This is a genomic window from Enterobacter sp. MGH 24 (genome assembly GCF_000493015.1).
Classification (GTDB): Bacteria; Pseudomonadota; Gammaproteobacteria; order Enterobacterales; family Enterobacteriaceae; genus Enterobacter.
The window spans coordinates 2972976-3030646 of sequence record NZ_KI535657.1 but is presented as its reverse complement, the minus strand read 5'-3'; the positions used below and the strand labels follow the sequence as shown (position 1 = coordinate 3030646).

Annotated in this window: 47 protein-coding genes and 1 CRISPR repeat array (2 of these 48 cut by a window edge); of the genes, 16 read left to right on the top strand and 31 right to left on the bottom strand. The window is 56.9% G+C overall.

Annotated elements, in window-relative coordinates:
- Positions 1 to 191: the 3' portion of a pyruvate formate lyase 1-activating protein gene (pflA, locus tag L370_RS07705; protein ID WP_010429226.1), read on the top strand. It extends 550 nt beyond the left edge of the window; the window shows 191 of its 741 coding nt (coding positions 551–741); the start codon falls outside the window, past its left edge; its stop codon occupies positions 189 to 191.
- Positions 192 to 226: 35 nt separating this feature from the next.
- On the opposite strand, the gene L370_RS07710 is transcribed toward pflA, so the two are convergent.
- From L370_RS07710 to lrp, 10 genes are all read right to left on the bottom strand, one after another.
- Positions 227 to 748 (bottom strand): anti-virulence regulator CigR family protein, encoded by a 522-nt coding sequence (locus L370_RS07710; RefSeq protein ID WP_023335121.1) that lies wholly within the window; start codon positions 746 to 748, stop codon positions 227 to 229.
- Between the two features lie 123 nt (positions 749 to 871).
- Positions 872 to 2020, bottom strand: a complete 1149-nt coding sequence (locus L370_RS07715; RefSeq protein WP_023335120.1) for an MFS transporter — start codon at positions 2018 to 2020, stop codon at positions 872 to 874.
- A 275-nt stretch (positions 2021 to 2295) separates the two neighbouring features.
- Entirely contained in the window at positions 2296 to 3159 is an 864-nt protein-coding gene (locus L370_RS07720) for a dimethyl sulfoxide reductase anchor subunit family protein (protein WP_023335119.1), read from the bottom strand.
- Position 3160: 1 nt separating this feature from the next.
- Positions 3161 to 3778 (bottom strand): DMSO/selenate family reductase complex B subunit, encoded by a 618-nt coding sequence (locus L370_RS07725; RefSeq protein WP_021240882.1) that lies wholly within the window; start codon positions 3776 to 3778, stop codon positions 3161 to 3163.
- Between the two features lie 10 nt (positions 3779 to 3788).
- A complete protein-coding gene (dmsA, locus tag L370_RS07730) occupies positions 3789 to 6233 on the bottom strand; it encodes a dimethylsulfoxide reductase subunit A (protein WP_023335118.1) in 2445 nt (814 codons plus the stop codon).
- A gap of 211 nt (positions 6234 to 6444) precedes the next feature.
- Positions 6445 to 7737: a serine--tRNA ligase gene (gene serS / locus L370_RS07735; protein ID WP_023335117.1), complete on the bottom strand. Its 1293-nt coding sequence runs from the start codon at positions 7735 to 7737 to the stop codon at positions 6445 to 6447.
- Between the two features lie 92 nt (positions 7738 to 7829).
- Positions 7830 to 9173 (bottom strand): replication-associated recombination protein RarA, encoded by a 1344-nt coding sequence (gene rarA, locus L370_RS07740; protein ID WP_023335116.1) that lies wholly within the window; start codon positions 9171 to 9173, stop codon positions 7830 to 7832.
- Positions 9174 to 9182: 9 nt separating this feature from the next.
- Positions 9183 to 9797, bottom strand: coding sequence for an outer membrane lipoprotein periplasmic chaperone LolA (lolA, locus tag L370_RS07745; RefSeq protein WP_023310983.1), 615 nt, complete (start codon positions 9795 to 9797; stop codon positions 9183 to 9185).
- 128 nt (positions 9798 to 9925) lie between these two features.
- Positions 9926 to 13606 (bottom strand): DNA translocase FtsK 4TM domain-containing protein, encoded by a 3681-nt coding sequence (locus tag L370_RS07750; protein WP_023335115.1) that lies wholly within the window; start codon positions 13604 to 13606, stop codon positions 9926 to 9928.
- Between the two features lie 135 nt (positions 13607 to 13741).
- On the bottom strand, positions 13742 to 14236 hold the full coding sequence (gene lrp, locus L370_RS07755; protein ID WP_000228469.1) for a leucine-responsive transcriptional regulator Lrp: 495 nt from the start codon (positions 14234 to 14236) through the stop codon (positions 13742 to 13744).
- Positions 14237 to 14780: 544 nt separating this feature from the next.
- Between lrp and trxB the strand changes: the two genes are divergently transcribed.
- From trxB to infA, 5 genes are all read left to right on the top strand, one after another.
- Complete coding sequence (trxB, locus tag L370_RS07760; RefSeq protein ID WP_032638969.1) at positions 14781 to 15749, top strand: thioredoxin-disulfide reductase; 969 nt, start codon at positions 14781 to 14783, stop codon at positions 15747 to 15749.
- A gap of 114 nt (positions 15750 to 15863) precedes the next feature.
- The gene (gene cydD / locus L370_RS07765) at positions 15864 to 17630 is read left to right on the top strand and encodes a heme ABC transporter permease/ATP-binding protein CydD (protein ID WP_023335113.1); all 1767 of its coding nucleotides are present in this window, start codon (positions 15864 to 15866) and stop codon (positions 17628 to 17630) included.
- Complete coding sequence (gene cydC, locus L370_RS07770; RefSeq protein WP_023335112.1) at positions 17630 to 19351, top strand: heme ABC transporter ATP-binding protein/permease CydC; 1722 nt, start codon at positions 17630 to 17632, stop codon at positions 19349 to 19351. Before cydD ends, cydC begins: the two co-directional genes overlap by 1 nt.
- Before the next feature lie 45 nt (positions 19352 to 19396).
- Positions 19397 to 20101, top strand: a complete 705-nt coding sequence (gene aat, locus L370_RS07775) for a leucyl/phenylalanyl-tRNA--protein transferase (protein ID WP_023335111.1) — start codon at positions 19397 to 19399, stop codon at positions 20099 to 20101.
- 284 nt (positions 20102 to 20385) lie between these two features.
- Positions 20386 to 20604, top strand: a complete 219-nt coding sequence (infA, locus tag L370_RS07780; RefSeq protein ID WP_002211347.1) for a translation initiation factor IF-1 — start codon at positions 20386 to 20388, stop codon at positions 20602 to 20604.
- Positions 20605 to 20675: 71 nt separating this feature from the next.
- Here infA and L370_RS07785 read toward each other — a convergent pair whose 3' ends face one another.
- The 3 genes from L370_RS07785 to clpS all read right to left on the bottom strand — a co-directional run bounded on the left by L370_RS07785 (position 20676) and on the right by clpS (position 24004).
- Positions 20676 to 21125, bottom strand: coding sequence for a hypothetical protein (locus L370_RS07785; RefSeq protein WP_023335110.1), 450 nt, complete (start codon positions 21123 to 21125; stop codon positions 20676 to 20678).
- A gap of 251 nt (positions 21126 to 21376) precedes the next feature.
- A complete protein-coding gene (gene clpA / locus L370_RS07790) occupies positions 21377 to 23656 on the bottom strand; it encodes an ATP-dependent Clp protease ATP-binding subunit ClpA (RefSeq protein WP_023335109.1) in 2280 nt (759 codons plus the stop codon).
- 27 nt (positions 23657 to 23683) lie between these two features.
- Complete coding sequence (clpS, locus tag L370_RS07795; protein ID WP_006174393.1) at positions 23684 to 24004, bottom strand: ATP-dependent Clp protease adapter ClpS; 321 nt, start codon at positions 24002 to 24004, stop codon at positions 23684 to 23686.
- A 267-nt stretch (positions 24005 to 24271) separates the two neighbouring features.
- On the opposite strand from clpS, the gene cspD reads away from it, so the two are divergent.
- Entirely contained in the window at positions 24272 to 24493 is a 222-nt protein-coding gene (gene cspD / locus L370_RS07800) for a cold shock-like protein CspD (RefSeq protein WP_006809408.1), read from the top strand.
- Between the two features lie 70 nt (positions 24494 to 24563).
- Here cspD and macB read toward each other — a convergent pair whose 3' ends face one another.
- Both macB and macA read right to left on the bottom strand, forming a co-directional pair.
- Entirely contained in the window at positions 24564 to 26504 is a 1941-nt protein-coding gene (macB, locus tag L370_RS07805; protein WP_023335108.1) for a macrolide ABC transporter ATP-binding protein/permease MacB, read from the bottom strand.
- Positions 26501 to 27616 (bottom strand): macrolide transporter subunit MacA, encoded by a 1116-nt coding sequence (gene macA / locus L370_RS07810; RefSeq protein ID WP_023335107.1) that lies wholly within the window; start codon positions 27614 to 27616, stop codon positions 26501 to 26503. Before macA ends, macB begins: the two co-directional genes overlap by 4 nt.
- 159 nt (positions 27617 to 27775) lie before the next feature.
- Here macA and L370_RS07815 point away from each other — a divergent pair, with 159 nt between their 5' ends.
- A complete protein-coding gene (locus tag L370_RS07815) occupies positions 27776 to 28732 on the top strand; it encodes a VirK/YbjX family protein (protein WP_023335106.1) in 957 nt (318 codons plus the stop codon).
- On the opposite strand, the gene L370_RS07820 is transcribed toward L370_RS07815, so the two are convergent.
- Positions 28729 to 30387 carry an ATP-dependent endonuclease gene (locus L370_RS07820; protein ID WP_023335105.1) on the bottom strand — a complete coding sequence of 553 codons (1659 nt, stop codon included), beginning with the start codon at positions 30385 to 30387 and terminating at the stop codon, positions 28729 to 28731. The genes L370_RS07815 and L370_RS07820 overlap by 4 nt on opposite strands.
- Before the next feature lie 291 nt (positions 30388 to 30678).
- Here L370_RS07820 and aqpZ point away from each other — a divergent pair, with 291 nt between their 5' ends.
- From aqpZ to hcr, 4 genes are all read left to right on the top strand, one after another.
- The gene (aqpZ, locus tag L370_RS07825; RefSeq protein WP_023335104.1) at positions 30679 to 31374 is read left to right on the top strand and encodes an aquaporin Z; all 696 of its coding nucleotides are present in this window, start codon (positions 30679 to 30681) and stop codon (positions 31372 to 31374) included.
- A gap of 169 nt (positions 31375 to 31543) precedes the next feature.
- On the top strand, positions 31544 to 32443 hold the full coding sequence (locus tag L370_RS07830; protein WP_023335103.1) for a LysO family transporter: 900 nt from the start codon (positions 31544 to 31546) through the stop codon (positions 32441 to 32443).
- Positions 32444 to 32587: 144 nt separating this feature from the next.
- Complete coding sequence (hcp, locus tag L370_RS07835) at positions 32588 to 34240, top strand: hydroxylamine reductase (RefSeq protein ID WP_023335102.1); 1653 nt, start codon at positions 32588 to 32590, stop codon at positions 34238 to 34240.
- 10 nt (positions 34241 to 34250) lie between these two features.
- Positions 34251 to 35219: an NADH oxidoreductase gene (gene hcr / locus L370_RS07840; RefSeq protein WP_023335101.1), complete on the top strand. Its 969-nt coding sequence runs from the start codon at positions 34251 to 34253 to the stop codon at positions 35217 to 35219.
- A gap of 85 nt (positions 35220 to 35304) precedes the next feature.
- Positions 35305 to 36407: a CRISPR direct-repeat array (repeat unit 28 nt; unit sequence TTTCTAAGCTGCCTGTACGGCAGTGCAC).
- A gap of 166 nt (positions 36408 to 36573) precedes the next feature.
- Here hcr and L370_RS07845 read toward each other — a convergent pair.
- Positions 36574 to 37008 carry a DoxX family protein gene (locus L370_RS07845; protein WP_023335100.1) on the bottom strand — a complete coding sequence of 145 codons (435 nt, stop codon included), beginning with the start codon at positions 37006 to 37008 and terminating at the stop codon, positions 36574 to 36576.
- 151 nt (positions 37009 to 37159) lie between these two features.
- Between L370_RS07845 and poxB the strand changes: the two genes are divergently transcribed.
- From poxB to L370_RS07865, 4 genes are all read left to right on the top strand, one after another.
- A complete protein-coding gene (poxB, locus tag L370_RS07850) occupies positions 37160 to 38878 on the top strand; it encodes a ubiquinone-dependent pyruvate dehydrogenase (protein WP_023335099.1) in 1719 nt (572 codons plus the stop codon).
- Between the two features lie 38 nt (positions 38879 to 38916).
- Positions 38917 to 39918 carry a low-specificity L-threonine aldolase gene (gene ltaE, locus L370_RS07855; protein WP_023335098.1) on the top strand — a complete coding sequence of 334 codons (1002 nt, stop codon included), beginning with the start codon at positions 38917 to 38919 and terminating at the stop codon, positions 39916 to 39918.
- 10 nt (positions 39919 to 39928) lie between these two features.
- Positions 39929 to 41365, top strand: coding sequence for an SDR family oxidoreductase (locus L370_RS07860; protein ID WP_023335097.1), 1437 nt, complete (start codon positions 39929 to 39931; stop codon positions 41363 to 41365).
- A 92-nt stretch (positions 41366 to 41457) separates the two neighbouring features.
- Positions 41458 to 42471: an NAD-dependent epimerase/dehydratase family protein gene (locus L370_RS07865; protein ID WP_023335096.1), complete on the top strand. Its 1014-nt coding sequence runs from the start codon at positions 41458 to 41460 to the stop codon at positions 42469 to 42471.
- Positions 42472 to 42609: 138 nt separating this feature from the next.
- Here the strand turns inward: L370_RS07865 and L370_RS07870 are convergent, their stop codons facing one another.
- From L370_RS07870 to gspD, 14 genes are all read right to left on the bottom strand, one after another.
- A complete protein-coding gene (locus tag L370_RS07870) occupies positions 42610 to 44424 on the bottom strand; it encodes a glycoside hydrolase family 19 protein (RefSeq protein ID WP_023335095.1) in 1815 nt (604 codons plus the stop codon).
- 139 nt (positions 44425 to 44563) lie between these two features.
- Entirely contained in the window at positions 44564 to 45010 is a 447-nt protein-coding gene (gene iagB, locus L370_RS0122015) for a type III secretion system invasion protein IagB (RefSeq protein WP_032639012.1), read from the bottom strand.
- A 138-nt stretch (positions 45011 to 45148) separates the two neighbouring features.
- On the bottom strand, positions 45149 to 47857 hold the full coding sequence (locus L370_RS07875) for a glycosyl hydrolase family 18 protein (RefSeq protein ID WP_023335093.1): 2709 nt from the start codon (positions 47855 to 47857) through the stop codon (positions 45149 to 45151).
- Between the two features lie 254 nt (positions 47858 to 48111).
- A complete protein-coding gene (locus L370_RS07880; RefSeq protein ID WP_023335092.1) occupies positions 48112 to 48909 on the bottom strand; it encodes a prepilin peptidase in 798 nt (265 codons plus the stop codon).
- The gene (gene gspM, locus L370_RS07885) at positions 48906 to 49391 is read right to left on the bottom strand and encodes a type II secretion system protein GspM (protein WP_023335091.1); all 486 of its coding nucleotides are present in this window, start codon (positions 49389 to 49391) and stop codon (positions 48906 to 48908) included. The genes L370_RS07880 and gspM overlap by 4 nt, the downstream gene beginning before the upstream one ends.
- The gene (gene gspL / locus L370_RS07890; protein ID WP_023335090.1) at positions 49388 to 50521 is read right to left on the bottom strand and encodes a type II secretion system protein GspL; all 1134 of its coding nucleotides are present in this window, start codon (positions 50519 to 50521) and stop codon (positions 49388 to 49390) included. The genes gspM and gspL overlap by 4 nt, the downstream gene beginning before the upstream one ends.
- 15 nt (positions 50522 to 50536) lie before the next feature.
- Positions 50537 to 51547 (bottom strand): type II secretion system minor pseudopilin GspK, encoded by a 1011-nt coding sequence (gspK, locus tag L370_RS07895; RefSeq protein ID WP_023335089.1) that lies wholly within the window; start codon positions 51545 to 51547, stop codon positions 50537 to 50539.
- A complete protein-coding gene (gene gspJ / locus L370_RS07900; RefSeq protein WP_023335088.1) occupies positions 51544 to 52179 on the bottom strand; it encodes a type II secretion system minor pseudopilin GspJ in 636 nt (211 codons plus the stop codon). The genes gspK and gspJ overlap by 4 nt, the downstream gene beginning before the upstream one ends.
- A complete protein-coding gene (gene gspI / locus L370_RS07905) occupies positions 52176 to 52556 on the bottom strand; it encodes a type II secretion system minor pseudopilin GspI (RefSeq protein WP_032639022.1) in 381 nt (126 codons plus the stop codon). Before gspI ends, gspJ begins: the two co-directional genes overlap by 4 nt.
- Positions 52549 to 53034 (bottom strand): type II secretion system minor pseudopilin GspH, encoded by a 486-nt coding sequence (gene gspH, locus L370_RS07910; protein ID WP_023335086.1) that lies wholly within the window; start codon positions 53032 to 53034, stop codon positions 52549 to 52551. The genes gspI and gspH overlap by 8 nt, the downstream gene beginning before the upstream one ends.
- Positions 53034 to 53483 (bottom strand): type II secretion system major pseudopilin GspG, encoded by a 450-nt coding sequence (gene gspG, locus L370_RS07915; protein WP_014169334.1) that lies wholly within the window; start codon positions 53481 to 53483, stop codon positions 53034 to 53036. The genes gspH and gspG overlap by 1 nt, the downstream gene beginning before the upstream one ends.
- Positions 53484 to 53486: 3 nt before the next feature.
- Positions 53487 to 54695, bottom strand: coding sequence for a type II secretion system inner membrane protein GspF (gspF, locus tag L370_RS07920; protein ID WP_023335085.1), 1209 nt, complete (start codon positions 54693 to 54695; stop codon positions 53487 to 53489).
- A complete protein-coding gene (gspE, locus tag L370_RS07925) occupies positions 54695 to 56173 on the bottom strand; it encodes a type II secretion system ATPase GspE (protein ID WP_023335084.1) in 1479 nt (492 codons plus the stop codon). The genes gspF and gspE overlap by 1 nt, the downstream gene beginning before the upstream one ends.
- A gap of 15 nt (positions 56174 to 56188) precedes the next feature.
- Positions 56189 to 57671: the 3' portion of a type II secretion system secretin GspD gene (gene gspD, locus L370_RS07930; RefSeq protein ID WP_023335083.1), read on the bottom strand. Its footprint extends 443 nt past the window's final position; the window shows 1483 of its 1926 coding nt (coding positions 444–1926); its start codon lies beyond the right edge, outside the window — the gene reads right to left on this strand; its stop codon occupies positions 56189 to 56191.

Sequence of the window (57671 nt, the reverse complement as noted above, 5' to 3'; positions counted from 1 at the left end):
TCGGGGAATTTACCCGCGACATGGGCAACGTCGAGAAAATCGAACTTCTGCCCTATCACGAGCTGGGTAAACACAAATGGGTGGCAATGGGCGAAGAGTACAAACTCGATGGCGTGAAGCCGCCCAAGAAAGAGACGATGGAACGCGTCAAAGGTATTCTTGAGCAGTACGGCCACAAGGTGATGTATTAAAGAAAAGCCCGGTGAAAACCGGGCTTTTTTATATTCTATTTAAAGACGCCGTTAATAATGGACGTCACAATCGCAGTGCTCAGCGCAATTAAGACCAGGTCATCTCCGACCACGCGCCATTCATAGCCAGGGTAGGAAGGAAGCTGGCCCAGCATTGAGGCCGGTACGGTTTTCTTCGCAATGCCCGGAGGCAACGGCTTACCGCGCGCCAGGTTTTTCGCGATACCCGGAGGCAAAGAGTCATAGCCCGTTAAGCCATAATTCAGCGCCAGATGGCGGGCATGATCGAAACTCACGCGAGCGTCGACATCGTTACCGACATCTTTACTGCTTTTAAAGCTTTTATCCGATTTTCCAGGGTTATCCTGACCGTTATTTTGCTTATTGCCATGGTTACCAGAATTCCCGTTACCATGATTGCCGCCATTACCTTGCCCGCCACCGTTTCCGTGACCACCGCCATTCCCGTTTCCAGGATTAGCCATGACCGGAGCCGTTGCAAACGTTAAAGACAACACTACGGCAAGTGCGGTAGTGAAAAAACGACGAATAGACATGATTGCTGCCTTATAGTGGTAGGACTCACATGAATTATCGCCCGGCGCAATAAACAAACAATAAGCAAAACTCTTAGTTGTGACAGGGACAAAAAAGCCCGTCATCGACAGGCTTTTAATTCATCAGGCATGAGCCACAGGCGTTGGGTGTTCGCCCACTTTGCGCAGCAGCATTAAGAGATATATAAACGACACGCTGGCGATCATGATAAACAATAAATTATCAGAGTAATTCTGCATCAGCATCGCGGTAAACGTCGGCCCTAATAAACTGCCGATGGTATAGCTCAGTAACAGCGCCTGGTTCATTGCCACCAGCTGGTGATGTTCAACTTTCTCACAGGCCCAGGCCATCGCAACCGGATAGAGCGTAAAGCCGGCGGCCCCGAGAATAAACAGCGCAGGCGCCATCGCGGCGTTGCTGAGCATCGCAAGGCACCCCATGATGACCACAAAGACCTGGACGCGCAGCACCAGCAGACGACCGAAGCGGTCCGCCAGACGGCCAATCGGCCACTGCCCGACGATCCCCGCACTCACCATCACCGCCATCCAGAAACCAATTCCGGAATCGCTGACGCCCTGATGGTTCAGATAGAGCGGCATCAGGCCGTAGAGCGAGCCCAGTACAATCCCCGAGATAATGCAGCCGTTAACGCCCAGACGCGCCTGACGGAGTCTGAGCATTGGCCAGACGTGGGTTGCTTCCTGATGCTCGCTGTTCTGGTTCACAATGCGCGTGAAAAGCAGCGGCAGGATCGCGGCCAGCACCATGCCCGTTACCCACGGCAGAACACTCATCAGATCGGTTGGCAGCTTGCTGACCATCAGTTGACCCAGCACGGTGCCGACGTAATAAACCATCATATAGGCTGCCAGCAGGCGTCCGCGGTTGCGGGAGGTACCGCTGCACATCAGCGCACTTTCAACCACCACCCAAATCATCGCGCAGCCTACGCCAGCGATAAAGCGCCATGCCATCCAGCTCCAGAAGCCGACCATCAGGCCCAGCCCGGCACACCCGGCGGCGAAAATCAGCGAAGCCAGATAATAGCTGCGATTAAAGCCAAAGCGCTTAATCAGGCTCCCGGTGACCAGCGTCCCCAGCAGGTTGCCGGTAAAAAAGGACGAGCTGACCATACCCACCTGCCAGGTCGGTAAGTTTTCATGGGCGAGCCACAGCGGGACGAGCGTATTTAACACTGCGATCGCCAGGGTCAACAGAAGCAGGCCACAGAGCAACAAAAGCACTGGCCGGGTATAGGTGGTCATGGATTAAAAACCGTGAGGAAGTTCAGATTTCGTGCGCATCATGCCACTGGCAAAAACAAAGTCAATCCACGGATTTAGCCGCCTCGCACAATATGTTCCCTGTCGATTTAAAAAACTTATCCTGCTAATGCCACGCCTGCTATAGATATTAATTATGTATCTGTTTTTATTTATTAATGGACAAAATTAAAACAAAACGACAGTCGAAAAATTTCATGATCGAAAAAAGAAAAAGCCGGGCACGCAGGCCCGGCTTGATATAACGAAATGCAACGTTAACTGGCGATAGCCATACCAACGGTCATATGCAACCCGTAGAACACACCGCGTCCAATCAGTTCACCCGCCAGTACCAGCACAAAGGCCAGTGACAACAGCGGCAGCGCGGGCTGATATCCTTTGAGCTGAGGCGCGATCCAGAATACCAGCGCCGCGACCAGCAGAACGATGCGCCAGACCATCAGAGAACCGTAGTCCGGCACCAGGGCAGAAGCCTGCTGGATAGAGCTGTGAATGGTTGCCAGTTCGGCACCCTGCATCAGGGCGACCATCGCACTCACCACCAGCGCCAGCAGCGAAACAGCAGGCAGCAAACGCATAGCCCACCCGTCTACACCCGCCACGCGCAGCAGCAGGTAGCCCAGAAGCGGCCCGCCGATAAACATCGTCAGGAAGAAGCTCATTGGCGTCCAGACGCTGTACCAGGTTGGGACGGTATCAATGGTGTTATAGACGCGCACCATCATCCACACGAACACCACGCCCAGTACCATGGTCACGATCAGCCACAGGCTGCGCAGACCCGCTGGCAATTTCTTCATCGCGGCCAGCAGCCAGCCCAGCCCACCGACGGCGAAGAAAATCGCCCCGCTGGCAATCTCGTTACTGAGGGATGAGGCCCCCACGCGATTCAGAGAGTTAAACGCGCGCATCGGCGAACCCAGGTGCAGCGTAGAGGCGATAAAGCCAATTCCCATCAGCACCCACAGGCCAAACATGCTCAACACTAAACGCTGCTGCTGTTCGGCATTGAGGTTCCCTTTTAACAACGCCAGCGCGAGCACAATGAAACCGCCCGCCACGCACTGACCAAAGACCGTGAAGATCATCAGCGGCCATTCATGCCATCCACTTCCCATCTCACACCTCCTTCGGATTTGCCAGGTAGCCGGTGGTGTCACCTGTAGGGCGGCTGTTGGCGTTAGGTTTAATCACAATGCTCGGCTTCGTGAAGTGCGCAGACGGCAGCGGTGCCACTGCGGCAAGCTGACCGTGTTTTTGACGCAGCTCTTCAATAGGGCCGAAGTCCAGCGCGCGCAGCGGGCAGGACTCGACGCAAATCGGCTTTTTGCCATCCGCCACGCGGGTGTGGCAACCGTCGCATTTGGTCATATGACCTTTGGCGGCGTTGTACTGCGGCGCACCGTACGGGCACGCCATATGGCAGTACCGACAGCCGATGCAGACATCTTCGTCCACCACCACAAAGCCGTCTTCACGCTTGTGCATCGCCCCGCTCGGGCAGACCTTGGTGCAGGCCGGATCTTCACAGTGGTTGCAGGCAATCGACAGGTAATAGGCAAAGACGTTCTGATGCCAGACGCCGTTATCTTCCTGCCAGTCGCCCCCGGCGTATTCGTAAATACGGCGGAAGCTGACGTCCGGGGTCAGGTCTTTGTAGTCTTTACAGGCCAGCTCGCAGGTTTTGCACCCGGTGCAACGGCTGGAATCAATAAAAAATCCATACTGGGTTGTCATCGGCTACTCCTTAAACCTTTTCAACCTGGACAAGGTTTGTGTGGGATGGGTTGCCCTTCGCCAGCGGCGACGGACGCTGCGTGGTCAGTACGTTAATACTGCCCGCCTGGTCGATGCGGTTGGCATCGGGGCTGTACCAGGCCCCTTCTCCCAGCGCCACCACGCCTGGCATCATGCGCGGCGTCACCTTAGCTTCAATGTGCACCTCGCCGCGACCGTTGAAGATACGCACGCGATCGCCATTGCTGATGCCGCGTGATTTGGCATCCATCGGGTTGATCCACATCTCCTGACGGCAGGCGGCTTTCAGTACGTCGACGTTGCCGTAGGTAGAGTGCACGCGCGCTTTGTAGTGGAAACCGGTCAGCTGCAGCGGGAATTTCGCCGTCAGCGGATCGTTATAGTTTTCAAAACCAGGCGTGTAGATCGGCAGCGGATCGATAACGTCCCCTTCCGGCAGCTCCCAGGTCGACGCGATTTTTGCCAGCTCTTCGGAGTAGATTTCGATTTTGCCCGACGGCGTGGTCAGCGGGTTCGCCTGCGGATCTTCGCGGAAGGCTTTGTACGCCACGTGGTGCCCTTCCGGATCGCGCTGTTTGTACATACCCTGCTTGCGGAAGGTATCGAAATCCGGCAGATCAGGGATTGCCTTACGGGAGAGTTCATGCAGATGGCGCATCCACCCTTCCTGAGTACGTCCCTCGGTAAACTGCTGCTCAACGCCAAGACGTTTCGCCAGCTCAGAGGTCATCTCATAGATGGTTTTGCACTCGAAGCGCGGTTTAATGGCCTGATCGGTAAAGATCACGTAGGACATGTTGCCGCAGGAGGCGTCCAGGGCGAAATCCATCTGCTCAGAGGCGGTACAGTCCGGCAGCAGGATATCGGCATATTTCGCCGAGGAGGTCATGTGGCAGTCGATCACCACAATCATCTCGCACTTCTTATCATCCTGCAGGATTTCATGGGTGCGGTTGATTTCAGAGTGCTGGTTAATGAGACAGTTACCGGCATAGTTCCAGATCATCTTGATCGGCACATCCAGCTTGTCTTTGCCGCGCACGCCGTCGCGCAGTGCGGTCATTTCCGGGCCACGTTCGATCGCATCGGTCCACATAAACATGGAGATGCTGGTCTGAACAGGGTTATCCAGCGTCGGCATACGTTCAAACGGCACTTCATATGAGCCTTCACGCGCGCCGGTGTTACCGCCGTGAATGCCCACGTTACCCGTCAGAATGGAGAGCATAGAGATGGCACGGGTCGCGATTTCGCCGTTCGCATGACGCTGCGGGCCCCAGCCCTGGCTAATGTAGGCCGGTTTGGCTGAGCCAATCTCACGCGCCAGCTGAACGATACGCTCCACCGGGATCCCGGTGATGGTGGACGCCCACTCTGGCGTTTTCGCCACGCCATCGCTGCCCTGACCGAGAATGTAGGCTTTGTAATGCCCGTTAGCAGGCGCGCTGGCTGGCAGGGTTTTCTCGTCATAGCCGACGCAGTATTTATCCAGGAAAGGTTGATCGACGAGGTTTTCGGTGATCATCACCCATGCCAGCGCTGAAACCAATGCCGCATCGGTGCCCGGACGGATTGGGATCCACTCGTCTTCACGTCCGGCACCGGTGTCGGTGTAGCGCGGATCGATGATGATCATGCGGGCATTCGATTTGGCGCGGGCCTGTTCGAGGTAGTAGGTTACCCCACCGCCGCTCATACGGGTTTCGCCCGGATTGTTACCAAACAGCACGACCAGCTTGCTGTTTTCGATATCGGACGGACTGTTGCCGTCCGCCCAGCCGCCGTAAGTGTAGTTCAGCCCAGCAGCGATCTGCGCGGAAGAGTAGTCGCCATAGTGATTGAGATAACCGCCGCAGCAGTTCATCAGGCGCGCCACCAGCGTTTTGCCCGGCGGCCAGGAGCGGGTCAGCGTGCCGCCCAGCGTCCCGGTGCCGTAGTTCAGGTAGATGGACTCGTTGCCGTACTCTTTGATAAGGCGCTGCATATTGGTGGCGATAATGTCGTAGGCTTCATCCCAGCTAATACGCTCGAATTTCCCTTCCCCACGCTTACCGACGCGCTTCATTGGATACTTCAGGCGGTCCGGGTTATAGACGCGACGACGCATTGAGCGACCACGCAAACACGCACGAACCTGATGTAACCCTTCGTAGTTATCGTCCCCGGTATTGTCGGTTTCGACATATTTAATTTCACCATCCACCACATGCATTCGCAGCGGACAACGGCTACCGCAGTTGACGGTACAGGCACTCCACACCACTTTTTCCGGCGTGGTAGCCGGAGACAGTGCATCTGCCGCCGACGCCAGTCGGGTAAAAGGGAGCGTGAAGGCACTACTGGCTACGGCCAGTCCGCCAATTGCCGTGGTTTTCATCAACCCACGGCGAGTGACCTCGGCAGCCATTAATGCTTCAGGCGCGTTGATTTTCATAGAGACTCACTTTGGTTGCTCACAAAGAAAAGAAAGGCGGCGCGAACCGCTATGTATTTTTATATATAACGAATTTCTTGGTTATCAGCTTTTTATGCTGACTTTCATTCGGAGGAGTATTACTACTTTAGAGGGAGAGGTTATTGCTTCGTATCAAATCAAAGGCATAAAAAAAGCGCCCTGAGGCGCTTTTTTGTTTTAAGACAAATTATTAGCCGATGTACTGCTGGCCTTTCATGTACGGACGCAGCACTTCCGGGATCTCAATGCGACCGTCTGCCTGCTGGTAGTTTTCCAGCACGGCAACCAGGGTACGACCTACAGCCAGACCAGAACCGTTCAGGGTATGCACCAGACGGGTTTTCTTGTCAGATTTGCTGCGGCAGCGAGCCTGCATGCGGCGCGCCTGGAAATCCCAGACGTTAGAGCAGGAGGAGATCTCACGATAGGTGTTCTGCGCAGGCACCCACACTTCCAGATCGAAAGTCTTGCAGGCGCCAAAGCCCATATCGCCGGTACACAGGGCCATACGACGGTACGGCAGCCCCAGCAGCTCCAGCACTTTTTCAGCGTGGCCGGTCATCTCTTCCAGCGCGTCCATAGATTCTTCAGGACGGACGATCTGCACCATCTCAACTTTGTCGAACTGGTGCATACGGATCAGGCCGCGCGTGTCGCGACCGTAAGACCCTGCTTCAGAACGGAAGCACGGAGAGTGCGCTGTCAGCTTAATCGGCAGGTCGTCTTCATCAATGATCTCATCACGCACGAGGTTAGTCAGCGGCACTTCAGCGGTTGGGATCAGCGCGTAGTTGCTGCTGTCGGCTTCCTCGTCCAGCGGGCGGGTATGGAACAGATCGCCGGCAAACTTCGGCAGCTGGCCCGTACCGTACAGCGTATCGTGATTGACCAGATACGGCACGTAGGTTTCGCTATAGCCGTGCTGCTCGGTGTGCAGATCCAGCATGAACTGCGCCAGCGCGCGGTGCAGATGGGCAATCTGACCTTTCATCACCACGAAGCGAGAACCGGTCAGCTTCACCGCTGCCGCAAAGTCCAGGCCCGCGTGCATTTCGCCCAGCGTCACGTGATCGCGCACTTCGAAGTCAAACTCACGAGGCATACCCCAGCGTTTCACTTCAACGTTGTCGTTTTCGTCTTTGCCGACAGGCACGCTGTCGTCAGGAATATTCGGGATAGCCAGGGCAATATCACGAATTTCGGCCTGAAGAACATCCAGTTCAGCTTTCGCCTGATCCAGTTCTTCACCCAGTTTGTTCACTTCCAGGCGTAATGGCTCAATATCTTCCCCGCGCGCTTTCGCCTGGCCGATGGATTTCGATCGCGAGTTACGCTCTGCCTGCAGATTTTCAGTTTGTACCTGCAGAACTTTACGACGCTCTTCGAGAGCGCGCAGCTTATCTACATCCAGCTTAAAGCCCCGGCGTGCCAGTTTTTCAGCGACTGCGTCTGGCTCATTACGCAGCAGATTGGGATCGAGCATGCTTATCCTGTGCTTATCGAATTAAAATAGGAAAATGTGGCCACAGCCTGCGGCCACAAGGATACATTGCCAACATTACCGCAACGATTGAACTAACGGTAGCGTTTTATAGGGCTATTTTGATCCTGTCCGGCGAGCCAGGTGAGCTTTTCACCAATCTTGCCTTCAAGACCTCTGTTTGTGGGGTGATAATAGCGCGTTTGTGCCATCTCCTGCGGGAAATATTCCTCCCCGGCAGCGTAGGCATTGGGTTCGTCGTGAGCGTAGCGATACTCCTGCCCGTAACCCATCTCTTTCATCAGCTTGGTCGGCGCGTTACGCAGATGAACCGGCACGTCGTAGTCCGGGCGTTCGCGAGCGTCAGACATCGCCGCTTTGAACGCGGTATAAACTGCATTGCTTTTCGGCGCGCAGGCCAGATAGACAATCGCCTGCGCAATGGCGCGCTCGCCTTCCGCGGGTCCAACGCGAGTGAAGCAGTCCCAGGCCGACAGCGCGACCTGCATGGCGCGGGGATCGGCATTACCGACATCTTCTGACGCAATTGCCAGGCAGCGACGCGCGACATATAACGGATCGCCGCCCGCAGTGATAATGCGCGCGTACCAGTAAAGCGCCGCATCCGGCGCGCTGCCGCGCACTGACTTATGCAGCGCCGAGATCAGGTCGTAAAAACGGTCGCCTTTGTTATCGAAACGCGCGCTGCGCTCCCCGGCAATTTCGGTGAGCAGTTCCTGCTTCAGCACCTGCTTCCCGGCATCGTCGACTTCGGCCATATCGGCCATCATTTCCAGCGTATTCAGCGCCCGGCGCGCATCGCCATTGACCAGCTCGGCAATCGCACGACGCGTGTCATCAGGCAGAACGATATCCTGTCCGCCATAGCCGCGCGCTTTGTCGTCCATCGCCTGAGTGAGAACCTTTTCGATATCCTCGGTGGTCAGCGATTTGAGCAGGTAAACGCGCGCGCGGGACAGCAGCGCCGAGTTCAGTTCAAACGACGGGTTTTCGGTGGTCGCACCGATGAAGAAGATCGTGCCGTCTTCAATATGCGGCAGGAAGGCATCCTGCTGGCTCTTGTTAAAGCGGTGAACTTCGTCCACGAAGAGGATGGTGCGCCGCCCGGCATTGCGGTTCTGTCGCGCGCGCTCGATCGCCTCACGGATCTCTTTCACGCCGGAGGTGACCGCCGAGATGCGTTCAACGTCCGCGTTGGCATAGCGGGCGATCACTTCTGCAAGCGTGGTCTTGCCGGTGCCAGGAGGACCCCAGAGAATCATGGAGTGAAGATGCCCGGCCTCAATGGCGCGCGGCAATGGCTTACCGGCAGCCAGCAGGTGCTGCTGGCCGATGTACTGCGCTAAATTTTCTGGCCGCATGCGAGCGGCCAGAGGTTGAAACGCATTATCTGAAAAATCGAGCGACAGATTGCCCACTCACGCCTCTTACTTATTGCGTTGATCGTCCACCGTTACGCCCTGCGGCGGGGTAAAGGTGAATTTCGATGCATCAACGGCGCCGTTCTGCTGAGACTTGAGCTGGTAGCTGCTGCGCTGATCGTCCTGCTCAACCGCGCCAAACTGATTAATAGTACCGTTGGTGCTTACGTTAATGGTGAACTGCTTCAGGTTGCCGTTGCTGCCTTTCGGCGTCAGGACAAACTCGTCACCCGTCTGTTTAATATTGTACTGCTGCCAGTCGCTGGACTGGTTACGGGCAATCAGCATAAACGGCGTATTGCTGGTGGCATCTTTGAGCCAGGTCGCCGTTGCCTGCTCAACAAACGGATTAAAGAACCATAAGGTTTTACCGTCTGACACCAGGATGCTCTCATCCGGCTGGGTCATGTGCCAGTTGAACAGATTTGGGCGTTTTACCCACAAATCTCCCTGGCCTTCCTGCACCGCGTTGCCGCTGCCGTCAGTCACTTTTTGCGTGAAGCTGGCGTGGAAGCTGCTTACTTTATCCAGTCGGCTTTTAAGGTCGCTGGCTGCATCAGCCCAGACGCTGCTGGCGACAAAACTGGTGAGTAATGCACAGGCGATGGCGATTTTTTTCATTGTTATTCCTTAAAATACGTCTTCCCGGTATGGGGTTTCCGTCTTCTATTCTGGACCTGCCCGAAGGCAGGCGACAGAAGAAAATGCTTAATTTTGGCTGATTTACCCTTCTTTGCAATCGCTGAAGGTTAATCAAACGGCGGCGGCGCCAGCACCTCGCGGTTACCGTTATGCCCCTGCTCGCTCACAATGCCCTGCGCTTCCATCTGCTCGATGATACGCGCTGCGCGGTTATAGCCGATGCGGAACTGGCGCTGCACGCCAGAGATGGACGCTTTGCGTTTTTCGGTAACGAAGTTAACCGCCTGGTCGAATAACGGATCCAGCTCTTCACCGCCGTCGAAGCCACCGCCGCCGCCTTCACTTTCGGTGTCATTGGTAATGCCGTCAACATATTGTGGACGACCGCGCGCTTTCCAGTCCTGCACGACGGCGTGAACTTCCTCATCGCGGACGAACGCACCGTGGACACGCACCGGAGAGGTGGAGTTCGGGCCGGAATAGAGCATGTCACCCATACCCAGCAGCGACTCTGCGCCGCCCTGGTCAAGAATGGTACGGGAGTCAATTTTACTGGATACGGTAAAGGCGATACGCGTCGGAATGTTCGCTTTAATCAGACCGGTGATAACGTCCACGGAAGGACGCTGGGTTGCCAGCACAAGGTGAATACCGGCCGCACGCGCTTTCTGCGCCAGACGGGCAATCAGCTCTTCCACTTTCTTACCGACGGTCATCATCAGGTCAGCGAACTCATCGACCAGTACGACGATATAAGGCAGCTTTTCCAGGACCGGATGCTGGGCATCCATGCTGTCTCCCGGCTTCCAGTAAGGATCCGGGATCGGACGTCCCATGCGCACCGCCTGGGCAATTTTCTCGTTATAACCGGCCAGGTTACGCACGCCCAGCGCAGACATCAGCTTGTAGCGGCGTTCCATCTCATTGACGCTCCAGCGCAGGGCGTTGGCAGCGTCCTTCATGTCGGTGACCACTTCGGTCAGCAGATGCGGGATGCCTTCGTAGACCGACAGTTCGAGCATTTTCGGGTCGATCATGATGAAACGCACATCTTCCGGCTGCGCTTTATAAAGCATGCTGAGGATCATGGCGTTCACACCGACGGACTTACCGGAGCCGGTAGTACCCGCGACAAGCAGGTGAGGCATTTTGGCGAGATCGGCCACCACCGGATCGCCCGCGATATCTTTACCCAGCACCACGGTCAGCGGGGATGGGTTATCGCGGAATTTGGTGTTATCCAGCACTTCACGCAGGTAGACGGTCTGACGTTTCTTGTTCGGCAGCTCAAGCCCAACGTAAGGTTTGCCTGGGATCACTTCCACCACACGCACCGCAACGGTCGAGAGAGAACGCGCCAGATCGCGGGACAGGTTGGAAATACGCGCGGCTTTTACGCCAGGCGCCAGGTTCAGTTCAAAACGGGTGATAACAGGACCCGGCGAGTAGTTCACCACGTCCGCCTTGATGCGGAAGTCAGCCAGACGGGCTTCGACCAGACGCGCCATTTGTTCGAGCGCGAAGGTATCGACCGGTTCCACTTCAGACGGCGGCGGCGTTAACAGATCCAGAGACGGCAGCGGCGTGCTTGGACGCTGCAGCGGACGGCTGTCACCGTTACGCATCAGCAGCGGGTGAATCAGGCTTTCCTGCTGCTGAGGCGCAGGCTGCTGGAACTGCGGCGGCTGCTGCGGTTGGGCATACGGCTGCTGAACAGGTTGATGCGGCTGCGCGTAGGCCTGTGGTGCTGGCTGCTGGCGCACAGGCTCTGCTTCCGGCATCACGCTCGGGGTGAATAAAGGCTCGCTCGGGCCATCATCCACCAGATCCTTCATCGGCGAGAATTCAAAATCAGACAGCGAGAACGGATTTGCCCCCGCCGGTTGTTCACCGGAATAGCGCTGCTGCTGGGTGGCGGCAAACTGGCGCGCCAGTTCTGCTTCAGCCGCGTCCTCTTCGTCTTCCAGCAGCGGTTCATCATGCTGGTATTCTTCACCGTAGCGTTGATTCTGCTGCGCAGCGAACTGGCGGGCCAGCTCGTCCTGCTGCATTTCATCGGCGTCATCTTCGTACTCAGGCTCGCGCGCTTTCTCTTCGGCCATACGTTGGGAAGGCAGCTTGATACCATACGAGGCAAGCTCTCGACGGGTTGGAACGCGAACGCGGTTAGGGCGAGGCAGTTGCGGGCCAATCCCCTCCTTCACCTGAGGACGTGGCGCGCCCCCGGTTGCCAGGCTAAAGACAGGTGCCGCCACGGCTGCGGCCGCGGTAGCCTGCTTCACGCTTTCCGCTACGGGTGCGACAGCAGGCGTAGGGGCGACCGGCGGAACGGAAACAGAAGGCGCTTTCGTCACCGGCTCCTGCACCGGTTCAGGCACAGGCTGGTACCAGGCCGCCAGCTGCTCGCGTTCACGCGCACGACGCTCTTCAACTTCTTCAAAATAGTACATTGGTGGACGAGAGGGTTTTACCTCTTCCACGATTTCAGGTTCAGGCTGCGGCTCTACATAAGGCTGCACAGGTTCAACCGGTTCAGGCACATACTCCTGATAAGGTTGGGCCGCAGGCTGTTCGTAGTGCGGGTAATCCTGCGGTTCATACGCAGGCTGCGGCGGCTGATAAGGCTGCTGCCACTGCTCCTGCTGCACAGGGATATAGCTTTCAGGTTCAGGCGCGATAACAGGCTCCGGCGTGTGAACGCCGGGCGCAGTCTGCCAGTCAACCTGCGGCTGCTGAATAACGGATTCCGGCGGCGAAACCGGAGCAGATGGCGTTACCGCTTCAACAGGCGCGGCATACGCCTGCGCAGCGGTCGTCGCGGCTGCGGCTGCCGCAACCGGTTCGGTAACAGAATGGCCGTTTAACAGCGGATCGTATTCGTCAAAATCACCTGGCATCGCGCGGTTGCCGGAGAAGAGAACATCGTCAGGATCGACGGCGGCACCCGCCGCGCGGTATTCAACCTGCTCGTCTTCATCCATGCGTTTTCCGGAGAACAGCGCCGCATCGGTTTTACGGCCTAGCGGGTTGGCAAATTTCTCAGCAACACGCTGACGACGTGCCAGCGCGCCGCGCAGAATACGCGCACGACGAGACTCACGACGCTGCACAGGCGCGTCATCTTCCTCTTCATCTTCGTACTCGTCTTCATCAACCCACGTATCGTCACGACGGGTACGGTTGCTGGCGAAGGTCAGAATGGTGAGGATAAAACTGCCGATTTTCTCGGCAATGCTCACCCAGGACCAGCCGGTGAACAACGTCAGCCCGGCCGCCCAGATGCACAGCAGCGCCAGCGTGCCGCCGCTGCTGTGCAGCATCGGCTGTAGCGCAGAACTGAGTAAGCTGCCGATCACCCCGCCCGAGGCGAAGTACCAGATATCATCCGCATTTATCGCTGCCAGCCCGCACGAGGTGAGGATCAGGGCCAGCGCGCCAATCAGGCGCAGCGACACGGCGAAATAGTCGATGTAATCATCGTTCTGACGATGACGCCACGCAAACCAGCATCCGCCTATGATAATGACGGGAAGGGTGTAGGCCATCACACCGAAAATGAAGAACAGCGTGTCCGCAAGCCAGGCACCGGGGACACCGCCTAAATTATGGATAGGCTCATGCCATGCCGTTTGTGACCAGCTGGGATCTGAGGGGTTGAAACTGAGTAAGGCTGCCATCAGCCAGACGGCAAAAAGGGCAATAACAATCAGCAAAGCCTCGAGGAGACGACGTCCGCTGCTTAGCTTCGATAGTGTGACTTCTTTGTCTTCAGTGTATTCCTGGCTCAAAAAAGGCTCTCCAGGTATCAGGCATATCCTGCCTGTTTGCTAAAACGGACAACAGCGCCGGGACTCCCCGGCACTGTTGCTGTATGGATTAACAGGAGTGTAATCAAACTACGCTGATTTTGCACCTGTTCCGTGTTAGCGCGTCTTAATAACCAGACGATTGCTCTGTTTGACCTCTTCCATCACCACATATGTACGGGTGTCGTTCACGCCTGGTAGACGCAGCAGGGTTTCCCCCAGCAGCTTACGGTAGGCGGACATATCAGGCACACGGGTTTTCAACAGGTAGTCGAAATCACCGGACACCAGGTGACACTCTTGAATTTCTTCAAGTTTTTGTACAGCGGCGTTAAATTGCTCAAACACATCCGGCGCACCACGATTCAGAGTAATCTCAACAAATACCAGAAGTGAGGCATCCAGATAATGCGGGTTCAGCAGAGCCGTATAGCCCTGAATAAAACCCTGTCTTTCCAGTCGGCGCACACGCTCAAGGCACGGCGTCGGGGAAAGTCCCACACGTTTTGAAAGCTCGACGTTGGAAATACGCCCATCCTTTTGCAATTCATTAAGAATGTTACGATCGATACGGTCGAGATCTTTGCCAGGGCGCTTCTTGCTATCTACCATTATTATTGTCTCTCTGTATTCCTTCCCTACTCCTGCCTGGACCCTGTGCACATCACTGTTCAGAGCCTGTACCCGTTAGTCATCACATCGCCTGATTATGTATTAGACGCGATGCGGATTCGGGTTCTGTTGGTAAGAAGACCGTTGCCCGAAGGCAGTCACCGACATCACGTATGGCGTCTGTCCACGCCATGCGTAGATTTCACTGACCCGGTAAAAATGGCATTTACGTGCATGCCTATGCGGCATACGGTTAACGCGGTTTTTTTTCTTCCTTGAATGTTTTCGCAAAAGCGCAGGGGATTGTCAAAGCAAAACATCGTTTTTTAGTACAACATGCCGGATATTCATTACGGCAGGGTATTAATCCTCATTTTATTGCCTTACAAACGAGCGATTTTCAGGAGAAAGCGTGATGTTATAGCGCCTCATTCATCGTCCGTGGCTATTACACAGATTGATATCAAAATTGCTGCGCTCTTTTTTTACGGCAACAAATTCCCTACAATCCAGCCAAATGTCTGCCAACAACAATGGGGATCTCATGGGCACGGCCAAACACAGTAAGCTGCTAATCCTTGGTTCTGGACCTGCGGGATATACCGCAGCGGTCTATGCTGCACGCGCTAACCTGCACCCGGTGCTCATCACCGGTATGGAAAAAGGCGGTCAGCTGACCACCACCACCGAAGTGGAAAACTGGCCAGGGGACCCGAACGACCTGACCGGGCCGCTGCTGATGGAACGTATGCACGAGCATGCCGCCAAATTCGAAACCGAAATTCTGTTCGACCACATCAATAAGGTCGATCTGCAGAACCGTCCGTTCCGCCTGACGGGCGACAGCGGCGAATACACCTGTGACGCGCTGATCATCGCCACCGGCGCCTCTGCCCGTTACCTCGGTCTGCCATCCGAAGAAGCGTTCAAAGGCCGCGGCGTCTCTGCCTGCGCAACCTGTGACGGTTTCTTCTACCGCAATCAGAAAGTCGCGGTTATCGGCGGCGGCAACACCGCAGTGGAAGAAGCGCTCTACCTGGCGAACATTGCCTCAGAGGTGCACCTGATCCACCGTCGCGAAACCTTCCGCGCGGAGAAGATCCTGATCAAACGTCTGATGGATAAAGTGGCAAGCGGCAACATCGTGCTGCACACCAACCGTACCCTGGAAGAGGTGACGGGCGACCAGATGGGCGTTGCCGGTCTGCGTATCCGCGATACCCAGAACACCGACAACGTCGAAACGCTTGAAGTGGCGGGTCTGTTTGTGGCGATCGGTCACAGCCCGAACACCGCGATCTTCGACGGTCAGCTGGAGCTGGAAAACGGCTACATCAAAGTGCAGTCCGGCATTCACGGTAACGCGACCCAGACCAGCATCCCGGGCGTGTTCGCGGCTGGCGACGTGATGGACCACATTTATCGTCAGGCGATTACCTCTGCGGGCACCGGCTGTATGGCCGCGCTGGACGCTGAACGCTACCTCGATGGACTGGCTGAACAAGGTAAATAATCTTTACAAGTCAGTAACAAACGTAAATAAAGGCGGCGATAAGTCGCCTTTATTGTCTCCCCGTTGTAACATTGCGCTGCCCAATTTCTAATAACGTCACCTGCAAAGTACGCAATGGAAAAAACCCGTCAACAAGAGTTAACACGCTGGCTGAAACAGCAAAGCGTTATTTCCCGCCGCTGGCTTACGATTTCCCGTCTCCTGGGATTCGTTAGCGGCCTGTTGATTGTTGCCCAGGCATGGCTGCTGGCCCGCATTCTTAATCACATGATCATGGAGAACATCCCGCGCGAAGCGCTGTTGCTGCCCTTTATTGTCCTGATCCTGATTTTTATCCTGCGCGCCTGGGTGGTATGGCTGCGTGAGCGCGTCGGTTTTCACGCCGGACAGCACATCCGCTACGAGATCCGTCGTCAGGTGCTGGATCGCCTTCAGGAAGCCGGGCCCGCGTGGATCCAGGGTAAACCGGCCGGTAGCTGGGCGACGCTGATCCTTGAGCAGATTGACGATATGCACGACTACTATGCGCGCTATCTGCCGCAGATGGCCCTTGCCGTCTTCGTTCCGCTGCTGATCGTCATCGCCATCTTCCCCGTGAACTGGATGGCTGCGTTGATTCTGATGGGCACCGCCCCGCTGATCCCGCTGTTTATGGCGCTGGTCGGCATGGGGGCCGCGGATGCCAACCGCCGTAACTTCCTGGCGTTAGGTCGCCTGAGCGGCCATTTCCTCGATCGTCTTCGCGGCATGGAGACGTTACGCATTTTTGGCCGCGGTGAAGCGGAAACCGAAAATATTCGCCAGGCATCGCAGGACTTCCGTCAGCGCACCATGGAAGTGTTACGCCTCGCCTTCTTATCTTCCGGCGTACTGGAATTCTTTACCTCACTGTCGATTGCCCTCGTGGCGGTCTACTTTGGCTTCTCCTACCTTGGCGCGCTGGATTTCGGCCATTACGGCACGGCGGTGACCCTTTCTGCCGGGTTCCTGGCCCTGATCCTGGCCCCGGAGTTTTTCCAGCCGCTTCGCGATCTGGGGACCTTCTATCACGCCAAAGCGCAGGCGGTTGGCGCAGCCGATAGCCTGAAAACGTTCCTGGAAACGCCGCTGGCACACCCGGAGCGGGGTGATGTGACGCTGAATGCTAAAGAGCCCGTGACCATTGAAGCGCAGGATTTTTCCATTCTGTCACCGGAAGGCAAAGTGCTCGCGGGTCCGCTGACCTTTACCTTGCCTGCCGGACAACGCGTGGTGCTCGTCGGCACCAGCGGTTCCGGGAAAAGCTCGCTGCTGAATGCGCTATCCGGTTTTATGGCCTACACGGGTTCACTGCGGATCAACAAAACCGAACTGCGCAACCTCGATCCAGACGCCTGGCGTAAACAGCTCAGCTGGGTGGGCCAAAACCCGCAGCTTCCCGCCGCTACGCTGCGCGAAAATGTGCTTCTGGCGCGCCCGGACGCGCGTGAAGATGAACTGCAATCGGTTCTCGACCGTGCATGGGTCAGCGAGTTTCTGCCGCTGCTTCCGCAAGGGGTTGATTCCGTGGTCGGCGACCAGTCCGCCGGGCTATCGGTCGGACAGGCGCAGCGTGTGGCGGTTGCCCGCGCGCTGCTTAACCCATGCCAGCTGATGCTGCTGGATGAGCCTGCCGCCAGCCTGGATGCCCACAGCGAACAGCGCGTAATGGAGGCCCTGAACGCCGCCTCCCGGCAGCAAACCACCCTGATGGTCACCCATCAGCTGGAAGGCATTGCCGACTGGGACCAGATCTGGGTCATGGAGAATGGCCGTATTGTTGAGCAAGGCGATTACGCCTCTCTCGTTGCCGCGCAGGGGCCGTTTGCCGCCCTGCTGGCGAACCGTCAGGAGGACATCTGATGCGTGCTCTGCTGCCTTATCTTGCGCTCTATAAACGCCACAAATGGATGCTGACGCTGGGGATTGTGCTGGCGATTGTTACGCTGCTCGCCAGCATCGGCCTGCTCACGCTTTCCGGCTGGTTCCTGTCGGCTTCGGCCGTCGCGGGCTTTGCCGGATTGTACAGCTTCAACTATATGCTCCCGGCTGCCGGTGTTCGCGGTACCGCCATCACCCGTACTGCCGGACGCTATTTCGAACGGCTGGTCAGCCACGACGCCACTTTCCGCGTGCTGCAGCACCTGCGCATCTACACCTTCAGCAAACTGCTGCCCCTCTCCCCTGCCGGGCTGGCGCGTTTTCGTCAGGGTGAGCTCCTTAACCGTGTCGTCGCGGATGTCGACACGCTGGATCACCTGTATCTGCGCGTGATTTCCCCGATCGTGGGCGCGTTTGTGGTGATTGTGGTGGTCACGCTAGGGCTGTCTGTTCTGGATGTTCCCGTTGCGCTGACGCTGGGCGGGATCATGCTGCTGACGCTGATCGTTCTGCCGCCGCTGTTTTACCGCGCCGGAAAATCCACCGGGGAAAACCTGACGCGCCTGCGCGGGGACTACCGCCAGCAGCTCACCTCCTGGCTTCAGGGGCAGGCAGAGCTGACGATTTTTGGCGCCAGCAAGCGCTATCGCGCCCGGATGGAAAGTACGGAACTTAACTGGCATGAGGCCCAGCGCCGCCAGTCGGAGCTGACGGCCTTTTCTCAGGCGCTGATGATGCTGATCGGCGGCGTGGCGGTGATTGCCATGCTGTGGCTGGCCTCCGGCGATGTCGGCGGGAATTCACAGCCGGGTCCTCTTATTGCCCTTTTCGTCTTCTGCGCGCTGGCGGCGTTTGAGGCGCTGGCCCCGGTGACGGGCGCCTTCCAGCATCTGGGTCAGGTGATCGCCTCTGCCCTGCGCATCACGCAGATTGCCGAACAGGAGCCTGAAGTCACGTTCAGTGCCGGGCAAACTGCGGTACCAGAGCAGGTTGCGCTAACGCTGGAAGGTGTCACCTTCGCCTACGACAAACAGGCGCAGAACGCGCTGGACGGTATCAACCTTTCTGTTAACGCAGGACAGCGGATGGCGATCCTCGGCCGTACCGGCTGCGGTAAATCGACGCTGCTGCAGTTGCTGACCCGCGCCTGGGATCCGCAGCGCGGTCAGATTCGTTTTAATAACACGTTGCTGACCGATTTCAGCGAGCAGGCCCTGCGCAAGACCGTGAGCGTCGTTCCACAGCGCGTGCATCTGTTTAGCGCCACCCTGCGCGATAACCTGCTGCTGGCCGCGCCAGAGGCCTCTGATGATGCGCTTCGTGGCGTGCTGGAGCAGGTCGGACTGCAAAAGCTGCTTGAGGACGAGGGGCTGAACAGCTGGCTGGGCGAAGGCGGCCGTCAGCTCTCCGGCGGTGAGCTGCGCCGTCTGGCCATTGCGCGCGCGCTGCTGCACGATGCGCCGCTGATGCTGCTCGACGAGCCCACCGAAGGACTGGACGCCACAACCGAAAGCCAAATCCTTGATTTACTGGCAAATGTCATGACCGGCAAAACCGTGCTGATGGTCACACACCGCCTGCGTGGACTGGCGAGTTTTGATCGGATAATTGTGATGGACAACGGACACATTATTGAGCAAGGTAGTCACGCAGAGCTGTTGGCGAAACAAGGTCGCTACTACCAGTTTAAACAGCGTCTGTAGACTATATTTGTAGCGTCCTCACTCGCGTACTGGAGTTTTGCTGTCATGCGCCTGGTCCAGCTTTCTCGTCATAACATCGCGTTCCCTTCTCCGGAAGGGGCGCTGCGTGAGCCCAACGGGCTGCTGGCCCTTGGCGGTGACCTCAGTCCCGCTCGATTATTAATGGCGTATCAGCGCGGTATTTTCCCCTGGTTTTCTCCCGGCGATCCGATTTTATGGTGGTCCCCCGATCCGCGTGCCGTGCTGTGGCCAGCGCAGTTTCACGCGAGCCGCAGCATGAAGCGTTTCCATGCGAAATCACCCTACCGCGTTACCCTCAACCACGCCTTTGGTCAGGTCATTGAAGGCTGTGCTGAAGACCGCTATGAAGGGACATGGATAACCCGCGATATCATTACCGCCTACCACCAGCTTCATGAGCTTGGCTACGCCCACTCCATTGAGGTGTGGGAAGGCGGAGCACTCGTCGGCGGCATGTACGGCGTGGCGCAAGGGACGCTGTTTTGCGGCGAGTCGATGTTCTCTCGTGCGGTTAACGCCTCGAAAACCGCGCTGCTGGTCTTCTGCGAGGCGTTTGCCCGGCGCGGCGGACGCCTGATCGATTGTCAGGTGCTCAACGAGCATACCGCCTCCCTGGGTGCCGTTGAAATTCCACGACGCCAGTACATCGAACAGCTGGATGCCAGCCGTCAGGAGAAGCTCCCGCGCGACTTCTGGATACCGAGAACGCTCTTTATGCCCAATGCCTAAATGTTTTCCGCATATTTTTTGTGAGGGTGTTATAATTATGCCGCAGAGTAGCTTCTGCCTGTTGCCCCGCCGCCGTTTGGGACCCTCGCTTCAGATAACGTCCTGACGTTTATCCTGTTGTCTCCCCTTTACGAATGCGCTTCCTGTTCGGTTGTACCGTGACGCTTGGGCAATGCGCCGAAACTGTTTTGCTGCGTTTTAATCGCGCAATTCTTTACTTAATTGATGAATTTCGGCATTATCTTGCCGGTTCAAAACTTGGTAGTGATACCCCAGAGGATTAGATGGCCAAAGAAGACAATATTGAAATGCAGGGTACCGTACTTGATACGTTGCCTAATACCATGTTTCGCGTAGAGCTGGAAAACGGTCACGTGGTAACTGCGCACATCTCCGGTAAAATGCGCAAAAACTACATCCGCATTTTGACGGGCGACAAAGTGACTGTTGAACTGACCCCGTACGACCTGAGCAAAGGCCGCATTGTCTTCCGTAGTCGCTAATTGTTTTCGCCTGTAATGGCAGATGAATATTTAAAAGGTCGGGATTATCCCGGCCTTTTTTATTTATGGCTTTAGTGTTGCTGAGTCGGAAGATGTATTGTCATCCACGGTTGTACAGGAGCGATTAAATCCCCCGCCATAGAATGAGCCATGTCATGGAGTAATCCCGTGAGGTGCGGCAACATATCGCGGTCAAAATGCGACACCAGCAGCACATGGTTTAACGCCCGGCAGTAGTCGCATTTCGTATCTGTGTCTTCAAGCAACCACTCTTTTTGTCGCGGCTGTTCCGCTTCGTCCTCAAATTCCACCACCTGAAAATCACGTATTGATTCTGTGAGGCCGGATTTCACTTCTTCCAGATAAGCTCCGAGACAGCGGCAAACGGGCTGCGTTTGCGGGAGTGATTTGCAGTCGAGGAGGATTTCGGTGAGCAGTTTGCAGCGCTCGGCCAGGGTTGGGAGATCGGGGTTGAGGGAGAGTTCGCTGTAAAGTTGGGCGAAATTATTAATATCTGTCATATGTGATCCTTTATGCACGTAAGATTGTTTGTGCACACTTTCAGGACGCCAATCCCGGCACCTGATTTTGCAGGTGCGCCGCCATTTTATTACTGTGGATTTATCCAGCAACTGACTTCGAAAGAAACTGGAAAGCGCCTCGCAAAATTCCTCTGCGGTCTGTTGCCCTCATCCCGGCACTCTCCCACAGGGAGAGTGAGAAAACAAAAAAAACGGCAACCGAAGTTGCCGTTTTGCTTTTACCTTATAACTCAGTGAGCCGCTTCCGGCTTGTGCTTCGCCGCGCTCTGGAAATCGTACGTCAGTTCGTTCTTCGCCTGGTCCAGCGCCACGGTCACCTGGCCGCCGTCCACCAGCGAGCCAAACAGCAGCTCGTTCGCCAGCGGTTTCTTCAGGTTGTCCTGAATCACGCGCGCCATCGGACGGGCACCCATCGCACGGTCGTAGCCTTTCTCGGCCAGCCAGTTGCGGGCCTCCTGGCTCACTTCCAGCGACACGCCTTTCTGATCCAGCTGAACCTGCAGCTCGACGATGAACTTGTCCACTACCTGATGGATCACGTCGGTAGAGAGGTGATCGAACCAGATAATGTTGTCCAGACGGTTACGGAACTCCGGCGTGAAGATCTTCTTGATCTCCTCCATCGCATCGGTGCTGTTATCCTGGTGGATCAGGCCGATGGATTTACGCTCGGTTTCACGCACACCGGCGTTGGTGGTCATCACCAGCACCACGTTGCGGAAGTCCGCCTTGCGCCCGTTGTTGTCGGTCAGCGTCCCGTTGTCCATCACCTGCAGCAGGATGTTGAACACGTCCGGGTGTGCTTTCTCGATTTCATCGAGCAGCAGAACCGCGTGCGGATGCTTGATCACCGCGTCGGTGAGGAGGCCGCCCTGGTCAAAGCCCACGTAGCCCGGAGGCGCACCAATCAAACGGCTGACGGTGTGACGCTCCATATACTCGGACATATCAAAGCGCAGCAGCTCGATGCCCAGCGCTTTGGAGAGCTGAACCGTCACCTCGGTTTTCCCCACGCCGGTCGGGCCAGCGAACAGGAAGGAACCGACAGGCTTGTGGTCATGCCCCAGCCCCGCGCGGGCCATCTTGATCGCTTCGGTTAAGGCCTCAATGGCTTTATCCTGACCAAAGACCAGCATTTTCAGGCGATTGCCGAGGGTGCGCAGCGTATCGCGATCGCTCTGAGAAACACTCTTCTCAGGGATACGCGCGATGCGGGCCACCACGGACTCAATATCCGCCACGTTAACGGTTTTCTTACGCTTGCTGGCCGGCATCAGGCGCGCACGCGCCCCTGCCTCGTCAATCACGTCAATCGCCTTATCCGGCAGATGACGGTCGTTGATGTATTTCACCGCCAGCTCCACCGCCGCACGGACCGCTTTCGCGGTGTAACGCACATCGTGGTGCGCTTCGTACTTCGGTTTAAGGCCGTTGATGATCTGCACCGTTTCCTCGACGGACGGCTCGGTCACGTCGATTTTCTGGAAGCGGCGGGCAAGCGCGCGGTCTTTCTCAAAGATGTTGCTGAACTCCTGGTAGGTCGTGGAGCCAATCACGCGGATCTTGCCGCTGGAGAGCAGCGGTTTGATCAGGTTCGCGGCATCCACCTGGCCACCGGAGGCCGCCCCTGCGCCGATGATGGTGTGGATCTCATCAATAAACAGGATGCTGTTGGTGTCCTGCTCCAGCTGTTTTAACAGCGCCTTAAAGCGTTTTTCAAAATCACCGCGGTATTTCGTACCCGCCAGCAGTGAGCCGATATCCAGCGAGTAGATGGTGCAGTCGGCAATCACTTCCGGCACGTCGCCCTGCACAATGCGCCAGGCAAGCCCTTCGGCAATCGCGGTTTTACCCACGCCTGACTCACCCACCAGCAGCGGATTGTTCTTGCGGCGACGGCACAGTACCTGGATCGCACGCTCCAGCTCTTTATCGCGACCAATCAGCGGGTCGATACCGCCAACGCGAGCAAGCTGGTTAAGGTTGGTGGTGAAGTTTTCCATACGATCCTCCCCGCCTGCTTGCTCTTCATTGTTATTGACCTGATTGCTGGAATCCGATGCCTGGTTAGGCTCGTCTTTGCGCGTTCCGTGAGAAATAAAGTTAACCACGTCGAGGCGGCTGACTTCGTGTTTGCGCAGCAGGTAGGCAGCCTGTGACTCCTGCTCGCTGAAGATGGCGACTAAGACGTTTGCGCCAGTCACTTCGCTACGTCCGGAAGACTGGACGTGGAATACCGCGCGCTGCAGCACGCGCTGGAAGCTGAGCGTCGGCTGCGTGTCGCGCTCTTCTTCACTGGCTGGCAGCACCGGTGTGGTTTGTTCGATGAAGGCTTCGAGTTCCTGACGTAGCGCCACCAGATCCACGGAGCAGGCTTCCAGCGCTTCGCGGGCAGATGGGTTGCTAAGCAGTGCGAGCAGTAAATGCTCGACGGTCATAAACTCATGTCGGTGCTCACGCGCTCTGGCGAAAGCCATGTTTAAACTGAGTTCCAGTTCTTGATTGAGCATAGGCACCTCCCCCAATTTTATGCCTTATCAGGCTTTTTCCAGCGTACACAGCAACGGATGCTCGTTCTCCCTCGCATAGTCGTTCACCATCGCCACTTTGGTTTCCGCCACTTCGGCTGTGAAGATGCCGCAGATAGCTTTGCCACGATAATGAACGGTAAGCATCAGTTGCGTTGCACGTTCTACATCATAAGAAAAGAACTTTTGTAGCACGTCAATAACAAATTCCATCGGCGTGTAATCATCGTTCATTAACATAACTTTATACATAGATGGCGGTTTTAGCGCGTCGCGCACTTTGTCTTCCGCCAGCTGGTCGAAATCCAGCCAATCGTTGGTCTTACCCATTATGCATAACCACTTTGAATCTACCTCAGATGTTAGATAACAATCATCTATTACTGTCATCCGCGATGTCTGTCACAAACTATTGCAATAGCGTTAACTGCTTCAAACTTTGGTTGATTATTGTCCCATCTCCAGCGCCAAACGCTTGACGACTTCTTTCGTTTCTCTAAATTGTACAAGCGTGAGATGGCGAGGTTTTGAACAGCCCCCACTCCACCACCGGTTCATTCCATCTTAACTTATAAGATTTACGAAGGATGTCGAAGCATGGAAATGGGTACTGTTAAGTGGTTCAACAACGCCAAAGGGTTTGGCTTCATCTGCCCCGAAGGCGGCGGCGAGGATATCTTCGCTCACTATTCCACCATTCAGATGGATGGTTACAGAACGCTCAAAGCCGGGCAATCCGTCCGGTTCGATGTACATCAGGGACCAAAAGGCAATCATGCAAGCCTAATCGTACCCGTTGAAGCAGAGACGGTTGCATAGCTCTCTGTTTTATTGTGTACATCCCGCAGTCAAAATGCCAGCCCGATCGGCTGGCATTTTTATTTTCGAGTTATTCCCGTGCCAGCGCGTCCACCGGATCCAGCCGCGCCGCGTTGCGGGCGGGCAACCAGCCAAACAGAATGCCGGTAAAGGTCGAACACAAAAATGCGGTAATAATGGCAACCGGCGAGAAGCCAATCTCCCAGCCGGGTAAAAAGAGCTGGAGCGCAAACGCGATCATCATCGAGAGCGCAATGCCCATCGCCCCGCCGACCAGACACACCAGCACGGCTTCAATCAAAAACTGCTGCAGCACGTCGCTGGCCCGGGCCCCGACCGCCATGCGAATGCCAATCTCCCGGGTACGCTCGGTGACCGACACCAGCATGATGTTCATCACCCCGATGCCGCCGACGACCAGCGAGATCACCGCCACCAGCGTGAGGAACAGCTGAAGAGTACGTGTGGTCTTTTCCGCCGTTTTCAAGAGGCCGTCCATATTCCAGGTGAAGAAATCTTTCTTCCCGTGGCGCAGGGTTAACAGCCGCTCAAGCTGCTGTTCGGCGAGCGCGCTGTCGTAGCCCTCCTTCACGCGAACCGTGATGGAGTTGAGCCAGGACTGCCCCATAATCCGCCCTGAGATGGTGGTATAGGGCAGCCAGACGCGCAGTATCTTGCTGCTGCCAAACATCGACTGCTTCTCTTCCGCCACGCCGATGACCGTGGCAGGCATGTTGCCGACCAGGATCACCTCGCCCACCACGTTGGCTTTGTTGGGGAAGAGCTGCCTGCGCGAGTTCGCGTCCAGCACCACCACCTGCGCCCTGCCCGCCAGCTGCTCGGCGTTAAAGGTCGCGCCTTCGCTGAAGGTCATGCCGTAAACGTTGAAGTAGTCTCCGCTCACGCCGTTAGCGCTGGCGGCCACGTCAACGTTGCCCACGCGCAGACGCAGGTTCTGCGAAACCGCAGGCGTGGCGGAGTTCACCCACGGCTGCTTCTGAATCGCCGCCAGATCGTCGTATTTCAGCGCCTGCTGATACTGCGGCTCGTCGTCGCCAAAGTCTTTGCCGGGATAGACGTCAATGGTATTAGTGCCGATGGCGCGGATATCCGCCAGCACCAGCTGCTTGGCCGCGTCGCCCACCACCACAATCGACACCACCGAGGCGATACCGATAATGATGCCGAGCATCGTCAACAGGGTACGCATTTTGTTGGCCGCCATCGCCAGCCAGGCCATAGTCAGCGCCTCGCGAAAGCCACTGGAGAACTGTCCCCAGCCGGTTGATGCCGGTAGCACTTCTTTCGGCGCCGCAGCCCTGGACTCACGCGGCGGCGGATTGCTGACCAGCTCGCCGTCGTGGATCTCAATAATGCGTTCCGCCTGCGCAGCCACCTGCGGGTCGTGGGTGACGATAATCACCGTGTGCCCCTGATCGCGCAGCTGGTGGAGGATCGCCATCACCTCTTCGCCGGAATGGCTGTCGAGCGCGCCGGTCGGTTCATCGGCGAGGATCACCTGCCCGCCGTTCATCAGGGCGCGGGCAATACTCACGCGCTGCTGCTGGCCGCCGGACAGCTGCGAGGGCTGGTACTCCACCCGCTCCGCCAGCCCCAGACGCGTCAGCAGCATCTGCGCGCGCTCAAGGCGCTTTTTCCGCTCGACGCCCGCATACACCGCAGGCACTTCCACGTTCTGCGCCGCGTTAAGGTGAGAAAGCAGATGGTAACGCTGGAAGATAAAGCCGAAATGTTCCCGGCGCAGCCTCGCCAGCGCGTCGCCGTCCAGCGTGGAGATATCCGTCCCGGCCACGCGATAGGTCCCGCTGGTGGGTTTATCCAGGCAGCCGAGAATGTTCATCAGCGTCGATTTACCGGAACCCGATGCCCCGACAATGGCCACCATCTCGCCCGCCTCCACGCGCAGGGAGATGCCCTTCAGCACCTCCACCGGGCCGTCGCCGGACGGATAGCTGCGACGAATGTTATTCAGCTCAAGCAGCGCCGTCATTTGGCGGCTCCGGGCAGGCTTTCGCTGACAACAACCTCCTCGCCCTCTTCCAGCCCTTTCACCACCACCACGTCGGTGTCGTTGCGCGCCCCGATCACGACCTCGCGCTCGCGCGTTTCGCCGTTGCGCAGCACTTTCACTTTATAACGGCTATCCCCGGCGGATTCACCCAGCGCAGAGAGCGGGATGGTCAGCACGTTCTTCACGCCGGTCAGCTGGATATGCACCTGCGCGGTCATATCCAGACGCAGCACGCCCTGCGGGTTTGGCACCTCAAAGCGGGCATAGTAGAAGATAGCGTCGTTCACTTTTTCCGGCGTCGGCAGAATATCTTTCAGCACGCCTTCGTAGCGCGTCTGCGGGTCGCCCAGCACCGTAAACCAGGCGTTCTGCCCCGGCTTAAGATGGATCACATCCGCCTCTGAGACCTGGGCTTTGACCAGCATGGTGCTCATGTCAGCCAGCGTCAGAATATTTGGCGCCTGCTGCGCGGCAATCACCGTCTGGCCCTGCAGCGTGGTGATCTGGGTCACTTCGCCCGCCATCGGCGCGACGATTTTGGTGTAGTCAAGGTTGGTTTTCGCCGTATCCAGCGAGGCCTGATTGCGTTTGATCTGCGCGTCAATCGTGCCGATCTGCGCCTGTTTCACCGCCAGTTCAGTGGTGGCGGTATCTAAATCTTGTTGCGAAATAGCCTGAGTTTTGGCCAGCGCCTGCTGACGGGTCAGCGTCACCTGGGCCAGGTTACGTTCAGCCAGCGCCTGCGCACGCTGCGCGCGCAGCTCCATCAGCGTGGCTTCCACCTCGCGGATCTGGTTCTCAGCCTGCTCAGGATCGATAACCCCGAGCAGCTGGCCTTTTTTCACCTTGTCGCCAATCTCAACCGACAGCGTTTTCAGCTGGCCGCTGACCTGAGCGCCGACGTCAACCTTGCGCAGCGCGTCAAGCTTGCCCGTCGCGAGGACGTTTTGCTGCAGTTCGCCAGGGCGAACTATCAGCGTCTGATACTGTGGCACCGGCGCATTCAGTACCTGCCATAGCCAGTATCCACCGGCTAAAACCACGACCGCCAGCAGCAGAAACAGCGTTCTGCGTTTTCCCTTGAGGTTCATAAATATTCCAAATAAATGTTCTGGCAATGATAAGTGTTGATTCTAACTAAACGACTCTTCAACGAAAGCCCTGTTCTCCGAAATCGTCCTAATTTGTTTACGAGATGTTGACATTTCCCCTGCTGAAATAGCGATATTCCAAAAGGATCAGGATCTACCATGTCTTCTATCGTCGATACATCCCTTTCAAACCTGCCCCAGCCAAAATCCGGCTGGCAGCTCTTCAAAAACCTGGCTTTCGGGGAGATTACGCCCGGGCTGGCATGGGAAAAAACCGCCTACCGACGTAAGTTCATGCTGCGCTCACTGGCGACACCGCTCAGCACCGCGCGCCTGCTGTCTGAGCTTGCAAAACATCCGCACCTGATGCAAATGCTCCAGGTTCAGCCGGGACTGCCCTGCCGCCTTCATCGTCCGTGGTTGACGGTCAATATGGATCGACAGCGTGCGCTGGAATCACTGTCCTGGCACTATCAGATGATGTGTCGTCAGTTGCCGGCGACGCTGACTCATGGTTACCTTTCAAAGCAGGGCGTGACCCTGCTGACCTTAACCGGAAAAGATGAACAGCAATTTACCGTCCGTCTGTGTGCCGACGCGTTTATGGATAAAGAGGGAGAAGCTACCCTCGTTTTCTGTGACAGTCAAAATACGGCGCTGGCGGAGATGACCTTTACGCTATGCCCGTTTGAGGGAAAATCGACGCTGTTCATTGGCGGTTTGCAGGGCGCAAAAGCGCATGTTCCCCATGAGCTGATCCAGAGTGCGACGAAAGCCTGCCATGGTCTTTTCCCGAAACGTCTGCTGGTCGAGGCCGCGATGACGCTCGGCGCCGCGTTCCCGGTAGAGCAAATTGTCGCCGTCAGTAACGATACCCATATTTATCGCAGCTGGCGCTACCGCAAGAAAAAAGAGGGCAAACTGTTGGCCGACTACGACAGTTTCTGGCTCTCCATCGGCGGTGAAAAGCAGGACAACGGTAACTTTATGCTGCCGCTCGTCATGCCGCGTAAACCGATGGAAGAGATCGCCAGCAAAAAACGCGCCGAATATCGCCGCCGCTACGCGCTGCTGGATAGCCTGATTCAGCAGGTGAAACAGGCGACCCAACGCTAATCCGCTTTCCCGCGTGCCAGCCACAGCACGCGGGAGAACATCTTCCGCAGCAGCGTCGGTACTGCCTCCACGCCTCGTCTACCCGCTTCCGTCGCTACTTCAATGGCTAAATCCGGTTTTGACGAACGATGAATGGCTTTGGCGATCACGCGGCGCATGTTCATCGGAACATCGACCGGCACCATGGCAATTCGGTGGAAGACGTCGTCGAACCCCTGACGATACATAAAGTGTTCCATGTCCATCGCAGGAAGCATGGTTAAATGGTCGCGTTCTTCCTCTCGCTCGTTATTCAGCAGGCTTCGCACGGTTGAGGCATATTTTTTGCCCGCCTCATCACCGTCTACCAGCACGTGCCACTCGATCCCCATCCGACGCGCAAATTTTATCAGCGGCTTTAATCCCGACTGGGCGAATTCAATCACCTTAATGCCTTCCGCATCAAAATGGTGGCCGCACTGGCGCGCCAGTTCGTTGATGACCCAGGTTTCCGTTTCCCCCTCCACCAGCAGCCAGCAGCGGGCAAAGAGCGACGACGCCCGGTTAAAGCGAATATGAAACGCGATGCGCCGCCCGTCTTCCGCGCTCAAACCGCCCGGCCCAAGCCGGAAAGCGGAGACGCGGGAGGATTCACGCACCAGGCGACAGACGTGCTCTACCGGCGTCAGTGATAATAACTCCCCGGAATTGGTGGTCGTAATACGCTGGAGCGGCAGCAGATTCAGCAGATGCCACGCCACGGAGAGCATGATGGGATGCAGGCGCGTTTCCGGGTCTTCCACCAGCAGCAGCGGCCGGGCGTCCCGGTCAAGACGAACGGTGCCTTTAGCCTGCAGAAGCGTTGAAAACAGCCCCAGCAGAATCACCCGATGGGTACGGCCGCCGGGCCGGTCGATCATCCGGTTAATGATGTCGAGATAGCGCCAGCTTCGCTGCTCATCATGAGAGCGGCGGCGCATCAGGCGATGGCGTGACTCCGAGGTTCCCTGCTCGGAAAAATAGTGCTCCAGGAGCTGTACCATCGCGGACAACCCCTGACGGATTTGACCATCGGTCAGATTCTGCGGGCGCGACACCAGCTCTCTGGCCAGAAAATCCAGCTCGCGGGCGGTGACTTCCACTTCCGGCATATTCGGTACGGTACCGTTACGAATACGCCGCATAAAGCGCGCATCGCGCAGGCGCAACACCGGCGTCAGGCGGATCAGGTGACGGGCCAGATCGTCGATATTGTCCAGCGGGATCGGGTTGGCTTTCTCATCGAGAAAATCACGCAGGGTGAGAACGCCCTCGTTCTCCGCCATCTCCCCTTCCAGCCGGTAGAAAATCCGGTGGAAACCGTCATCGCACGGCACCCAGCAGGGTGACAGCGGGCGGAAGCGACGCACGCGGTGACGTCCGGGCTCGGATTCGCGGAACGTCAGGATGATATGCAGGTGCTTCTCGCGCCCCGTCACGTCACCGGGCGGAAACCAGAAATCGTCGCGGACGAAGTGATACAGATCGTCTTCGGGCGAAAGCAGTAGCGTCAATGCATCCAGCAGGCTGGACTTACCCCACGCGTTCTCGCCGATCAGGACGTTGTTCTGCTCCAGCTGCAGCGACAGGCGGTTAATACCGCGAAACCCGACAATTTCCACACGTTCGAGAAGCATAAATCCCCCGACAAATGATCACTTTTTCCTTTAAGTTATCAGCAGTATAGCGGCAGGAACCCAGGCAAGACAGCACAACATTCATCCTTGCGAGAATTGGTCTATGCTCTATTTACCGCTGATTTGAACAAGGATTGACATCACATTGCCTTAAATCAAATTAATCGAATTTATTTAAGTGGCGAAGGGGTGTTGTTGGTTTCTAAAATACAGGCTCTTTGAGTCGTCATCCCTTTATGGCGAAATATCCCGTGCGCGGGAATGCGTGCGGATAATTATTTTGAGGTGGTTATGTTTAGAAAATTAGCGGCAGAATGCTTTGGTACATTCTGGCTGGTATTTGGTGGCTGCGGTAGCGCCGTTCTGGCTGCAGCATTCCCGGAATTGGGCATTGGTTTTGTCGGCGTCGCGCTGGCGTTTGGTTTAACCGTATTAACCATGGCGTTTGCCGTGGGGCATATTTCCGGCGGTCATTTTAACCCGGCAGTGACGTTAGGTTTATGGGCGGGCGGGCGTTTCCCCGCTAAAGACGTCATTGGCTACATTGTGGCGCAGGTGGTTGGCGGTATTATCGCAGCTGGCGTTCTGTACGTGATTGCCAGCGGTAAAGCCGGGTTCGACGCGGCGGCCAGCGGCTTTGCCTCTAACGGCTTCGGTGAACACTCTCCGGGCGGCTACTCCATGCTGTCTGCCATCGTGATTGAAATTGTGCTGACCGCCGGCTTCCTGTTGGTGATCCACGGCGCAACGGACAAACACGCGCCGGCCGGTTTTGCCCCGATTGCCATTGGTCTGGCGCTGACGCTGATTCACCTGATCTCGATTCCGGTCACCAACACCTCCGTTAACCCGGCACGCAGCACCGCCGTCGCCATCTTCCAGGGCGGCTGGGCGCTTCAACAGCTCTGGCTGTTCTGGGTGATGCCAATTATCGGCGGTATCCTGGGCGGCGTGCTGTACCGCACCTTGCTGGAAAAACGCGATTAATTGCGCCCGGTGTCGGGTGGCGCTAACGCTTACCCGACCTACGTGAGAGTGCACTTTGTAGGCCGGGTAAGCGTTAGCGCCACCCGGCTTTCTTTTGCCGCTTTACTGAACAGCCTTTATTGGGTAGTGTCTCTGGCGCTCAACAGATACTCAAAAGGACCGGCTGTTCATGTTTTCAGGACTCCTCATTATTCTGCTGCCCCTGATTGCGGGCTACCTTATCCCGCTACATCAGGAATCCGCATTACGGCTTATCAACCGTTTTCTCAGCTGGATTGTTTACGTCATTCTTTTTTTTATGGGGATAAGCCTGGCCTTCCTGGATAACCTGTCGGCGAATTTACTCTCCATCCTCCATTATTCTGTCGTCACCGTGGTAGTTATTTTGCTGTGCAATATTGCCGCGCTGCTGTGGCTGGAACGCACTATTCCATGGAAAAATCACCATCATCAGGAAAAACTCCCTTCACGAATTGCAATGGCGCTTGAATCATTAAAATTATGCGGCGTCGTGGTGCTCGGTTTTCTTCTTGGGCTGACCGGTTGGGCATTTTTACAGCACGCGACAGAGGCCAGTGAATATACGCTGATCTTCCTGCTGTTCCTGATCGGTATTCAGCTGCGAAATAATGGCATGACGCTGAAACAGATTGTCCTCAACCGTCGGGGAATGATAGTTGCGGTGATTGTTGTCGCCAGTTCAATGGTGGCGGGCGTCATTAATGCCTTTATTCTCGATCTGCCGCTGAAAACCGGCCTGGCGATGGCGTCAGGTTTTGGCTGGTACTCTCTCTCCGGTATTCTGCTGACCGAATCATTCGGCCCGGTGATCGGCAGCGCCGCCTTCTTTAACGATCTGGCGCGCGAGCTGATTGCCATCATGCTGATCCCAAGCCTGGTTCGCCGCAGTCGTTCTACCGCGCTGGGCCTGTGCGGCGCGACGTCGATGGACTTTACCCTGCCGGTACTCCAGCGCTCCGGGGGGCTGGAGATGGTCCCTGCCGCCATCGTGCACGGCTTTATTTTAAGTCTGCTGGTTCCGGTCATGATGGCCTTCTTCTCTGCCTGATACTTCTTTGGCGGTAGGTTTCCTGCCGCCAAAATTGCGCTGAATCAATCTCCCTCTATTTTGTCGCAGAAAGCCCTTTTCACCGTTCTGGCACTGGCATAACCTAAAACATGTATATCAAATATAACTTTAGCAGGTGTGATTATGTTTTGTGTGCAATGTGAACAAACCATCCGTACCCCGGCAGGCAATGGCTGCTCTTACGCACAGGGTATGTGCGGCAAAACCGCAGAAACATCTGACCTGCAGGATCTGCTGATTGCGGCTCTGCAAGGCCTTTCCGCATGGGCCTTTAAAGCCCGCGAATACGGCATCGTCGACCACTACGTCGACAGCTTCGCCCCGCGCGCGTTTTTCTCCACGCTGACCAACGTCAACTTCGATTCCCCGCGCATTGTGGGCTATGCCCGCGAAGCGATTGCCCTGCGTGAAGCCCTGAAAGCGCAGTGCCTGAATGCCGACGCCAGCGCCCGCGTGGAAAACCCGATGTCAGAACTACAGCTGGTGAGCGACGATCTGGGCGACCTCCAGCGTCAGGCGGCAGATTTCACGCCAAATAAAGACAAAGCGGCAATTGGCGAGAACATTCTTGGCCTGCGCCTGCTGTGCCTGTACGGCCTGAAAGGCGCTGCGGCCTATATGGAACACGCGCACGTTCTGGGTCAGTACGACAATGAGATTTACGCGCAGTACCACAAAATCATGGCGTGGCTGGGTACCTGGCCTGCCGATATGAACGCGCTGCTGGAATGCTCAATGGAAATCGGCCAGATGAACTTCCGCGTGATGAGCATTCTGGATGCCGGTGAAACCAGCACCTACGGCCACCCGACGCCGACTCAGGTCAACGTCAAGGCGACCGAAGGCAAGTGCATCCTGATCTCCGGTCATGACCTGAAAGATCTCTACAACCTGCTGAAGCAAACCGAAGGCACCGGCGTTAACGTCTATACCCACGGCGAAATGCTTCCGGCGCACGGCTACCCGGAGCTGCGTAAATTTAAGCATCTGATCGGTAACTACGGCAGCGGCTGGCAGAACCAGCAGGTGGAGTTCGCCCGCTTCCCTGGCCCTATCGTGATGACCTCTAACTGCATCATCGACCCTACCGTGGGCGCGTACGATGACCGCATCTGGACCCGCAGCATCGTCGGCTGGCCGGGCGTGAGCCATCTCGAAGGTGACGATTTCGGTCCGGTTATCGCCCAGGCGCAGCAGATGGCAGGCTTCCCGTACAGCGAGATCCCGCACCTGATTACCGTCGGCTTCGGTCGTGAAACCCTGCTCGGCGCCGCTGATTCGCTGATCGATCTCGTCAGCCGTGAAAAGCTGCGCCACATATTCCTCGTCGGCGGCTGCGACGGCGCGCGCGGCGAGCGTAACTACTTCACCGACTTCGCCACCCGCGTACCGGAAGACTGCCTTATCCTGACCCTGGCGTGCGGCAAATACCGTTTCAACAAGCTGGACTTCGGCGACATCGAAGGTCTGCCGCGCCTGATCGATGCGGGCCAGTGTAACGATGCTTACTCGGCCATCATTCTGGCGGTCACCCTGGCGGAGAAACTGGGCTGCGGCGTGAACGACCTGCCGCTGTCGCTGGTGCTGTCATGGTTCGAGCAGAAAGCGATTGTCATCCTGCTGACCCTGCTCTCTCTCGGCGTAACCAACATCGTGACCGGCCCGACCGCGCCTGGCTTCCTGACGCCGGACCTGCTGGCCGTGCTGAACGAGAAGTTCGGTCTGCGTTCAGTGACCAACGTTGAAGATGATATGAAGCAGCTGCTGAGCGCGTAAGGAGTTATTTATGACCATGCCAACCTCACAATGTCCGTGGCGGATGCAGGTTCACCACATCCACCAGGAGACGCCGGATGTGTGGACGCTGTCGCTGCTGTGCCATGACTCCTATCCGTACCGCGCGGGCCAGTATGCGCTGGTCAGCGTCCGCAACTCGGCGGACACCCTGCGCGCCTACACGATCTCCTCCACGCCGGGCGTGAGCGAGTACATTACGCTCACCGTCCGCCGTATTGACGACGGCGCGGGCTCGCAGTGGCTGACGCGGGACGTCAAGCGCGGGGATTATATCTGGCTGTCAGACGCGCAGGGTGACTTCACCTGTGACGACAAAGCAGACGATAAATTCCTGCTGCTGGCGGCGGGCTGTGGCGTGACGCCGATTATGTCGATGCGCCGCTGGCTGGCAAAAAACCGTCCGCAGGCCGACGTGCAGGTGATTTTCAGCGTGCGTTCCCCGGAAGATGTGATTTTTGCCGAGGAATGGCGTGATTATCCGGTGACGCTGGTGGCTGAGCACAACGCGACCCACGGCTTTGTGCCCGGTCGCCTGAGCCGCCAGCTGCTGCAAAGCGTGCCGGACGTCGCTTCTCGCACCGTGATGACCTGCGGCCCGGCACCGTACATGGATATCGTCGAAAAAGAGGTGAAGGCGCTTGGCGTGACACGCTTCTTCAAAGAGCAGTTCTTCACGCCGGTGGCGGAAGCGGCAACCAGCGGCGTTAAGTTCACCAAACTGCAGCCTGCGCAGACCTTCTTTGGCCGCGTGGGGACCACGCTGCTGGAGGCGCTGGAAAGCAACAAGGTGCCGGTAGCGGCGGCCTGCCGCGCGGGCGTGTGCGGCTGTTGTAAGACGAAGGTGGTTTCCGGGGAGTACACCGTCACCAGTACCATGACGCTGACCGACGCGGAAATTGCCGAGGGTTACGTGCTGGCGTGTTCATGCCACCCGCAGGGCGATCTCGTCCTCGCATAAGCGTTAAACGTTCGATCGTAGGCCCGGTAAGCGCTAGCGCCACCGGGCTTTTTGCCGGGTGGCACTGCGTTTACCCGGCCTACATTGTGCATGCTGCCTGTACGGCAGTGAACCCCCTAACGAGCCATCGGCCGCACGGGTTAGCTTTCTAAGCTGCCTGTACGGCAGTGCACATGAATAGCGCAAAGGCCATAGCCCCGGAAATTTTCTCAGCTGACTGTACGGCAGTGCACAAGGCGATAACGGCCTGTCGTACATGATGACCTTTCTAAGCTGCCTGTACGGCAGTGCACATGAATAGCGCAAAGGCCATAGCCCCGGAAATTTTCTCAGCTGACTGTACGGCAGTGCACAAGGCGATAACGGCCTGTCGTACATGATGACCTTTCTAAGCTGCCTGTACGGCAGTGCACAAGGCGATAACGGCCTGTCGTACATGATGACCTTTCTAAGCTGCCTGTACGGCAGTGCACAATCATGGTTCATCACACTAGGATTACGATAATTTCTAAGCTGCCTGTACGGCAGTGCACTCTATTCAGAAGATACCGTTAAATATCTTGATTTTCTAAGCTGCCTGTACGGCAGTGCACAAGCACATAAACAGGCTTATAACGCAGGTTTATTTCTAAGCTGCCTGTACGGCAGTGCACTCATGCGTCAGCTGGGCCAGGTCATTTCAAGCTTTCTAAGCTGCCTGTACGGCAGTGCACGTTTTTAAATAGTGGTTTCATGATGTTCTCCGTTTCTAAGCTGCCTGTACGGCAGTGCACTTTAGTAGCCATTTTAACTATCAACCTCTTCATTTCTAAGCTGCCTGTACGGCAGTGCACGGTTCGTCTGAACTCGTCTTCTTCTTCCAGCATTTCTAAGCTGCCTGTACGGCAGTGCACCAGTAACACCCAGCATTAACAATGCCATTTCTAAGCTGCCTGTACGGCAGTGCACCGACAAATTCCTGAGCAGTGCGAAGAGTAATATTTCTAAGCTGCCTGTACGGCAGTGCACAAATGGACAGGTTCATTTGCTGGTGGTTCTAATTTCTAAGCTGCCTGTACGGCAGTGCACCAAAATCCCCTCAGGGCAATCTCGCCGCTTTCTTTCTAAGCTGCCTGTACGGCAGTGCACGTATCAACAGCGTGGAGCGCATTACAGCAGAGTTTCTAAGCTGCCTGTACGGCAGTGCACTGGAACAATCTACACCTATCACGTTGTAAGATAAAGAATTCCCCTAAAAAATCACCCTTAACCCCTTTTTTCATGACATACAAGTCAGCACAATAAAATCAACCACTTAAAAATCACCAATAAAAAAGGGTCCGTAGACCCCTTCTTTCATTCCAGCATCCAACTTTCACCGCCACGCCGGAGCTTTCCCTACCGCAAACCGCCCTGCGCCTAAAAATGCAACAGCCAGCGAGCCGATAAAGAAGTACACCAGGCTTTCAATCGCCCATGCGCCTACCTTATCGAGGGCGAGCGTTTCCCCCATTCCCACCATCAGCCACGCCACAATCATCGTAAACGCCAGCACCAGCGCGGCCGGGCGCGTAAAGAGCCCGACGATAATCAGGATCGGTGCCACCACTTCGCCAACCAACACGCCGTAGGCGATAAACCCGGGCAACCCTTTCTCCACCAGCATGCCGCTGATAAAACCCACGCCGCCAAAAAGCTTGTGCAAACCGTGAAAGAGCATCAGCCCGCCGACGGCAAGTCGTAACAAGAGTTTGCCAAGATCGTCGCACGATAGCTTTTCATTAACAGCAATTAACAATGATTTAACCATTTGAAATGATTCCTGTTTTCACCGAGGTATTGCCAGATTATGCCGAATAATTGCAGGTGAAAAGCACCTTTTAATTGGGGGGAGATAACGGGCAATACGGAGACTTTCTTCTAAGCTTGTAAGCGATATCACAAAAAGGAGACGGACAACCATGAAACAAACCGTGGCTGCATATATTGCGAAAACGCTCGAACAGGCTGGCGTGAAACGTATCTGGGGCGTAACCGGCGATTCCCTGAACGGACTTAGCGACAGCCTCAACAAGATGAAGACCATCGAATGGATGCCCACCCGCCATGAAGAGGTTGCCGCCTTCGCCGCTGGCGCGGAAGCCCAGCTCACGGGGGATCTGGCCGTGTGTGCGGGCTCGTGCGGTCCCGGCAACCTGCATCTGATCAACGGGCTGTTCGACTGCCACCGCAATCACGTGCCGGTGCTGGCCATTGCCGCCCATATCCCCTCTTCCGAAATCGGCAGCGGCTATTTTCAGGAGACGCATCCGCAGGAGCTGTTCCGTGAATGCAGCCACTATTGCGAGCTGGTTTCATCCCCGGAGCAGATCCCGCAGGTGCTGGCGATCGCCATGCGCAAAGCCGTGCTGAACCGCGGCGTTTCTGTGGTCGTTATCCCGGGCGATGTGGCCCTCAAGGCCGCGCCGGAAGGGGCCAGCACCCACTGGTATCACGCCCCGCAGCCGGTGGTGACGCCTGCGGAAGAGGAGCTGAAAAAGCTGGCACAGCTGCTGCGTTACTCCAGCAATATCGCCCTGATGTGCGGCAGCGGCTGCGCGGGCGCGCACAAGGAGCTGCTTGAATTCGCCGGTAAGCTTAAGGCCCCCATTGTTCACGCCCTGCGCGGCAAAGAGCACGTCGAGTACGACAACCCCTATGATGTGGGGATGACCGGGCTGATCGGTTTTTCCAGCGGCTTCCACACCATGATGAACGCCGACACGCTGATCCTGCTCGGCACCCAGTTCCCGTACCGCGCGTTCTACCCGACGGATGCGAAAATCATTCAGATTGATATCAACCCGGCCAGCATCGGCGCGCACAGCAAGGTCGATATGGCGCTGGTGGGCGACATCAAATCTACCCTTGCCGCCCTGCTGCCGCTGCTGGAAGAGAAAACGGACCGCAAGTTCCTTGATAAAGCACTGAGTGACTATCGCGATGCCCGCAAGGGGCTGGACGACCTCGCCAAACCGAGCGACAAAGCCATTCACCCGCAGTATCTGGCGCAGCAGATCAGCCATTTCGCGGACGACGATGCCATCTTTACCTGCGACGTGGGCACGCCAACCGTCTGGGCCGCTCGCTATCTGAAGATGAACGGCAAACGCCGCCTGCTCGGCTCGTTCAACCACGGCTCGATGGCCAACGCCATGCCGCAGGCGCTGGGCGCAAAAGCCACGGCACCGGAGCGTCAGGTAGTGGCAATGTGCGGCGACGGCGGGTTCAGCATGCTGATGGGGGATTTCCTGTCGGTGGTGCAGATGAAGCTCCCGCTGAAAATCGTGGTCTTCAACAACAGCGTGCTGGGCTTTGTGGCGATGGAGATGAAGGCCGGCGGCTATCTGACGGACGGCACCGAACTGCACGACACCAACTTCGCGCGCATCGCCGAGGCCTGCGGCATCACCGGTATCCGCGTTGAAAAAGCGTCCGAGGTGGATGAAGCCCTGCAGCGCGCCTTTTCCATTGACGGTCCGGTGCTGGTGGATGTCGTCGTCGCCAAAGAAGAGCTGGCGATCCCGCCGCAGATCAAGCTGGAACAGGCCAAAGGCTTTAGCCTGTATATGCTGCGCGCCATCATTAGCGGGCGCGGTGATGAAGTGATCGAACTGGCAAAAACCAACTGGCTCAGGTAAAACATCTGGCATCGCCTTTTTAATAATAAGGACATGCCATGATCGATTTACGCAGTGATACCGTAACCCGCCCGAGCCGCGCCATGCTCGAAGAGATGATGGCCGCCCCGGTCGGGGACGACGTCTACGGCGATGACCCGACGGTCAACGAACTACAACGCTACGCGGCTGAACTGAGCGGCAAGGAAGCCGCCCTGTTCCTGCCAACCGGTACGCAGGCTAACCTGGTGGCGCTGCTCAGCCACTGCGAGCGCGGTGAAGAGTATATCGTCGGCCAGGGTGCGCATAACTATCTCTACGAAGCGGGCGGCGCGGCGGTGCTCGGCAGCATTCAGCCGCAGCCGATTGACGCCGCGCCGGACGGTTCCCTGCCGCTCGATAAAGTCGTGGCGAAAATCAAAGCCGACGATATTCACTTCGCCCGCACCAGACTGCTCAGCCTCGAAAACACCCACAACGGCAAAGTGCTGCCGCGCGAATACCTGAAAGCGGCCTGGGAGTTTACCCGCGAGCGCAAGCTCGGGCTGCACGTGGACGGCGCGCGTATCTTTAACGCCGTGGTCGCGTACGGCTGCGAGCTGAAAGAGATTACGCAATACTGCGACTCGTTCACCATTTGCCTGTCTAAAGGTCTGGGCACGCCCGTGGGCTCCCTGCTGGTCGGTAACGCAGACTACATCAAGCGTGCCAACCGCTGGCGCAAGATGACCGGCGGCGGCATGCGTCAGGCCGGCATTCTGGCGGCGGCGGGTCTGTACGCCCTGAAGAATAACGTCACGCGTCTGAAAGACGATCACGACAACGCCGCGTGGATGGCGTCGCAGCTGCGCGAGATTGGTGCCGACGTGATGCGTCACGACACCAACATGCTGTTCGTGCGCGTGGGCGATGACCACGCCGCCGTACTGGGCGAATTTATGAAATCACGTGGCGTGCTGATCAACGCCTCATCTGTCGTGCGCCTGGTCATGCACCTTGACGTGAGCCGCGAACAGCTGGTGGACGTGGTGAAACACTGGCAGGCGTTTTTACAGCGATAAGGAGCATCACGTGCCGCAACGCATTCTGGTGCTCGGCGCCAGCGGGTACATCGGTCAGCATCTCACCGCGGCGTTAAGCCAGCGGGGACACCAGGTGCTGGCAGCGGCACGCAACACCGAACGCCTGCAAAAACTCAGTTTGCCAGGCGTCACCTGCCACAACGTTGACCTCAACTGGCCGAAGGAACTTCCCGCGCTGCTGGACGGGGTCGACACGCTTTACTACCTGGTGCACAGCATGGGCGAAGGCGGGGATTTTATCGCCCACGAGCGTCAGGTGGCGATGAACGTCCGCGATGCCCTGCTGCAAACGCCGGTGAAGCAGGTGATCTTTTTAAGCTCTCTCCAGGCACCTGAACACGAGCAGTCCGATCACCTGCGCGCCCGCCAACTGACGGCTGAAACCCTGCGCGGAGCAAATATCCCCGTCACCGAACTGCGGGCCGGGATTATTGTCGGCGCGGGCTCCGCCGCCTTCGAAGTGATGCGCGATATGGTCTACAACCTGCCGGTACTCACGCCGCCGCGCTGGGTCCGTTCGCGCACCACGCCGATTGCGCTGGAGAATCTCCTGCATTATCTGGTGGCCCTGCTGGATCACCCGGCGGCGCAACACCGCGTGCTGGAAGCCGCTGGCCCCGAAGTCCTGAGCTATCAGGAGCAGTTCGAACATTTCATGCGCGTCAGCGGCCGCCGCCGCTGGCTGATCCCTATCCCCTTTCCAACCCGCTGGATTTCGGTGTGGTTTCTGAATGTGATCACCTCGGTACCGCCGACGACCGCGAAAGCGCTGATCCAGGGGCTGAAGCACGATCTGCTGGCGGACGATCGCGCGCTGCGGGCGCTCATTCCTCAGGATTTGATCCGCTTTGACGATGCCGTGCGCAATACGCTGAAAGAGGAAGAGCAGCTGGTGAACTCCAGCGACTGGGGCTACGACGCCCAGGCCTTTGCCCGCTGGCGGCCGGAGTATGGCTACTACCCGAAACAGGCAGGATGCACGGTGAAAACGTCCGCCAGCCTTGCAGAGCTGTGGGAGGTCGTGAACCAGATCGGTGGCAAAGAACGCTACTTCTTCGGCAATATTCTCTGGCAAACGCGCGGCGCGATGGATCTGCTGGTAGGCCATCGTCTGGCGAAAGGCCGCCCGGCGCACCCGTATCTTGAGGTGGGCGATACGGTAGACAGCTGGAAGGTGATCATCGTCGAGCCGGAAAAACAGCTGGCGCTGCTGTTTGGCATGAAAGCGCCTGGGCTGGGCCGACTCTGCTTTACGCTGAAGGATAAAGGCGATCGCCGGGAACTGGACGTCCGCGCCTGGTGGCATCCGCACGGGATGCCGGGTCTGTTCTACTGGTTATTGATGATCCCCGCACACCTGTTTATCTTCCGCGGAATGGCAAAACGTATTGCGCAACTGGCAGAACAAAAGGCGGAAAAGAAGTAAATAAAACTCTTATTCTTTCACCTTTCCCATTGCAACACGTCGTAATTCACGAAAGAATGCGCACGAAATTCTTTTCAACACAGTGGATTGATATGAAGGTACTGGTTACCGGGGCGACCAGCGGCTTAGGCCGAAATGCGGTCGAATTTCTGCGCAACAAGGGCATCAGCGTCAGGGCTACCGGTCGCAACGAAGCGATGGGAAAACTTCTGCAAAAAATGGGCGCAGAGTTCGTCCATGCTGACCTGACGGAGCTGGTCTCCTCGCAGGCGAAAGTGATGCTCGCCGGTATCGACACGCTGTGGCACTGCTCCAGTTTCACCTCCCCGTGGGGGACCCAGGAAGCCTTCGATCTCGCCAACGTGCGGGCCACCCGCCGTCTGGGCGAATGGGCCGTTGCCTGGGGCGTGCGTAACTTTATTCACATCTCGTCGCCGTCGCTCTATTTCGACTATCACCACCATCGTGACGTGCAGGAAGATTTCCGCCCGGCTCGCTTTGCCTGTGAGTTTGCCCGCAGCAAGGCGGCCAGTGAAGAGGTGATTGACCTGCTGGCGCAGTCGAACCCGCATACCCGCTTTACGGTGCTGCGCCCGCAGAGCCTGTTCGGGCCGCACGACAAAGTGTTTATTCCGCGTCTGGCGCAGATGATGCACCACTACGGTAGCGTGCTGCTGCCGCGTGGCGGCGATGCGCTGGTGGATATGACCTATTACGAAAACGCCGTCCACGCCATGTGGCTGGCGAGCCAGCCGGACTGCGATAAGCTGATTTCCGGTCGCGCCTACAACATCACCAACGGCGAACCGTGCACGCTGCGCAGCATTGTGCAGCGGCTGATCGACGAGCTGCAGATCAACTGCCGTATCCGTTCTGTGCCCTACCCGATGCTGGATATGATTGCCCGCAGCATGGAGCGTTTTGGCAGTAAATCGGCCAAAGAGCCAGCGCTGACGCATTACGGCGTATCGAAGCTTAACTTTGATTTCACGCTGGATATTTCGCGAGCGGAGAATGAGCTGGGGTATAAACCGATTGTGACGCTGGATGAAGGGATTGTGCGCACGGCGGCGTGGCTGCGGGATCATGGGAAGCTTCATCGCTAGCCTTTTTGCCCGGTGGCGGCTTCGCCTTACCGGGCCTACAACTGCACCGTACTGTTCCCTCGCCCCTTTGGGGAGAGGGTTAGGGTGAGGGGAAAGTGCAAACACTAAAACGGCAACCTTTCGGTTGCCGTTTGCTGTTTATAACGCCGTCCAGGCTTCAGACCATGCCAGGCCGGCGCCTGGTTCGTAGTATGCCGGAGCGTTGTTACACCAGCCGCTGTACGGGAACGGTTTGCACTGGAACAGTTTACCGTGGTTGTTCACGATATCACCTGCGTTGTACTTGCTGTTCGCGCTCCACGCGGCGTATGAGCCGGAAGTGCCTTCATCCTTAGACGGTGTGGCCGCTTTCGCCTTCACGTTCAGCAGGTAAGAGGTGGTGCTGCTCAGTTCGCCGTCGCTAACGGTGAGGCTGATTTCAATCTGCTGAGCCGTCGCCGCTTCTGGCGCCTTGAAGGTCACCACCGCTTTATCCTGACCGGTGACGGTCTGACCATCCTGTGAACGCCAGGTGTAGGTCAGCTTGTTGCCATCCGCATCGGTAGAACCTTCCGCGCTCAGAGAGACCTGCGCACCGGCATCAACCGCACCGATTGGACCTGCAATCTGCGCTACAGGGGCGTGGTTCACGACTGCCGGGGTTTCATCCGGTACTGGCGCTGGTGCTGGCGTTTCATCTTCAGCTGGCGTTGGTGTGACGGGTTTTTCATCCGGCGTAGTGGCAGAACCATCGTCGTTAATGATGTTCACGTTATAGAACTTCTTAACGCAGTTGGTGTAGTCCCCCTCTTTGAACGCGCTGAATGGCGTCTGGTAGCCTACCAGCTGGCAAGAGTAGGTCTTACCGTCTGGCGTATCGGCACTCCATCCCCAGTCCTGTTCCCAGTAAATCTTCAGCGCGCCGGCGCCGCCTTCATCGAACTGCTTCATGTTGGCGCAGCCCAGCACTTCATTTGCCGGAACAGGCACTTTCAGGTAGTTCGCGAACTCTTTGTAGTACTTGATGCGGTTCTGAGACTGCGCGATTTCAGTCGGGCCGCCGCACTCAACGCCGCCGTTGATGATCTGGGTGGTCACGCCAAAGCCCGGTACCAGACCGTTGGCCTTATCGCGATCGTTCGGCTGCCAGGTTCCGTCAATCACCTGCAACATGCTTGGTTTTGGCGGCTGCGGATAGGCGAAGAAGAAGATGGCGCTCGCCAGGTTCAGCCAGGTGTCGGCCACCAGTTCAGGTTTGTCCAACAGGGTACGGACAGTCCCAAACATCGCTTCAGAGAACGGACCGTAGTTGTAGTTGTAGGACAGTTGTTTAGCACCGCGGCCGAAGTAGCTTACGAAATCACCGTCTTTGTCTTTCCCGCATGGCCAGGTCTGCCCCTGCCAGATGTCCGGATTACATTCGCCGTTATAGCCGCCCTTCTGACCTTCAGTCCAGCCCATTTCGCGGACGTGAACCAGCGCCTGACGCCATTCAGCTTCCGGACGCCAGCTTTCGTGGCCGCCGGTTTCCTGCGCAAAGTGGGCGAACATGGTTGCCAGCTCTTTACGGCAGATTGCATCGCTGTCTCGACCGTCGTTATAGGTTTTACACAGTGCCGGGAATTTACCCACCGCTTTCAGGAAGTTGCTGTAGGTATAGGACTGCGCACGCATTGGGAACAGGTATTCCCAGTCGCTGGCCTTAACGATCCCTTCAACGCGCTTCACGTTATCCGGGTTTGCCGCACGGCCAGGCTCAATCATTTCAACCTGAGCATTGTCCAGCGTCTGAATAGTCTCTTTTACGGAGGCCATCAGCGGGAAGCTGGTCAGCTCTTTTTCCTTCTTCGCCAGATCGCTGGCTTTCATGGTGTACGGTTCGCTGCTGGTTGCCTGCAGCGTTGCAGCCTGAGCCATAAACGGTGCAATGCATGCACCTGCCACGAGAATGCTCAGTAATGTCCTTTTAGTCATTTCAAAAAATCCTGTATATAAGCAATGATGGTTTATGCAATCCCGGCTTATGTATTATTCCCTTAATAAATAAACCTGAGAGTGCGGTTCTTTACACTTTTTGAAGAACACCACCCGGTACTCTTCAAAAAATAAAAGTTCAATACCCGTTCGCTTTTTCAATTTTGATTTGCTGATATTTACTCCAGACTTTGTGGGCATATATCATTCGCTGCGGATAATTCTCTTTTTTCAACCCTGCGTTATAGGCACCCACTGCTTCCCAGTTATAACCATATACTTTTATCATGCTGGATAAGATAGATGCCCCCACCATAATCGACGTACAGGGTTCGGAAATAAGTCGAGATTCATCAATCCCCTGGCGCTGTAACTCACGAAAGTGCGCACTATTAATTTGCATTAATCCCACATCTCTTGAACCATCGCGATTCCAACCCACGGCATACGGGTTCATGCCTGATTCCACTTTTGCAATTGCGTATAATAAATACGGATCGACATGATAATAATGTGCCGCGCGATCCCAGCAATTTGCAAAAACGCTTTGACTAACGATGAGTAATAACAATATAAAACGTTTCATTTCTTTACCTGCTTATTGAATTACATCCCTCTCTTTGCGCGCGAATTATTATTGTTTATGATATTGACCACACCCGAAGTGGGGTGTGGTCAACGTATTGCAAGATGATATCAATCCCGCAATTTCAGGCTACGAAGATTATTTGCAGTCAGTTGATACGCCTTCTTTCACCCATACATCGCTTTTTGCCGGGTTATCACCACGGGTCCACCACTTCGCACGGTATACAGAACCGTTATACGTGGTGGTTTCACCGCCGTTATAAACCACGTCTGAACGCCAGTTCATTTTCACCTGGCTTACCAGTTCCCATGCATCGGCATCGAAGCCTGGCTTATTGCCTTGAGTCCAGTACTTCGCTTTCCATACCAGGTTTCCGCTGCTGACGGTATCGCCAGTGTTGTAAACCTTGCTGGAAGACCATGCTGCATATTTGCTGGCATTCGCATCAACGGGGGCGTCACAGCTGCCGGTCGTCGCATCACCCGACGGCGGGGTCACTTCGTCAGCAGGCGGCGTTACCTCGTCAGCAGGTGGTGTAACGTCGTCAGCCGGAGGCGTCACGTCTTCTGGCTTAGGTGTTACCACGACCTGGACGTTGGACTGAACGCTGGTTTTGCCATCGCTGACCACGACGCTCAGCGTGTAGGAGGTCTCAGCGCTCACCTCTGGCGCGGTGATGTTCGCGTTCGCCGTGTCAGTACCGGTCGCGTGCATATCCGCTGGAATGCTCCAGGCATAGGTCAGCGCATCGCCGTCTGGATCCGCAGCCTGCGCATGCAGGGCGTAAGTTTCACCCGCCTGCAGCGTGACCGCTTCCATTGGGTTCACAACCGGCGCCTGGTTGGCTTTCGGTGCTTTGTTCACAACCTGCACATCAATCGCGTTGCTCAGGCCTTTAGCGTCAGTCACCGTCAGGCGGAACACCAGAGTCTGGTCGGAAGTCGCAGCGGCAATGTTAAAGGTCGCTTTCGCTTTGGTGCTGTTGGCGATAGTGACCGATGGGCCAGAAACCTGAGTCCATTTATAGGTAATCGCATCACCATCAGGATCGCTGGAAGCAGAACCATCGAGCGTAACGGTTGCCGGGCCAGAGATGTTCTGGTCGGCAGATGACGCGATTGGCGCGTGGTTGGTTACAACCGGGTCGACCGGAGCAGAACCGCCCAGCAGGCTCTCGTTCATCGCGTTCAGGATATCGCCGGTATCAGAATCGATAGACCATGCGAAGAGGCCGCCCAGGTTATTCGCCAGAACGTACTTACCTTTTGCCGTTGTTGAACGCGCGTCCTCATAAGAGATCAGATCGCCCGTAGATTTGTTGAACACATAAGGTGCTTCGGCGGTTGCGTCGTAACCGGATTCCCAGCCTGGCTTGCCTTTGTATTCGTTAACAATCTGACGGTAGTCAACCACGCCCGGTTCCCAGGTGCCTTTCACCATACCGGTTGCGGTACCGGTGAATGGATTGTCGCCTGTGTAGCCATGCACCCCGGTCCAGCCGCGGCCATACATACCTGCACCCACGACGATTTTGCCTGGCTGCACGCCCTGCTGAAGCAGCGCGTTAACGCCGTTTTCGGTCGTATAGTTGGTATCAGGTCGCCATGCCGGTGCACGCAGCGCAGCCTGGTGGCCCAGGTCGGTGTTGCTCCAGCCGCCGTAGAAGTCATAGCTCATCAGGAAAATGTGGTCGAGATACTGTTGAGCGGTGGTGTAATCCACGTCTTCAATTTTATCTTTACCGGCACCGATGGCGCTGGTCAGTTCATAGGTACGGCCAGTCTGCGCAGACAGTTCGTTCAGCATGGTGCGCAGATCGTGCATAAGCGCGGTATAGGTCGCTTTATCCTGCTGCGGATTGCCTTTGGTCTCAGTTACGCCGCCGCCGCCCGGGAATTCCCAGTCGATATCTACACCGTCGAAGAATTTCCAGGTTTGCAGGAATTCTTTAACAGAAGAGACGAAGCGAGCGCGAATAGCAGGGTCGCCCATGTGGTAGAACGGATCGGACAAGGTCCAGCCACCGATGGAAGGCAGCACTTTCAGGTCTGGATGCGCTTTTTTCAGCGCCATCAGCTGGCCAAAGTTACCTTTGTACGGGTCGTCCCAGTTAGAAACGCCAGACTGCGGTTTTTGCAGCGCAGCCCACGGATCGTGGATCGCCACGGTAAAGTCCGGGCGGCCCTGGCAGTCACGCTGAAGCACTTCGAAGCTGTTACCGCCCTCAACGGTTTTCAGACCGTCGTTGATGCCGTCACCGCCACAGATTGGAATGAAGCCGTACAGGATATGGTTCAGGTTAGCTGCGGGAATTTTATCAACCGGGAAATTACGACCGTACACGCCCCATTCAGGGAAATAGGCCGCAACCACTTTGTCGGTGTGCTTAGCGAAGGTTTTGTTGTTCTCCTGCATCGGCGCATTTAGCGGCAGCAGGTGGCTACCGTCGGTATCTGCAACGATGATCAGCTTGCTGGCGCTCTTCGTGCAGCCGCTGGTATTACAGAGTTCAACCTGCTCCTGATAACGTCCGCCCTTTTTCACCTTGAAGGTCGCAGAGCCGTTCGCGCTGCCCGCCCCTGTCCAGACGGTTTTACCATCCAGCAGCACTTTTGCAGAGGTTGGTGCATCACCGCTCCAGACGTTCCACTCGACTTTCACATCCACACCATCGTTGTGTACTTTAACGAGGTTGTTGTAATCCTGTGCCGCCGGGTCGACTTCAACAAGCGCAAACTTGTCATTGCCATAGCCGATAGTCGGCGTACCTGGTGCCGCTGCAAATACAGAGCTTGTTGCAGCTGCAACAAAAAGCGCCAGATATTTAGGCTTCATAAATTTCATTTATATTTCCTGATAAATTTATTCGTAACGTTAATAACCCATGTCTTCCATGAGAACATGGCGTGTTTTCGCGTAATGCGTATTTAACCAACCTGAAAACCGTGACAAAAAAGCGTTACTGCGTTGTATTCCTCCATAAAAAGATACAAGCCCAAATTCCGTGTAGCTTATATCCCTTACGATACACTGAGCGCAAAGAGACGTCCTTCTCTTACACAATCGAAAAAATTTATAAAACAACTTGACCTGAATATTTAAAATATGAAAGCAAACTGCTGTGCACTAAACACCACTATTCCAGCAAATGAGAGATAAGGTCCGAAAGAAATAGTGAGGTTATTTTTATTTAAATGCGTTAAAGCGAAATAACCGACAATACCGCTCAACGCAGCGATTAATTCCAGCGAGGGCAATGCCTGCCAGCCACACCAGGCCCCCAGGGCCGCCAGCAGCTTAAAATCACCATATCCCAGCCCTTCCCGCCCGGTGGTCAGGCGAAACGCCCAGTACAGCAGCCAGAGAGACAGATAGCCCGCCACGGCGCCGAACAGCGCATCGCACAGCGGCAGCGTAGGGTCAAACGCATGGAGTAATAATCCCGCCCACAGCAGGGGTTGGGTCAGGCAGTCTGGCAGCAGCTGGTGCCGCCAGTCGATCACGGAAAGGGGCAATAAAAACGCCGCCAGTAGCCACAGGGAGAACAAGGCCTGGACGTTCGGCATACACCAGGCAGTGATGCCAAAAAACAGCGCGGAAAAAAGTTCGATTAAAAATATCCGCAATGGAATCGCGGCGCCGCATCGGCTACAGCGTCCGCGTAAAATAAGCCAGCTGACCAGCGGAATATTCTCCCAGGCGGCCAGCGCGTGCTGACACGCCGGGCAGTGCGAGGCCGGGAACAGCAAATTGCCTCCGCCCTCGTCGTCCATCACCATGCCCGGTACGCGCTCGGCGACGACCCCCAGAAAGCTCCCCACAATACCGCCCAGGATCGCGCTCATCACCGGGAACCCCACCGGGTAAGCGTCCCGCATCAGCGCGAAGGTGTTCATACGGTTTTGCTCCAGGTGAGCTGCACTTCGGCTTTTACGTCACTGAGATGATCGACCGGGGTGAGGCTCATTTTCTGCAGCCTGACGCCTGCGGTCTGGTTAATTTCCCGCAGCCAGCTCTTTAATTCGTAAACGTTAACGCGACTGACCACAAAGGATAAAGTTTGCCCATCCTGACGCACATCCGTCAGTGACAAATTAATCTCATGCGCGCTATTCTCCACCACCGTACGTGGATTATCCGTTTTGATAATCTGTACCTGCAGATGATTTTTATCTATTTCACTGCGCATCCAGTTCAGCGTCTCTTTTTGTCTGCTTAGCGTGGCTTTACTGTTTTGAATCATATTATCCAGCGGGATCACACCTGCGTAATAAACGGCCGCCCCCACCAGGGCAACGGCAAACATTTTTATAAGAACTTTTTCCCTGACGCTGTAATTCTGGTAACGAGACTTAAGCTGCGCGATTCGCTCTTTCATTTATATTTCCCTGCGATCATGGCGGTATAAGGCGCAGCGGTGGAGACAGGCTGCAGGGTGAAATCAAAGTTTTCACCGGCCTGCTTCACAAACGTCTGCAACGCGGTTTGGGTTTGCGCACTGACGCTCAGCGTCAGCGTATTCTGTTGAGCATCGTATTCCAGCAGATCGATCTCCATCGCCGGTACGGCCTGCCTGGCTTTCTCCAGTGCTTCAAGCTGCAAAAATACCCCTTTGGTCTGTTTCTTCATGTTTTGACCAAAGTGGTATTTGATGTTGGTCTGCTGGCGCATGCTGGGAAAATGGTGCTGGTAAACCTGAACAATCTCCTGCTGAATGGCATTCTCCTGCTGAACGAGCATCCAGGCCATGGCGACGCGCGGGCCCAGCAGCAGGCCGAGAGAGAGCAGGCCCGCCGCGACCATTGCCGCTTTGATGCCTTTCCGGGCTTTATCCGTGCCCGCCTTTGCACTGAATTCACCGTGCATAATATTCACGCGGCAGGTTTGCCACTGCGGCTGAATCAGGACCAGCGGGTGCTGCCAGGGCTGCAGGAGGTCCACGTCAACCCCCTCAGGCTGCGCGCCGTAGCAGCACACCTCGCCCTCGCCCGCTTTTTGCATCAGCAGCGGCAGCAGGCTGGCCTCCATCTCCCCGGCGGTGTGAGGGGATAAACGCAGCCAATAGCTTTCATCCTGTTGGACAAGCGTGCTTCCCCCTTCAGCCACCGGCAGCAGCCAGGCATCCGGCAACGCCTGAATCACCTTCATTCCAGCGGCCTGAAAACGGGTTAACCATGCGCGCAGCAGATCGGCATCAATCGCCACAGCATCGACCTCGGCGCCCTTTTTTTTGAGCACCGTCCAGTGAAGGTTATCCACGTCACCAATCAGCGTCTCTTCCGCCATCCACGAGAATGCCGTCGCCTGCGAGGCCACTTTCTTCGGCAGCGTAAAGTGGCGGAAGATCATGCTGCTGGCGGGCAGCAGCAAACAAACGCGGGCGGCCAGAGGATGGTCCACCAGCGCGTCCAGGCTCTCCAGCACCTCAACCTGCTCGCTGCCGGAGACACACCACATTATTTTCCCGCCCTCGCGGCTGTCGGGACGAACAAAAAGGACCTGTTTCATAGCGTTCTACTTTTCTTATTCACTCATTCGGTAACGACGTTGCCACGTCACGATCTCACCGGCTTCGTTATTCACCTGAAGCTGGCTCACCACGCGAAGCGTTAATTCATCGGTATTGCCGGTATAGTTCACGCGGAAATACCGGCTATTAATGGAGAGATAGTCGGCCACCTGCGGGAGGTCGTCCTTTAACTGCGGGAAGGTCTGCTCCAGCGCTTTGCTGAAGGTTTCCCTATTTTCCCAGCCGGTTTCAGGACGCGATTCAATCAGGCGAGCGGCATCATCTTCATTGAGTTTTCCGGGGAACAGGGCGGCCAGTAAGGCGGCCTGTTCCGGCTTCAGGGTGTTCACATCCACCTTACTGGCGGAGTCCGGCAGCGCGCACAGCAGCTTGCTCACCTTCGGGTAAGCGGCAGCCGGGAACGCAGGCAGCAGCTTGATCTCGGCAATCGTGCGCATCATCTGGTTCGCCGGCTGGCGAGCGGGGACCACGCCTGCCCAGGCATCGGTCTCCGCGCCTTCTCTGGCCGTCGTCGTGTCGCCATCGAGATAGTCCACCAGCTGCAGATACACCTCTTCGGCGTTGGTCTGGCTCAGGCCGCTCTCCGTCAGAAGCTGTTCAACAATCTGCTCTCTGCGCGGCTTTTCCTGCACCGCCGGGGCGTTTTGCCCCTGGGCAATTTTTTCGACCGCCAGAAGGTTATTGACGTTAAAGCAGTCCTGCGCGTCCTCCACCTGGCTGACCACCGTGTAGTCTTCACCCCGGGTTTCCAGCGGCTGATGCCAGTCGCCCTCGAGGGAGAGCGGTTTGCTTTCCCCGCTGGCGTCGGCCTGCAGCCGGTCCTTCACCACCTTTTCCTGCGCCTGCATCGCCCAGCGCAGCTGCTGCTGGCTCACCTGGTAATGCGTTTTTTGCAGGTTGCGGCAGAACTGCTGGCTGATTTTGGCGGCCAGCGCCGACATCATCACCAGCAGGATCAGCACCACCAGCAGGGCAACACCTTTCTGTTTCTGTAATCGGCTCATGGCTTCACTTCCGGTGCAGGCTGCGGGACAGGCGCGGCCTCTGGCGCTGCGGCCGGCGCGGGTGTGGCCGCTTCAGGCAGATCGCCCGGGGTCGTGAACACCCAGCGCCAGGTATCGCCGTTTTCCATGGTCAGCGTCAGCTCCACGCCGTCCGGCAGATGCGCCGGGTCGTTCCAGCTTTTCTGCCAGCCCTGACGGTAAAAACGCCACTGGAGGGATTTCACCTCGCTGACAATCGGCACCTCGTCCGGTTTGGCGTCCGCCGGGCCGTCAATCACCGGCCAGACGTCGCGATACAACCGCCCCGCTTCCAGCCGCCAGCGCACGCGCTCCAGCTGGACCGTTCCGCTTACGCCGTTCAGCGTGGTCAGCTCAAGCGCGTCGTCCACCTGACGAAACAGTTCCGGCTCGTTGCGCGGCGCGCGCGCCTGCAGCTGGTAGAAATCGCGCTCCATCAGGTTCCAGGCCCGCTGGAGCTGATTGAGCTTCGCCGCGCTGGCATCGGTGGCCGAACTGGTGCGCATCGCGCCATCCAGAATTTGCCAGGCCAGGGTGCTGATCACCGCAAAGATGGTCAGCGCAATCATGATCTCCAGCAGGGTAAAACCGCGCTGGCGTCGGGTTCTCTTCACTGGCTCTCTCCCGGCCCAACGATCTGTAACGTAATGACCGGCTGGCTGTCGTCGCCCTCCGCATACACGCGGATGGCGTTAGCCCAGCCGCTGTCGGCGGTTTTGACCCGCTGCTTGCGCCAGTTCCAGCTGCGTCCGCCCATGATCTCCGTTCCCTGCTGCTCAGCATCCGGGAAGTCGGTTTTCGCGAGCTGCGCTTCTGCCAGCTGATTCTCAGCCACCCAGCTCGCCTGCAGCGTGTCGGCCAGCCCGTGGGTAAAACGCACGTTCAGGGAGACCGAGTTCATCAGCGCCAGCGCGGCGGTGGAGAAGATCACCAGCGCGACCATGACCTCCAGCAGCGTCATTCCCGTTTGCTTTTTCTTTCCGTTAGCCATCGTTTTCTACCGATACCGGAGCCGCGCCCTGCGACACCACGCGGAAATGGTGCTGTTTGTCGTAGCTTTGCAGCGTCAGCGTAAAGCGGCTGATTTCGCCGTCCGGCAAAAAGAGCACCTGCGGCTCGGAGGCGACCGTGGCGGCAAGACGCTGCGGCGAGAGCGAAACGTGCATCTCCTCAGGGAAATCGCCTTTGGTGGTAATACGCCCCGCGGATAACGGCACCCAGCGGCGCTCGCCGTTTTTATCCTCAAGCGTCACCAGCTGATAGTTATCCGTGGTCATTACCAGCCCGACGATATTTCCATCCATCACCGCACGGTCTGAACCATAATCAACGAGCGCTTTTAATTGCTGGCCAAATATATCCGCACCGCTGCGCGAGGGTATTGTTGACACCACCATCATGGCGCAGCTGGCAAATATCACCAGCGCCAGAATAATTTCCAGCAACGTAAAGCCGCGTTGATGTTTCATTATTTCTCTTTCTTATCCAGAGACCAGTTCGTAATATCATCGGCGGTATTGGCTTCACCGTCCGGACCGGCAGAGAAGACGTCAACCGCACCGTGTTCGCCCGGGCTCACCAGGATATAATCCCCGCCCCACGGATCCTGCGGCAGGCGGCGAATATAGCCGTCGGCGCGGTAGCCGTTAGGGATAGGCGCGATTTCAGGTTTGGTCACCAGCGCCTGCAATCCCTGTTCGGTGGTCGGATAGCGGTGGTTATCCAGCTTGTACATATCCAGCGAACCTTCGAGCGCGACAATATCGCTGGTCGCTTTTTGCGTATCCGCTTTTTCCTTATTACCCATTAAGTTTGGCACCACCATACTCGCTAAAACGCCGAGAATAACGATCACCACCATTAATTCGAGCAACGTGAAGCCCGCCTGGCGAGCCAGGTGTTTTCTTTTTATAGCCATGATTTAACCTACCATATTATTAAGTTGCAGAAGCGGTTGTAATATTGACAGCACGATGAATAAAACAATCGTCGCCATGGAGACCACCAGCGCCGGCTCAAATACCGACAGCGTTAACGTAATGCGATGCTGTAATGCCGATTCCTGGTTTTCCGCCGCGCGGTCCATTAAATTGCCCAATTCCCCGCTCTCTTCGCCGGAGGCAATCATGTACAGCATGGTCGGCGGGAATAGCTTCGCCTGCTCCAGCGCCGCGTAAAGCGATGCACCCTGACGCACGGTATCCGCCGCCTGCTCCAGCACCTGCCGGGCGTAGAGGTTTTCGATACCGTCCATCGCGATATACATTCCCTCCAGCAGCGGCACGCTGCTGGCCTGCAGAATGCTCAGGGTGCGGATATAGCGGGCGCTGTTGATAGCGCACACCAGCTTTTTAATCGGCGCGCCGTTCACCAGCCAGCGGTTCCAGCGAAAACGGTTTTTGGCATTCCTGAGCCAGGTTTTGAAGCCGACAAACCCACCGCCCAGGATCCCGACAATATAGATGCCGTAGGCCTGCAGGAAATCGCTCACCGCAATCAGCGTGCGGGTGGTGATCGGCAGCTGCTGCTTCATGTGGGTGAACTGCTCGATCACCTGCGGCACCACCGCCACCAGCAGAATGCTGATGACAGCGATGGCCACCACCGTCAGGGTAATCGGGTAGACCATCGCCTGCGTCAGCTTGCTTTTCATCTTCTGGCGCTGCTCGTTGTACTCCGCCAGCTTCTCCAGCACGTCGCCCAGGTGGCCGGTCTTTTCACCGGCCATCACCAGCGTGCAGTAGAGCTTGTCGAAGGTGCGCGGGAACTGGCTAAAGGCGTCGAAGAGCGTATGCCCTTCCACCACCTTCTCGCGGATCTCCACCACCATCGTCGCCAGCTTTTTGTCTTCCGTCTGCTTCGAGATCGCCTTCAGCGCGCTCTCCAGCGGCAGCGCGGCGTTGACCAGCGTGGAGAGCTGACGGGTAAACATCGACAGCACCGGCGTGGAGAGCTTTGCCCCGGTTTTTGCTTTCCCGGACGCCGCCGCCTCGCGGGTTTCGGTGATACTGACGGGCATCAGCTTTTGCTCGCGCAACATCTGGCGAACCTGCTTTTGCCCCTCGGCCTGCAGGGTGCCGCGCTGGGTTTTACCCGCCGCGTCCGTCGCCGTCCAGGCGTAGAAGGCCATTACTCATCTCCCCCACGTTCGGCGGTGACGCGCATCACCTCTTCCAGCGAGGTTACGCCGCTAATCACCTTCAGCAGCCCGTTTTCGCGCAGGCTGTAGGCCTGCTTAAAGAGCTGCGTTTCGATGGACATCTCGTCCTTATCTTCATGAATGGCCCGACGCATGGTGCTGTCCACGACGAGGAACTCATGAATGCCGGCACGCCCCTGGTAGCCGCTCTGGCGGCAGTGCTCGCAGCCCACCGCGCGGTAAATCGCTTTGGGGGGCGCGTCCATAAAGCTGAACAGCGCTTTCTCATTGGCGTCCAGCGGACTGGTGGTTCGGCAGTGGGTACACAGCCGACGCACCAGACGCTGGGCAATGACACCGAGCAACGATGAACCGATTAAAAAGGACTCCAGCCCCATATCGCGCAGACGGGTAATTGCCCCTGCGGCGCTGTTGGTGTGCAGCGTAGACATGACCAGGTGACCGGTGAGCGACGCCTGCACCGCAATTTGCGCGGTTTCGCCGTCGCGAATTTCCCCGATCATCACCACGTCCGGATCCTGACGCAGAATAGCGCGCAGCCCGCGGGCAAAGGTCATGTCCACGCGCGGGTTAACCTGAGTCTGCCCCACCCCTTCCAGCTCGTATTCAATCGGGTCTTCCACGGTCAGGATGTTGCGTTCATGGCCGTTCAGCGCCGAGAGAATGGCGTACAGGGTGGTACTTTTACCGGAGCCCGTTGGCCCGGTGACCAAAATAATGCCGTGCGGGCGGTCAATCAGCCCTTTTAACTTCTCCAGCTCTTCATCAATCAGGCCCAGCTTGTTGATATCGGGCTTCAGGTTGCTTTTATCGAGCAGACGCATCACCACGCGCTCGCCGTACTGGGACGGAATGGTCGAGACGCGCACGTCGATCGCCTTGCGGCCAATGCGCAGGGAGATACGGCCATCCTGCGGCAGGCGCTTCTCGGCAATGTCGAGTTTTGACATGACCTTGATGCGCGACACCAGCAGCGGCGCCAGCTTGCGCGCCGGCTGGAGCACCGGGCGCAGCACGCCGTCAACGCGAAAGCGAATGCTCAGCGTGCGCTCGAAGGTTTCGATATGAATATCCGACGCGCCGTCTTTGACCGCCTCGCCGAGAATGGCGTTGATCAGGCGGATCACCGGGGAGTTTTCGTCGTTATCGAGCAGATCCTCGTTATCCGGGATCTCCTCGGTTAACGCCATCAGATCGATATCCGCGTCCATATCGTCCACCAGCTGCTGCGACACGCCGCTGCTCTGCTGCCAGATCCTGGCAAGCAGCTCGTCAAAGGCTTCCGAGGTCAGGGTCACCGGAACGAACGCGCGTCCCAGCACCCGGCGCACCTCCAGCAGTGCAAACGCCGGGGTGTCTTCACGGATATAGACGTCGCTGTTGTAAAACAAAACGCCGTTATCTTTTGCGTAGCTGCTGCTACACAGGGTTTTAGTCAGTTCGTCCACGGTGCCCTCTCCGTCTTAGTGTTTAAACGGATTGCGCGGTGCGCTGGCGCTGGTTTTTACCGGCGCAGCGCTGGCGTCAACGGGAAACGCGGGCAGGACCGCGTTATCCGTGGGTTCGATAATGCCGAGCTTTTTCTCTTCCACGCGCTGCTGCTGGCGGGCGCGGATCTGGTCATATTTCTCTTTCGACGCCGCGCTGTAGTTATCGTCGTCGCGCAGAACGGTGGTATGGATAAACACCATCAGGTTGCGTTTAGACGTATCCTGCGAGGTATAGCGGAACAGCTGCCCCACCAGCGGAATATCGCCCAGCAGCGGCACTTTGGAGACCGACTGTTTGGTGACGTTTTCCATCAGGCCACCGAGCACCACCGTTTGCCCGCTGTGCACCATCACTTCGTTGTTGATGGTGCGGGTGTTAAAGGTTGGGCCGAGGCTGGCGTCCTCCGTCGCGCTGTTGTCGACGCTGGAGACTTCTTGCTCAATCTTCAGGTGGATCATGTCGCCGTCGTTGATTTGCGGCACAATTTTCAGCTTGGTACCGACCGTCTTACGCTCAACGGAGTTAAAGACGTTGTCGCCGCTGGTGGTCTGGGAGCCGGATAGAACCGGCACATCCTGACCGACGTTGAACGACGCTTCTTTGTTATCCAGCGTGACCACGCTTGGCGTGGAGAGAATATCGTTTTTGCCGTCGGTAGAGAGCGCGGTCACCAGGGCCCCGAAATCACCGTTAAAGAAGCCGGTCGCCAGGCCGGTGAAGCTCGCCCCCTTCATGGTGCCGTTCTTGACCTGGCTGATTGGCAGGCCGGTGGAGCCAAACTGCACGCCGCCGTGCTTGCTGGTCCACTGCACGCCGAGATCCAGGCCATTACCGTCCTGCACTTCAGCAATGATCGCTTCCACCAGCACCTGCGGACGGCGGATGTCGAGCTTGTCGATCACCTTCTCCAGCGAGTTCATCACGTTAGGCTGGGCGGTGATCACCAGTGAGTTGGTTGACTCGTCGGCGCTGATGTTCAGCTCGCTGGACGCGGTGGCGGTTTTCGCCTTCGGCGTGCCGGCCTTGTCTTTCAGCTGTTCGCCAATCCCGGTGAGAACCGGCACCACCTTCGTGGCGCTGGCATATTTGAGGTAGAAGACGCGGGTATTCCCCTCGTTGTTCTGCTCGCGATCCAGCTGCTGGATCAGGGAGCGGGTACGCGTGCGCGCATCTTCCGAGCCGCTGATCACCAGGCTGTTGGTTTCGTCATCCGCCACCACTTTGGTCGCCAGCTGCGGCGCGTTCTGCCCCTTCTGCTCTTCGTTGTTGAGGTTGTTCAACATGTCCGAGAGCTCTTTAGCAGAGGCAAAGCGCAGCGGCACAATTTCGCGGCGCTGAATACCGTCTTTATCGACGCGCTGCACCAGATCCACCAGGCGGTTCACCACCGAGGCTTTACCGGTCAACAGCAGCACGTTGGACGGCTCGAAGTGAACCACGTTACCGATGCCGGTG

Excerpts from the sequence above, each read along its gene's own strand:
- L370_RS07710 (WP_023335121.1), bottom strand. The coding sequence starts at position 748 with ATGTCTATTCGTCGTTTTTTCACTACCGCACTTGCCGTAGTGTTGTCT.
- L370_RS07715 (WP_023335120.1), bottom strand. The coding sequence starts at position 2,020 with ATGACCACCTATACCCGGCCAGTGCTTTTGTTGCTCTGTGGCCTGCTT.
- L370_RS07720 (WP_023335119.1), bottom strand. The coding sequence starts at position 3,159 with ATGGGAAGTGGATGGCATGAATGGCCGCTGATGATCTTCACGGTCTTT.
- L370_RS07725 (WP_021240882.1), bottom strand. The coding sequence starts at position 3,778 with ATGACAACCCAGTATGGATTTTTTATTGATTCCAGCCGTTGCACCGGG.
- dmsA (WP_023335118.1), bottom strand. The coding sequence starts at position 6,233 with ATGAAAATCAACGCGCCTGAAGCATTAATGGCTGCCGAGGTCACTCGC.
- serS (WP_023335117.1), bottom strand. The coding sequence starts at position 7,737 with ATGCTCGATCCCAATCTGCTGCGTAATGAGCCAGACGCAGTCGCTGAA.
- lolA (WP_023310983.1), bottom strand. The coding sequence starts at position 9,797 with ATGAAAAAAATCGCCATCGCCTGTGCATTACTCACCAGTTTTGTCGCC.
- lrp (WP_000228469.1), bottom strand. The coding sequence starts at position 14,236 with ATGGTAGATAGCAAGAAGCGCCCTGGCAAAGATCTCGACCGTATCGAT.
- trxB (WP_032638969.1), top strand. The coding sequence starts at position 14,781 with ATGGGCACGGCCAAACACAGTAAGCTGCTAATCCTTGGTTCTGGACCT.
- cydD (WP_023335113.1), top strand. The coding sequence starts at position 15,864 with ATGGAAAAAACCCGTCAACAAGAGTTAACACGCTGGCTGAAACAGCAA.
- cydC (WP_023335112.1), top strand. The coding sequence starts at position 17,630 with ATGCGTGCTCTGCTGCCTTATCTTGCGCTCTATAAACGCCACAAATGG.
- aat (WP_023335111.1), top strand. The coding sequence starts at position 19,397 with ATGCGCCTGGTCCAGCTTTCTCGTCATAACATCGCGTTCCCTTCTCCG.
- infA (WP_002211347.1), top strand. The coding sequence starts at position 20,386 with ATGGCCAAAGAAGACAATATTGAAATGCAGGGTACCGTACTTGATACG.
- L370_RS07785 (WP_023335110.1), bottom strand. The coding sequence starts at position 21,125 with ATGACAGATATTAATAATTTCGCCCAACTTTACAGCGAACTCTCCCTC.
- clpA (WP_023335109.1), bottom strand. The coding sequence starts at position 23,656 with ATGCTCAATCAAGAACTGGAACTCAGTTTAAACATGGCTTTCGCCAGA.
- clpS (WP_006174393.1), bottom strand. The coding sequence starts at position 24,004 with ATGGGTAAGACCAACGATTGGCTGGATTTCGACCAGCTGGCGGAAGAC.
- cspD (WP_006809408.1), top strand. The coding sequence starts at position 24,272 with ATGGAAATGGGTACTGTTAAGTGGTTCAACAACGCCAAAGGGTTTGGC.
- macB (WP_023335108.1), bottom strand. The coding sequence starts at position 26,504 with ATGACGGCGCTGCTTGAGCTGAATAACATTCGTCGCAGCTATCCGTCC.
- macA (WP_023335107.1), bottom strand. The coding sequence starts at position 27,616 with ATGAACCTCAAGGGAAAACGCAGAACGCTGTTTCTGCTGCTGGCGGTC.
- L370_RS07815 (WP_023335106.1), top strand. The coding sequence starts at position 27,776 with ATGTCTTCTATCGTCGATACATCCCTTTCAAACCTGCCCCAGCCAAAA.
- L370_RS07820 (WP_023335105.1), bottom strand. The coding sequence starts at position 30,387 with ATGCTTCTCGAACGTGTGGAAATTGTCGGGTTTCGCGGTATTAACCGC.
- aqpZ (WP_023335104.1), top strand. The coding sequence starts at position 30,679 with ATGTTTAGAAAATTAGCGGCAGAATGCTTTGGTACATTCTGGCTGGTA.
- L370_RS07830 (WP_023335103.1), top strand. The coding sequence starts at position 31,544 with ATGTTTTCAGGACTCCTCATTATTCTGCTGCCCCTGATTGCGGGCTAC.
- hcp (WP_023335102.1), top strand. The coding sequence starts at position 32,588 with ATGTTTTGTGTGCAATGTGAACAAACCATCCGTACCCCGGCAGGCAAT.
- hcr (WP_023335101.1), top strand. The coding sequence starts at position 34,251 with ATGACCATGCCAACCTCACAATGTCCGTGGCGGATGCAGGTTCACCAC.
- L370_RS07845 (WP_023335100.1), bottom strand. The coding sequence starts at position 37,008 with ATGGTTAAATCATTGTTAATTGCTGTTAATGAAAAGCTATCGTGCGAC.
- poxB (WP_023335099.1), top strand. The coding sequence starts at position 37,160 with ATGAAACAAACCGTGGCTGCATATATTGCGAAAACGCTCGAACAGGCT.
- ltaE (WP_023335098.1), top strand. The coding sequence starts at position 38,917 with ATGATCGATTTACGCAGTGATACCGTAACCCGCCCGAGCCGCGCCATG.
- L370_RS07865 (WP_023335096.1), top strand. The coding sequence starts at position 41,458 with ATGAAGGTACTGGTTACCGGGGCGACCAGCGGCTTAGGCCGAAATGCG.
- L370_RS07870 (WP_023335095.1), bottom strand. The coding sequence starts at position 44,424 with ATGACTAAAAGGACATTACTGAGCATTCTCGTGGCAGGTGCATGCATT.
- iagB (WP_032639012.1), bottom strand. The coding sequence starts at position 45,010 with ATGAAACGTTTTATATTGTTATTACTCATCGTTAGTCAAAGCGTTTTT.
- L370_RS07875 (WP_023335093.1), bottom strand. The coding sequence starts at position 47,857 with ATGAAATTTATGAAGCCTAAATATCTGGCGCTTTTTGTTGCAGCTGCA.
- L370_RS07880 (WP_023335092.1), bottom strand. The coding sequence starts at position 48,909 with ATGAACACCTTCGCGCTGATGCGGGACGCTTACCCGGTGGGGTTCCCG.
- gspM (WP_023335091.1), bottom strand. The coding sequence starts at position 49,391 with ATGAAAGAGCGAATCGCGCAGCTTAAGTCTCGTTACCAGAATTACAGC.
- gspL (WP_023335090.1), bottom strand. The coding sequence starts at position 50,521 with ATGAAACAGGTCCTTTTTGTTCGTCCCGACAGCCGCGAGGGCGGGAAA.
- gspK (WP_023335089.1), bottom strand. The coding sequence starts at position 51,547 with ATGAGCCGATTACAGAAACAGAAAGGTGTTGCCCTGCTGGTGGTGCTG.
- gspI (WP_032639022.1), bottom strand. The coding sequence starts at position 52,556 with ATGGCTAACGGAAAGAAAAAGCAAACGGGAATGACGCTGCTGGAGGTC.
- gspH (WP_023335086.1), bottom strand. The coding sequence starts at position 53,034 with ATGAAACATCAACGCGGCTTTACGTTGCTGGAAATTATTCTGGCGCTG.
- gspG (WP_014169334.1), bottom strand. The coding sequence starts at position 53,483 with ATGGCTATAAAAAGAAAACACCTGGCTCGCCAGGCGGGCTTCACGTTG.
- gspF (WP_023335085.1), bottom strand. The coding sequence starts at position 54,695 with ATGGCCTTCTACGCCTGGACGGCGACGGACGCGGCGGGTAAAACCCAG.